This window comes from Sphingomonas cannabina, assembly GCF_021391395.1.
GTDB lineage: Bacteria > Pseudomonadota > Alphaproteobacteria > Sphingomonadales > Sphingomonadaceae > Sphingomonas > Sphingomonas cannabina.
Genome location: NZ_CP090059.1, coordinates 224,477 through 279,340, shown reverse-complemented (window position 1 = coordinate 279,340; position 54,864 = coordinate 224,477). Strand labels below are relative to the sequence as shown.

Annotated in this window: 54 protein-coding genes and 1 pseudogene (1 of these 55 running past the window's edge); 21 read left to right on the top strand and 34 right to left on the bottom strand. The window is 68.7% G+C overall.

What is annotated here, in order from left to right; genetic code table 11:
- Positions 1–478 carry the 5' portion of a SixA phosphatase family protein gene (locus tag LZK98_RS01390; protein WP_233784566.1) on the bottom strand. Its footprint begins 65 nt before the window's first position, so the window shows 478 of its 543 coding nt (coding positions 1–478); the start codon lies at positions 476–478; the stop codon falls past the left edge of the window.
- Positions 475–3,174 (bottom strand): ATP-dependent DNA helicase, encoded by a 2,700-nt coding sequence (locus LZK98_RS01385; protein ID WP_233784565.1) that lies wholly within the window; start codon positions 3,172–3,174, stop codon positions 475–477. Before LZK98_RS01385 ends, LZK98_RS01390 begins: the two co-directional genes overlap by 4 nt.
- A gap of 153 nt (positions 3,175–3,327) precedes the next feature.
- On the opposite strand from LZK98_RS01385, the gene LZK98_RS01380 reads away from it, so the two are divergent.
- Positions 3,328–4,389 (top strand): class I SAM-dependent methyltransferase, encoded by a 1,062-nt coding sequence (locus LZK98_RS01380; protein ID WP_233784564.1) that lies wholly within the window; start codon positions 3,328–3,330, stop codon positions 4,387–4,389.
- Positions 4,390–4,457: 68 nt separating this feature from the next.
- The gene (locus tag LZK98_RS01375; RefSeq protein WP_233784563.1) at positions 4,458–6,047 is read left to right on the top strand and encodes a lysine--tRNA ligase; all 1,590 of its coding nucleotides are present in this window, start codon (positions 4,458–4,460) and stop codon (positions 6,045–6,047) included.
- On the opposite strand, the gene LZK98_RS01370 is transcribed toward LZK98_RS01375, so the two are convergent.
- Positions 6,022–7,512 (bottom strand): DUF389 domain-containing protein, encoded by a 1,491-nt coding sequence (locus tag LZK98_RS01370; protein ID WP_233784562.1) that lies wholly within the window; start codon positions 7,510–7,512, stop codon positions 6,022–6,024. The two genes, LZK98_RS01375 and LZK98_RS01370, sit on opposite strands and share 26 nt — an antisense overlap.
- 81 nt (positions 7,513–7,593) lie before the next feature.
- On the opposite strand from LZK98_RS01370, the gene nhaA reads away from it, so the two are divergent.
- Positions 7,594–8,823 carry a Na+/H+ antiporter NhaA gene (gene nhaA / locus LZK98_RS01365; protein WP_233784561.1) on the top strand — a complete coding sequence of 410 codons (1,230 nt, stop codon included), beginning with the start codon at positions 7,594–7,596 and terminating at the stop codon, positions 8,821–8,823.
- Positions 8,824–8,829: 6 nt separating this feature from the next.
- Here nhaA and LZK98_RS01360 read toward each other — a convergent pair whose 3' ends face one another.
- The 6 genes from LZK98_RS01360 to LZK98_RS01335 form a co-directional block, all read right to left on the bottom strand.
- On the bottom strand, positions 8,830–9,618 hold the full coding sequence (locus LZK98_RS01360) for a DUF2189 domain-containing protein (protein ID WP_233784560.1): 789 nt from the start codon (positions 9,616–9,618) through the stop codon (positions 8,830–8,832).
- Between the two features lie 75 nt (positions 9,619–9,693).
- Positions 9,694–11,091 carry a glycoside hydrolase family 28 protein gene (locus LZK98_RS01355; protein WP_233784559.1) on the bottom strand — a complete coding sequence of 466 codons (1,398 nt, stop codon included), beginning with the start codon at positions 11,089–11,091 and terminating at the stop codon, positions 9,694–9,696.
- A gap of 34 nt (positions 11,092–11,125) precedes the next feature.
- Entirely contained in the window at positions 11,126–12,274 is a 1,149-nt protein-coding gene (locus LZK98_RS01350; protein ID WP_233784558.1) for a glycosyltransferase, read from the bottom strand.
- 121 nt (positions 12,275–12,395) lie between these two features.
- A complete protein-coding gene (locus tag LZK98_RS01345) occupies positions 12,396–15,695 on the bottom strand; it encodes an error-prone DNA polymerase (RefSeq protein ID WP_233784557.1) in 3,300 nt (1,099 codons plus the stop codon).
- A complete protein-coding gene (locus tag LZK98_RS01340; RefSeq protein ID WP_406693674.1) occupies positions 15,692–17,089 on the bottom strand; it encodes a DUF6504 family protein in 1,398 nt (465 codons plus the stop codon). The genes LZK98_RS01345 and LZK98_RS01340 overlap by 4 nt, the downstream gene beginning before the upstream one ends.
- A gap of 304 nt (positions 17,090–17,393) precedes the next feature.
- Positions 17,394–18,149 (bottom strand): ImuA family protein, encoded by a 756-nt coding sequence (locus LZK98_RS01335; protein WP_454877248.1) that lies wholly within the window; start codon positions 18,147–18,149, stop codon positions 17,394–17,396.
- 151 nt (positions 18,150–18,300) lie between these two features.
- Between LZK98_RS01335 and LZK98_RS01330 the strand changes: the two genes are divergently transcribed.
- On the top strand, positions 18,301–20,436 hold the full coding sequence (locus tag LZK98_RS01330; RefSeq protein WP_233784556.1) for a M3 family metallopeptidase: 2,136 nt from the start codon (positions 18,301–18,303) through the stop codon (positions 20,434–20,436).
- Between the two features lie 5 nt (positions 20,437–20,441).
- On the opposite strand, the gene LZK98_RS01325 is transcribed toward LZK98_RS01330, so the two are convergent.
- The 8 genes from LZK98_RS01325 to rimP form a co-directional block, all read right to left on the bottom strand.
- Positions 20,442–21,056: a thymidine kinase gene (locus LZK98_RS01325; RefSeq protein WP_233784555.1), complete on the bottom strand. Its 615-nt coding sequence runs from the start codon at positions 21,054–21,056 to the stop codon at positions 20,442–20,444.
- Positions 21,056–21,475 carry a type II toxin-antitoxin system VapC family toxin gene (locus LZK98_RS01320; RefSeq protein ID WP_233784554.1) on the bottom strand — a complete coding sequence of 140 codons (420 nt, stop codon included), beginning with the start codon at positions 21,473–21,475 and terminating at the stop codon, positions 21,056–21,058. Before LZK98_RS01320 ends, LZK98_RS01325 begins: the two co-directional genes overlap by 1 nt.
- Positions 21,442–21,705, bottom strand: a complete 264-nt coding sequence (locus LZK98_RS01315; protein ID WP_233786667.1) for an AbrB/MazE/SpoVT family DNA-binding domain-containing protein — start codon at positions 21,703–21,705, stop codon at positions 21,442–21,444. Before LZK98_RS01315 ends, LZK98_RS01320 begins: the two co-directional genes overlap by 34 nt.
- A 49-nt stretch (positions 21,706–21,754) precedes the next feature.
- Positions 21,755–22,153 (bottom strand): 30S ribosome-binding factor RbfA, encoded by a 399-nt coding sequence (gene rbfA / locus LZK98_RS01310; RefSeq protein WP_233784553.1) that lies wholly within the window; start codon positions 22,151–22,153, stop codon positions 21,755–21,757.
- A 213-nt stretch (positions 22,154–22,366) separates the two neighbouring features.
- The gene (gene infB, locus LZK98_RS01305) at positions 22,367–25,027 is read right to left on the bottom strand and encodes a translation initiation factor IF-2 (protein ID WP_233784552.1); all 2,661 of its coding nucleotides are present in this window, start codon (positions 25,025–25,027) and stop codon (positions 22,367–22,369) included.
- 8 nt (positions 25,028–25,035) lie between these two features.
- Positions 25,036–25,761 carry a DUF448 domain-containing protein gene (locus LZK98_RS01300; RefSeq protein ID WP_233784551.1) on the bottom strand — a complete coding sequence of 242 codons (726 nt, stop codon included), beginning with the start codon at positions 25,759–25,761 and terminating at the stop codon, positions 25,036–25,038.
- Positions 25,742–27,367: a transcription termination factor NusA gene (gene nusA / locus LZK98_RS01295; RefSeq protein WP_233784550.1), complete on the bottom strand. Its 1,626-nt coding sequence runs from the start codon at positions 27,365–27,367 to the stop codon at positions 25,742–25,744. Before nusA ends, LZK98_RS01300 begins: the two co-directional genes overlap by 20 nt.
- Before the next feature lie 5 nt (positions 27,368–27,372).
- A complete protein-coding gene (gene rimP / locus LZK98_RS01290; RefSeq protein ID WP_233784549.1) occupies positions 27,373–27,915 on the bottom strand; it encodes a ribosome maturation protein RimP in 543 nt (180 codons plus the stop codon).
- 223 nt (positions 27,916–28,138) lie between these two features.
- Here rimP and LZK98_RS01285 point away from each other — a divergent pair, with 223 nt between their 5' ends.
- Both LZK98_RS01285 and LZK98_RS01280 read left to right on the top strand, forming a co-directional pair.
- Positions 28,139–29,353, top strand: coding sequence for a PQQ-dependent sugar dehydrogenase (locus LZK98_RS01285; RefSeq protein ID WP_233784548.1), 1,215 nt, complete (start codon positions 28,139–28,141; stop codon positions 29,351–29,353).
- A gap of 64 nt (positions 29,354–29,417) precedes the next feature.
- Positions 29,418–30,605: a PQQ-dependent sugar dehydrogenase gene (locus LZK98_RS01280; RefSeq protein WP_233784547.1), complete on the top strand. Its 1,188-nt coding sequence runs from the start codon at positions 29,418–29,420 to the stop codon at positions 30,603–30,605.
- Here LZK98_RS01280 and LZK98_RS01275 read toward each other — a convergent pair.
- Positions 30,583–30,981: a PaaI family thioesterase gene (locus LZK98_RS01275; protein ID WP_233784546.1), complete on the bottom strand. Its 399-nt coding sequence runs from the start codon at positions 30,979–30,981 to the stop codon at positions 30,583–30,585. The genes LZK98_RS01280 and LZK98_RS01275 overlap by 23 nt on opposite strands.
- Positions 30,981–31,403: a PaaI family thioesterase gene (locus LZK98_RS01270; protein WP_233784545.1), complete on the bottom strand. Its 423-nt coding sequence runs from the start codon at positions 31,401–31,403 to the stop codon at positions 30,981–30,983. The genes LZK98_RS01275 and LZK98_RS01270 overlap by 1 nt, the downstream gene beginning before the upstream one ends.
- A gap of 117 nt (positions 31,404–31,520) precedes the next feature.
- Between LZK98_RS01270 and LZK98_RS01265 the strand changes: the two genes are divergently transcribed.
- The 5 genes from LZK98_RS01265 to LZK98_RS01245 are packed head-to-tail and all read left to right on the top strand — an operon-like array spanning position 31,521 to position 34,973.
- The gene (locus tag LZK98_RS01265) at positions 31,521–31,676 is read left to right on the top strand and encodes a hypothetical protein (protein WP_233784544.1); all 156 of its coding nucleotides are present in this window, start codon (positions 31,521–31,523) and stop codon (positions 31,674–31,676) included.
- Positions 31,677–31,692: 16 nt separating this feature from the next.
- Positions 31,693–32,634 carry a hypothetical protein gene (locus LZK98_RS01260; protein WP_233784543.1) on the top strand — a complete coding sequence of 314 codons (942 nt, stop codon included), beginning with the start codon at positions 31,693–31,695 and terminating at the stop codon, positions 32,632–32,634.
- The gene (locus tag LZK98_RS01255; protein WP_406694248.1) at positions 32,631–33,536 is read left to right on the top strand and encodes a transposase; all 906 of its coding nucleotides are present in this window, start codon (positions 32,631–32,633) and stop codon (positions 33,534–33,536) included. The genes LZK98_RS01260 and LZK98_RS01255 overlap by 4 nt, the downstream gene beginning before the upstream one ends.
- Positions 33,537–33,577: 41 nt before the next feature.
- Positions 33,578–34,153 carry a winged helix-turn-helix domain-containing protein gene (locus tag LZK98_RS01250; protein ID WP_233784541.1) on the top strand — a complete coding sequence of 192 codons (576 nt, stop codon included), beginning with the start codon at positions 33,578–33,580 and terminating at the stop codon, positions 34,151–34,153.
- A 22-nt stretch (positions 34,154–34,175) separates the two neighbouring features.
- Complete coding sequence (locus tag LZK98_RS01245) at positions 34,176–34,973, top strand: crotonase/enoyl-CoA hydratase family protein (RefSeq protein ID WP_233784540.1); 798 nt, start codon at positions 34,176–34,178, stop codon at positions 34,971–34,973.
- A gap of 357 nt (positions 34,974–35,330) precedes the next feature.
- On the opposite strand, the gene LZK98_RS01240 is transcribed toward LZK98_RS01245, so the two are convergent.
- Complete coding sequence (locus tag LZK98_RS01240) at positions 35,331–35,693, bottom strand: DUF427 domain-containing protein (RefSeq protein ID WP_233784539.1); 363 nt, start codon at positions 35,691–35,693, stop codon at positions 35,331–35,333.
- Between the two features lie 97 nt (positions 35,694–35,790).
- Here LZK98_RS01240 and LZK98_RS01235 point away from each other — a divergent pair.
- Positions 35,791–36,981 (top strand): annotated as a pseudogene (locus tag LZK98_RS01235) (acetyl-CoA C-acyltransferase); the annotation flags it as partial.
- 18 nt (positions 36,982–36,999) lie between these two features.
- Here the strand turns inward: LZK98_RS01235 and LZK98_RS01230 are convergent.
- The 6 genes from LZK98_RS01230 to LZK98_RS01205 form a co-directional block, all read right to left on the bottom strand.
- Positions 37,000–37,629 carry a LysE family translocator gene (locus tag LZK98_RS01230; RefSeq protein ID WP_233786666.1) on the bottom strand — a complete coding sequence of 210 codons (630 nt, stop codon included), beginning with the start codon at positions 37,627–37,629 and terminating at the stop codon, positions 37,000–37,002.
- Positions 37,630–37,702: 73 nt separating this feature from the next.
- Positions 37,703–38,089 (bottom strand): VOC family protein, encoded by a 387-nt coding sequence (locus tag LZK98_RS01225; RefSeq protein ID WP_233784538.1) that lies wholly within the window; start codon positions 38,087–38,089, stop codon positions 37,703–37,705.
- Positions 38,086–38,619 (bottom strand): SRPBCC family protein, encoded by a 534-nt coding sequence (locus tag LZK98_RS01220; RefSeq protein ID WP_233784537.1) that lies wholly within the window; start codon positions 38,617–38,619, stop codon positions 38,086–38,088. The genes LZK98_RS01225 and LZK98_RS01220 overlap by 4 nt, the downstream gene beginning before the upstream one ends.
- Positions 38,612–39,058 carry an SRPBCC family protein gene (locus LZK98_RS01215; protein WP_233784536.1) on the bottom strand — a complete coding sequence of 149 codons (447 nt, stop codon included), beginning with the start codon at positions 39,056–39,058 and terminating at the stop codon, positions 38,612–38,614. The genes LZK98_RS01220 and LZK98_RS01215 overlap by 8 nt, the downstream gene beginning before the upstream one ends.
- 28 nt (positions 39,059–39,086) lie before the next feature.
- Positions 39,087–39,455 carry a DUF1428 domain-containing protein gene (locus tag LZK98_RS01210; RefSeq protein ID WP_233784535.1) on the bottom strand — a complete coding sequence of 123 codons (369 nt, stop codon included), beginning with the start codon at positions 39,453–39,455 and terminating at the stop codon, positions 39,087–39,089.
- Entirely contained in the window at positions 39,452–39,787 is a 336-nt protein-coding gene (locus LZK98_RS01205) for an ArsR/SmtB family transcription factor (RefSeq protein ID WP_233784534.1), read from the bottom strand. Before LZK98_RS01205 ends, LZK98_RS01210 begins: the two co-directional genes overlap by 4 nt.
- Positions 39,788–40,045: 258 nt before the next feature.
- On the opposite strand from LZK98_RS01205, the gene LZK98_RS01200 reads away from it, so the two are divergent.
- Genes LZK98_RS01200 through LZK98_RS01190 form a run of 3 tightly spaced genes read left to right on the top strand, consistent with a single transcriptional unit; the run spans position 40,046 to position 41,644 of the window.
- The gene (locus LZK98_RS01200; protein ID WP_233784533.1) at positions 40,046–40,456 is read left to right on the top strand and encodes an ExbD/TolR family protein; all 411 of its coding nucleotides are present in this window, start codon (positions 40,046–40,048) and stop codon (positions 40,454–40,456) included.
- Positions 40,457–40,510: 54 nt separating this feature from the next.
- Positions 40,511–41,164 (top strand): hypothetical protein, encoded by a 654-nt coding sequence (locus tag LZK98_RS01195; protein WP_233784532.1) that lies wholly within the window; start codon positions 40,511–40,513, stop codon positions 41,162–41,164.
- 39 nt (positions 41,165–41,203) lie between these two features.
- Complete coding sequence (locus LZK98_RS01190) at positions 41,204–41,644, top strand: acyl-CoA thioesterase (protein WP_233784531.1); 441 nt, start codon at positions 41,204–41,206, stop codon at positions 41,642–41,644.
- Here the strand turns inward: LZK98_RS01190 and ppc are convergent.
- The gene (gene ppc, locus LZK98_RS01185; protein WP_233784530.1) at positions 41,607–44,273 is read right to left on the bottom strand and encodes a phosphoenolpyruvate carboxylase; all 2,667 of its coding nucleotides are present in this window, start codon (positions 44,271–44,273) and stop codon (positions 41,607–41,609) included. The two genes, LZK98_RS01190 and ppc, sit on opposite strands and share 38 nt — an antisense overlap.
- 102 nt (positions 44,274–44,375) lie before the next feature.
- Here ppc and LZK98_RS01180 point away from each other — a divergent pair, with 102 nt between their 5' ends.
- Positions 44,376–44,855, top strand: a complete 480-nt coding sequence (locus tag LZK98_RS01180; RefSeq protein ID WP_233784529.1) for a hypothetical protein — start codon at positions 44,376–44,378, stop codon at positions 44,853–44,855.
- A 74-nt stretch (positions 44,856–44,929) separates the two neighbouring features.
- The gene (locus LZK98_RS01175) at positions 44,930–45,883 is read left to right on the top strand and encodes an isopenicillin N synthase family dioxygenase (protein WP_233784528.1); all 954 of its coding nucleotides are present in this window, start codon (positions 44,930–44,932) and stop codon (positions 45,881–45,883) included.
- A gap of 21 nt (positions 45,884–45,904) precedes the next feature.
- Here LZK98_RS01175 and LZK98_RS01170 read toward each other — a convergent pair whose 3' ends face one another.
- The 7 genes from LZK98_RS01170 to gyrB all read right to left on the bottom strand — a co-directional run bounded on the left by LZK98_RS01170 (position 45,905) and on the right by gyrB (position 52,334).
- Positions 45,905–46,207: a polyhydroxyalkanoic acid system family protein gene (locus LZK98_RS01170; RefSeq protein WP_233784527.1), complete on the bottom strand. Its 303-nt coding sequence runs from the start codon at positions 46,205–46,207 to the stop codon at positions 45,905–45,907.
- Positions 46,204–46,626, bottom strand: coding sequence for a VOC family protein (locus LZK98_RS01165; RefSeq protein WP_233784526.1), 423 nt, complete (start codon positions 46,624–46,626; stop codon positions 46,204–46,206). Before LZK98_RS01165 ends, LZK98_RS01170 begins: the two co-directional genes overlap by 4 nt.
- Positions 46,627–46,822: 196 nt before the next feature.
- Complete coding sequence (locus LZK98_RS01160; RefSeq protein WP_233784525.1) at positions 46,823–47,167, bottom strand: DNA primase; 345 nt, start codon at positions 47,165–47,167, stop codon at positions 46,823–46,825.
- Between the two features lie 64 nt (positions 47,168–47,231).
- Positions 47,232–48,455: a multidrug effflux MFS transporter gene (locus tag LZK98_RS01155; RefSeq protein WP_233784524.1), complete on the bottom strand. Its 1,224-nt coding sequence runs from the start codon at positions 48,453–48,455 to the stop codon at positions 47,232–47,234.
- 49 nt (positions 48,456–48,504) lie between these two features.
- Positions 48,505–48,777, bottom strand: a complete 273-nt coding sequence (locus LZK98_RS01150; protein WP_233784523.1) for a GNAT family N-acetyltransferase — start codon at positions 48,775–48,777, stop codon at positions 48,505–48,507.
- Entirely contained in the window at positions 48,758–49,846 is a 1,089-nt protein-coding gene (locus LZK98_RS01145) for an alpha/beta hydrolase (RefSeq protein WP_233784522.1), read from the bottom strand. Before LZK98_RS01145 ends, LZK98_RS01150 begins: the two co-directional genes overlap by 20 nt.
- Positions 49,839–52,334 carry a DNA topoisomerase (ATP-hydrolyzing) subunit B gene (gene gyrB / locus LZK98_RS01140; RefSeq protein WP_233784521.1) on the bottom strand — a complete coding sequence of 832 codons (2,496 nt, stop codon included), beginning with the start codon at positions 52,332–52,334 and terminating at the stop codon, positions 49,839–49,841. The genes LZK98_RS01145 and gyrB overlap by 8 nt, the downstream gene beginning before the upstream one ends.
- Positions 52,335–52,447: 113 nt before the next feature.
- Between gyrB and LZK98_RS01135 the strand changes: the two genes are divergently transcribed.
- From LZK98_RS01135 to LZK98_RS01120, 4 genes are read left to right on the top strand one after another with little or no spacing between them, the layout of a single operon-like run.
- A complete protein-coding gene (locus tag LZK98_RS01135; protein ID WP_233784520.1) occupies positions 52,448–52,765 on the top strand; it encodes a hypothetical protein in 318 nt (105 codons plus the stop codon).
- Positions 52,765–53,373, top strand: a complete 609-nt coding sequence (locus LZK98_RS01130) for a glycoside hydrolase (protein WP_233784519.1) — start codon at positions 52,765–52,767, stop codon at positions 53,371–53,373. Before LZK98_RS01135 ends, LZK98_RS01130 begins: the two co-directional genes overlap by 1 nt.
- Before the next feature lie 44 nt (positions 53,374–53,417).
- Positions 53,418–54,284 carry an HpcH/HpaI aldolase/citrate lyase family protein gene (locus tag LZK98_RS01125; protein ID WP_233784518.1) on the top strand — a complete coding sequence of 289 codons (867 nt, stop codon included), beginning with the start codon at positions 53,418–53,420 and terminating at the stop codon, positions 54,282–54,284.
- Positions 54,281–54,766, top strand: coding sequence for a GNAT family N-acetyltransferase (locus LZK98_RS01120; RefSeq protein ID WP_233784517.1), 486 nt, complete (start codon positions 54,281–54,283; stop codon positions 54,764–54,766). Before LZK98_RS01125 ends, LZK98_RS01120 begins: the two co-directional genes overlap by 4 nt.
- Positions 54,767–54,864 lie beyond the last annotated feature (98 nt).

Genomic DNA, 54,864 nt, shown 5'->3' with positions numbered 1-54,864 from the left:
CCTCGCCCGGACGCGCATCAGCCCAGCGATCGATCTCGAAGGTGAGCACGGCAACGCTGCCGGTGGGGAACTTCGCCTCGACCTCGCTGCGCAGCGCGTCGCCCGCGCTGTCCGGGACGAGCAGCAACGCCAGCTCCTCCAGGCCCGGATTGTGCCCGACCAGCATCACCCGGCCGGCGGCGTCGGACAGCTCGTGGATCACGTCGAGCAAGGTCGCGGGGGAGGCGAGATAGAGCCGCCGGTCCCACGTCGGCACGAGATCGCGGCCATAGCCCTCCTCGACCCCCTCCAGCGTCTCGGTCACGCGCACCGCCGGCGAGGCGACGACCTGGTCGAACGCCAACCCCAGCGATCTCAGGCTGTGGCCGATCGCCACCGCGGCCCGATGGCCCTTGGCGTTGAGCGGCCGGTCGAAATCGCGGGCGACGGGATCGTCCCAGCTGGACTTGGCGTGGCGGAGCAGAGTCAGCGTCTTCACGAGAGCTGCTTCTGCCGAAGGTCCGTGACGGATGGAAGACGGCAGCGCTCGACCGCCTCATCGAGCGTGACGCGCCGCACCGGCGTGCCCGGCGGGAAGGCGGTGAGCAGCCGCGACGGCACGGCGGCGGAGAGCAGCACGAACCGCCCCTGATCGTCGGCGCGGCGGATGAGGCGGCCGAACGCCTGCGCCAGCCGGGCACGGACGATGCGGTCGTCATAGGCGCTGCCCCCACCTGCCATGCGGCGCGCGGCGTGGAGCACGGTCGGCTTGGGCCAGGGCACGCCCTCCATAACTGCCAGCCTGAGCGAATGGCCGGGCACGTCGACCCCGTCACGCAGGGCATCGGTGCCGAGTAGCGAGGAGCGCGGATCGTCGCGGAAGATATCCACCAGCGTGCCGGTGTCGATCGGATCGACATGCTGGGCGAGCAGCGGCAGCCCCTCGCGCGCGAGCCGGTCGGCGATGCGGGCGTGCACGCCGCGCAGCCGGCGGATCGCGGTGAACAGGCCGAGCGTGCCGCCGCCCGCCGCGACGATTAGCCGGGCATAGGCATTGGCGAGCGCGGCCAGGTCGCCGCGCTTGACGTCGGTCACCACCAGCACTTCGGCATGGGCGGCATAGTCGAACGGGCTCGGCACCTCGAAATGCGTCGCCGGCTGAGGGAGGTGGATTGCACCACTCCGCGCATCGGCGACATCCCAGTCACCGCCGGCCTTGAGCGTCGCCGAGGTGACTAGCGCGCCGTGTGCCGGCTCCAGCACCGTCCTCGCGAAGGGCCGGCTGGGGTCGAGCCAATGGCGGTGGAGGCCGACGTCCCATTCGCGCCCCTCGCTGCGGTCGACCGCGAGCCAGTCGACGAAGTCGGGATCGGCCGGCCCGCCGATCCGGGCGATCAGCGACAGCCAGGCGCCGACCGTCTCGGTGCGCCAGCCGAGCGAGGCGATCGCCCCCTCAATCCGCGCGCGCGCGGGGCCGTCCATCCAGTCGGGATCGTCCGCCAGCACCGCTTCCAGCCGCCGTCCGAGCGCGACCAGCGGGCGCACCAGCGCGTCGAGCGCGGCACCGGCCGGCCCCGCTGCCTCGACCAGCGCGGCATCCGGTTCGGCGAGCTCGGTCTCGAGGCCGTAGCCGGCGTCCTCCTCCTTGGCGGCGCGGGCGTAGACGAGCCCGCGCACCGCGGCGAGCAGCGCCTCGACCGGGCCGAACGGCGCCCCTTCCGCCAGCCGGCCTAGCCAGCCGTCGGACGGCAACGCCCGCGCCGCCTCGACCGCGTCCTGGATCGCGCGGCCGCCCTCCTCGTCATAGCTGGCGACGTCGCTGAGCCGCGCCGCCAGCCCGCGCCGGCGGCCGCGCGCAGTGCCCTCCGGGCCGGTGACCCAACGGCGCAGCTCGATTGCCTCGCCGCCGGTCAGCGCCGCGGCGAACATCGAATCGGCGGCGTCGAACAAGTGATGGCCTTCGTCGAAGACGTAGCGGGTCGGCCGGCTCGCGGTCTCGCGGCCGCGGGCGGCGTTGACCATCACCAGCGCATGATTGGCGATGACGATGCTCGCCTCGGCGCTGGCGCGCGCCGCGCGTTCGATGAAGCATTTCCGGTAATGCGGGCAGCCGGCGTAGATGCACTCGCCGCGCCGGTCGGTGAGCGCGGTCGATCCGTTGCGGCGGAACAGAGTCGGCAGCCAGCCGGGCAGATCGCCGCCGACCATGTCGCCGTCGGCGCTATAGGCCGCCCAGCGCGCGACGAGTTGCGCCAGGATCGCGGCGCGGCCGGCGAAGCCGCCCTGCAGCGCGTCCTCCAGGTTGAGCAGGCACAGGTAGTTCTCGCGCCCCTTGCGGGTGACGACACGCAGGTTGCGCTCGGCCGGATCGGGATAGAGCCGCGCGGTCTCGTGCGCCAACTGGCGCTGCAGCGCCTTGGTGAAGGTCGACACCCATACCGCGCCGCCCGCCGCCTCGGCCCACAGCGAGGCGGGGGCGAGGTAGCCGAGCGTCTTGCCGATCCCGGTCCCCGCCTCGGCCAGCACGAGATTGGGCGAATCGCGCGTCATCCGCGGTGCGAACGCCCTGGTCGCGGCGTCGGCGAAGGCATGCTGACCCTCGCGCCGCTCGGCCCCGGTGCCGGTAAGGGCGTTGAGGCGCGCGGAGACTTGGCCGTCGCCAATCATCACCGTGCGCGGGGCGGGGCGGGGGGCGGCCTCGCTCCATTCGGGGAGCTTCGAGAACAGCCAGCGCTCGGCCTTGTCGGGCCTGGCGAGGCGCGCGGCCACCGCCGGCGCCCACGGCCAGCGCAGGCGCTGAAGGTTCTGCGCGGCGGTCCAGGCGCCCTCGCGTTCGGGCCAGTCGGTTTCGAGCAGCTCCAGCAGCGCCCCGGCGGCACGGCGGAGGAACGGAGCGACGTCGGCATCGCTCGCCGGCGGCTCGATGCCGAGCGCCTGTGCCAGCCCCTTGGGCGTCGGCACGGCGAACACCGCCGGCCGAACGAAGGCGAACAGCTCCAGGAGATCGAGCCCATTGAGCTCGGGATGTCCCAGCCGCTGCCCGACCAGCGGCGCGTTGAGCAGGATGACGGGGGTATCAGCGGCGATCCGGATCGCCTCGCCGCGGCTGATCGCACGCGCGCCGCCCCACGGGTCGTCGTCATCGGCGATCCAGATGCCGCCGTGGCTGGCGTGAAGGGCGGGATGGGGCAGCATCACCTCTGCTTAGACTGGTCGGAACGATTGAGGAACAGCTCAACCTACCCTTATGGCTGAGCTTCTCCATTTCGTTCCGCGATTGGGGACAGAACGGCTATCATCCGGTCCGCAGCCGCCCTTCCGAATCCAATGACCCGAAAGGCATGCACGATGGCCAGCGCGATCGATGAAACGAAGCTTCATGCCTTCGTCGGCAAGATGCTGGGCGACCTCGGCGGAGCGATGAGCGTGCCGACGGTCCGCATCGGACTGCGGCTCGGATTGTTCGACGCGCTTCAGCAGGGGCCCGCCACCGCCGGCGAGCTCGCCGCGCGCGCGGGCGGCCTGCACGAGCGCTACGTCCGCGAATGGGCGCTGGCGCAGGCAGCCAATGGCAACATCGACTATGACGCGTCCGCCGACCGCTTCAGCCTGTCGCCGGAGCAGGCGATGGTGTTCACCCTCGCCGACAGTCCGGTCTACCTGCCCGGCGCGTTCGAGCTGGTCGCGGCGATGATCGAGGCCGAGCCGCGGGTCGAGGATTGCTTCCGCCGCGGCACCGGCGTGCGCTGGGGCGATCATGCCGGCTGCCTGTTCTGCGCGACCGGCGCCTTCTTCCGGCCCGGCTACGTCAACAACATCGTCCAGAACTGGATTCCGGCGCTGGACGGCGTCGAAGCCAGGCTGCGCGAAGGCGTGCGCGTGGCGGACGTCGGATGCGGAGTCGGCTTCTCGACATTGCTGATGGCAGAGGCCTATCCCGAGAGCAGCTTCGTCGGCTTCGATTTCCATGAACCCTCGATCGAGGAGGCGCGCCGTCATGCGGACCATCACGGCCTGTCCGACCGCGTCCGCTTCGAGGTCGCCCAGGCGAAGGAAATCGCCGAGGAGGGTTTCGATCTCGTCACCATGTACGATTGCCTGCATGACATGGGCGATCCGCGTGGCTGCGCGGCCCATATGCGCCGGATCCTTGCCGCGGGCGGCAGCTGGATGATCGTCGAGCCGATCGCGGGCGACACACCTGCCGACAACATGAACCCGGTCGGGCGGCTCTACTACAACGCCTCGACCATGATCTGCATCCCCACGTCGCTCGATCAGGAAGTGGGCGAAGGGCTCGGCGCACAGGCGGGCGAGCGACGGCTCGGCGCCGTGATCCGGGACGGCGGCTTCACACAGGTGAGGCGGGCGACCGAGGGCCCCTTCAACATGGTGCTCGAAGCCCGTTGAGACCTACGGCCTTCGGTTCGGTGCTGGTGCTGGCGATTGCGGGCGCGCTTCGCTAGACGCACGCGGTCATGACCGTTTCACCCGAACTCCGAACCGCCGCCCTCGAGTCCAAAGCCTGGCCCTATGAGGAGGCGCGCAAGCTGCTCAAGCGCTGGCCGGAGGGGAAGCCGGGCGGAGAGGCGATCCTGTTCGAGACCGGCTACGGTCCCTCGGGCCTGCCGCACATCGGCACCTTTAACGAGGTGCTGCGTACGACGATGGTGCGCAACGCCTTCCATGCGCTCAGCGACCAGCCGACCCGGCTGATCGCGTTCAGCGACGACATGGACGGCCTCAGGAAGGTGCCCGACAACGTCCCCAACAAGGAGATGCTGGCGGCCAACCTCGGCAAGCCGCTGACGCGCATCCCCGACCCGTTCGGCAAGTACGAGAGCTTCGCGCACCACAACAACGCGATGCTGCGCGAGTTCCTCGACCGCTACGGCTTCGACTATGAGTTCGCGTCGTCCACCGACTATTACGGCTCGGGCCGCTTCGACGAGGCGATCCGCAACGTGCTCAGGAGCTGGCAGGCGATCCTCGACATCATGCTGCCGACGCTGCGCGCCGAGCGCCGTGCCACCTATTCGCCGGTGCTGCCGGTCAGCCCGAAATCGGGCGTGGTGCTGCAGGTACCGGTCGAGGTGGTGGATGCCGATGCCGGCACGATCGCCTTCGAGGACGAGGGCGAGCGCATCGTCCAGTCCGCGCTCGGTGGCCTCTCCAAGCTGCAGTGGAAGGTCGACTGGGCGATGCGCTGGGTCGCGCTCGGCGTCGACTATGAGATGGCGGGCAAGGACCTGATCGATTCGGTGATCCAGTCGGGCAAGATCGCCCGCGCGCTCGGCGGACGACCGCCCGAGGGCTTCAACTACGAGATGTTCCTCGACGAGAAGGGCGAGAAGATCTCCAAGTCCAAGGGCAACGGCCTGTCGATCGAGCAGTGGTTGACTTATGGCCCCGACGAGAGCCTCGCCTTCTACATCTACCGCGAGCCCAAGAAGGCCAAGTCGCTGCACTTCGGCGTGATCCCGCGCGCGGTCGACGATTACTGGCAGTTCCGCGCCAACTATCCCGGCCAGCCGATCAAGGAACGGCTCGGCAATCCCGTCCACCACATCCACGACGGCAAGCTGCCGGAGGGGACGCTGCCGGTCACCTTCGGGCTGCTGCTCAACCTGGTCGGGGTGATGGGCGAGGCGACCAAGGAGCAGGTGTGGGGATACCTCCGCAACTACGTCCCCGACGCCACGCCCGAGAACCAGCCCGAGCTCGACCGGCTGATCGGCTATGCGCTGGCCTATGCGCGCGATTTCGTGGCGCCGACGCTGAAGCGCCGCGCGCCCGAGGGGGTGGAGGTCGCGGCGCTGGAGCGGCTCGATGCCGAGCTCGCCGCGCTGCCCGAGGACGCCAGCGCCGAGGACATCCAGAACATCGTCTACGAGATCGGCAAGGCGCAGTTTGGAGAACTGGGCGGTTTCGCCGAGCTGCGCGACTGGTTCAAGGCGCTCTACGAGACGCTGCTGGGATCGAGCCAGGGGCCGCGGATGGGGAGCTTCATCCGGCTCTACGGCATCGCCAACAGCCGCAGGCTCATCGCGGAGGCGCTGGCTCGCTGACCGGCACCGCCCAGGCGAGCCGCACCGGCGCCTCGCCGCCGGGATCGCGGATCGCCTCGACGCCCGCCTCGGCCAGCGCGCGCGCCACCGTCTCGACCTCTTCGGCGGGGCCGCTGACCCGCATCGCCTCGCCGCGCCGCGCGGCGGCCCAGGCGGCATCGCCGATCGCCGCCCTGCCGATCGCGCTGGGGACGTCGCCGTCGAAGGGCACGATGCCGGGCGTGGCCGGCGGCGGCACGAGATGGACGGACCAGCCGTCGGCTCCCTGTGCGAGCCGCACCTCGAGCGCGTGATAGGCGGCGAGCCCCGCCCCGGGCAGCGGATCGGCGCGGACGAACGCCTGGCGCTTGCCCGAATCGATCAGCACCTGACCGCGGTTCACCCCGGCGGCGAGCGCCAGCCCCTCGGCGAGGCGATTGGCCAGCGGATCGGCGGCCGCAGGGGCGGTCGCGCCGGCCTGCTGGATCGCCGCCGCCTCGGCCTGGCCGACGCCGACGCGATACTGGTCGATGGTCATCGCCGCGGGGCGGCCGACGAGGCGCGCGAACTCAGCGGCGGCGGCGCTTTCGGCGTCGTCGCGATAGCTGGGCGTCAGCACGCTGGCGCGGACCGCGAGCGGCTGCGCGCTGAAGTCGACGTCAACCTGGCTGATCCGCGCTTTGTCGGGGAAGGCGCTGGCGACCGCCGCGCGCGCCTGGCGCCCGGCGAGGCCTTCCCAGGCGATCTGGCGCAGGGTGAGCCCGAGCGGGACCGCCAGCGCGACGAAGGTCGCGACGATGAACGCGCTCTGCCACAGGGTCTGCTCGGGCGTCAGGCGCGGGCCGAAGCCGTAGATCCGTGCCATCACCGCGCCCGACAGCGCGATCGTCACGAAATTGGTGATGAACAGCAGCAGCGCACCGAAGAACACCGTCCCGTTGGCGGTGGCGAGCCCGAAGCCGACGGTGGCGAGCGGCGGCATCAGCGCCGTGGCGATGGCGACGCCGACGATGGTGCCGGCACGGCTGCGGATCGTCGCATAGGCGCCGGCCAGCGCGGAGAACAGCGCGACGAGCAGGTCGAAGAGGTTGGGCCGGGTGCGCGCCGCAATCTCGCTGGTCACGTTCTGGAGCGGCGACAAGAGCACGATCAGCGCGCAGAACAGGACGGCGCACACCGCTCCCGCCGCCAGCGCTCCGGCCGAGCGGCGGATATAATGGAGGTCGAGCGTCGCCAGCGCGAAGCCCAGGCCGATGATCGGCCCCATCAGCGGCGAGATCAGCATCGCCCCGATCACCACCGCCGGCGACGACAGCAGCAGGCCGAGCATGGCGATGCCGGCCGACATCAGGATCATGAAGACGTAGCGGCCGTTCCAGCCGGCATCCTCATGGATGCTCTCCAGCACCTCGCGATGCTCGACCTCGGCGATGACGTTGGCGCGCCACCAGCGCGCGAACACGGCGACGGGGGAAGGGCGATCCATCGCCCGAGCTTATGCGGTTTTGAGCGCGCCCCACAACCGGTTCGGCTTTGCCGCACGGGACCAGTCGGTTAGGACGGCACCATGGATGAGCGCACGACCCCGAAGGCGATCCGGCCTGCCGTTCGCGTGGTTTCGCTGACGCGCGACTTCCTCGCCACCGAAGCGGCGGGCGGCATCCTGCTGATGGGCGCGGCGGCGCTGGCGATGATCGTCGCCAACTCGCCGCTCGCGCACGGCTATTTCGAGGCGCTGCACTTCGAGACCGGGCCGGTGCTGTCGCCCAAGCTCGGGCCGATGAGCGTGCACCTGTGGATCAACGACGCATTGATGGCGGTGTTCTTCCTGCTGGTCGGGCTGGAGATCAAGCGCGAGGTGGTCGACGGCGGCCTGTCCAGCGCCGAGCGACGGCGGCTGCCGCTGATCGCGGCGGCGGCGGGGATGCTGGTGCCGATGGCGGTCTATTTCGCGGTCGCGGGCGGCCATCCCGAGCTGCATCGCGGCTGGGCGATCCCGGCGGCGACCGACATCGCCTTCGCGATCGGCGTGCTGGCGCTGCTCGGCGATCGCGTGCCGGCGTCGCTCAAGCTGCTGCTGACCGCGCTCGCCATCGTCGACGACATGGGCGCGGTGGCGATCATCGCGGTCGGCTATACCGAGGGGTTGAACCTGCCCGCGCTCGCCGCAGCGGCGGGAATAGCGCTGGCGATGTGGGCAATGAACCGGTGCGGCGTGAAGGCGCTGTGGCCCTATTTGATCGGCTTCCTCGCGCTATGGCTGGCGACGCTGATCTCCGGCGTGCATGCGACGATCGCCGGAGTGGTGGCCGCGCTGACCATCCCGATCACCAAGTCGCCCGCCGCGCCCGACGATACGCATTCGCCGCTCCACCGGCTGGAGCATGCGCTGCATCCCTGGGTCGCCTATCTGATCGTGCCGCTGTTCGGCTTCGCCAATGCGGGGGTATCGCTGTCCGGCATGTCTCTCGCCACGCTCGGCGAGCCGCTGGTGCTCGCGATCCTGCTCGGGCTGTTCGTCGGCAAGCAGGCCGGCATCCTCGGCGGCATCGCGCTGGCGGTGAAGCTCAAGATCGCGCCGCGGCCGCGCGGCTGCGGCTGGCGGCACCTCTACGGCATGGCGCTGGTCGCCGGGATCGGCTTCACCATGAGCCTGTTCATCGGCGGTCTCGCTTTCGCGGACCCGCTGCTGCAGGACCAGGTGAAGGTCGGCGTGCTGGTCGGGTCGCTGCTGTCGGCGCTGCTCGGCGTGATCGTGCTGCGGTTGGGGCCTCCGCAGGCAGCCCAGCCCGACTGATCCCGATCAGCGCACGACCAGCTTCGTATAGAGGTGCCAGGTCGCGTAGCCGAGCACCGGCAGGACCACCGCCAGCCCGACGAAGAAAGGAATCGTACCGACGATTAGCAAGGCGGCGACGATCAGGCCCCAGCGGAGCATGACGCCCCGGTTGGCGGAAACGGCGCTGAGCGAAGTGTCGACCGCCGTCCGCGCGTCGACGTCCTTGTCGACCAGCATCGGCATGGACACGACGCTCACTGCCAGCACCGCGGCCGCGAAGGCAGCACCGAGGAGATTGCCTGCTATGATCAGCGCCCAGCCCTCCGGGGTGGTGAACAGGCGGGATACGAACGCGCCCACGCTCTCCGGAGCGGGTCCCATCAGCGCGAAGTAGAGCGTGGCGGCAGCCGTCACCCACGCGCCGAAGATCGCCAGCAGGACACCGGTCACGACGGCGATCGAATCGAAGGCGGGCCGCTTCGTCACGTCGAGGAAGTGCGACCAGTCGGCCGCGAGCCCTTGCTCGCGGCGCCGCGCCAGCTCGTAGAATCCTATGGCGGCGGCGGGCCCCAGCAGGGAGATGCCGGCCGCGAGCGGAAAGAACAGCGGGATCAGCGACCCGCGCAGCGCCACGATCGCCGCAATGAAGCCGACCATCGGATAGATGATACCGACGAAGATCAGATCGCCGCGCCGGTCCATGAAATCACCCCAGCCCTCGCGGAGGGCAGCTCTGAGATCAGACGTGGTGATGGTGCGGACCTCAAGGGCCTGGGCAGGACGATCGATGCCTTCGACCTGAGCGATTGCCATGACGCGCTCCTTCGAGCCCCCGCCCGGCGATCATACGCTTTCGGCGGCGCAGCGGCAATGTTTGCAGAGTAGCGATCAGTTCGGCCGGCCCGAGTCCATGCCCAGCCGATAGGGCGGCTCGGCTGCGAGCACCGGCGCCGGGCGCTCCGGCGGGACCAGCGGCGCAGCGTCGTCGAGGCCGCGGCCGGCGACGTTGGCCGCGGCGAGTTTCGGGCCGGCGAACCCGCTAACCTCGACATGCTCGATCCGCACGCCCCGCATGTTGGCGAGCGCGATGCCTTTGCCGCAGGTGCCGGTGACGTCGCGCAGCGTGAAGCCGTCGAGCGGTTTGTCGGGGTGGATGTTCACCGCCTCGACCAGGACCGGCACGTCCTTCACCCGGATGCGCTCGAAGGTGAAATTGGCGAGCCGCGGCACGCCGTCCATGCCGGGCACGGGGAATTGGTCCTGCTTGCCGCTGTCGAGGAAGTTGAGGCGCAGGAAGCCGTTGCCCGCGCCCGACACCTCGAGGTCGCGCATCGTGATGTCCTCGATGAAGGCACCGCGTCCCGGGCGGCTCTTGAGGTAGATGGCGAAGGTGTAGGCGAGCAGGCATTTGCAGCGCTCGACTAGGACGCGGCGGATGCCGCCCGAAGTCTCGCTGCCAATGCCGATGCAGGCCCAGCGATGGTCGCGGAAGGTGCAGTCGGCGATCGTCACGTCCTCGGTCGGGCGGCCGATCATGCTGCCTTCCATCCCGCGCCCGGACTTGAGCGAGATGCAGTCGTCAACCGTGTCGAAGTCGCAATGCTCGATCGCGACGCGGCGGCAGCTGTCGACGTCGATCCCGTCGGCATTGCCTTTCACCGTCAGGCCGCGGAACAGCACGTCCTCGCAATAGACCGGGTGGATCGACCACATGTCGTTCTGCTGCGTGTCGAGGTCGGTGACGTTGAGCCCCTGCACGCCGACGAACTCGAGCAGCGCGGGGTGGCGGAGACCGGAGGTGGCGACGCGGCCGCGGATCGCCGGCGATCCGACGATGCGGCCCTTGCCGGCCAGCGCGACGTTGCGCGCGTCCTGCGCCCAGACGAGGCCGATATGACCGGGAATCCAGCGGCCCTCCCAGCGGACCTGCGTCACCGGATAGTCGCGGACGTCGGGTGAGCCCTGCAGCGTCGCGCCCTCTTCGATCCTGAGCGTGGTGTCGGATCCGATCCGGATCGCGCCGGTCAGGAAGGTGCCGCCCGCCAGCACCACCTCGCCGCCGCCGAGCACGGCCACGCGGTCGAGCGCCTGCTGGACGGCGGCGGTATCCCTGGCGATGCCATCGCCTCTTGCGCCGAAGTCGCGCGGGTCGAGGCGGACGCCGTTCGCCGCTGGCGTGGTCGGCTTCGGGCGTGCCGGCTCTATTCGCGAGCGGGCCAGCAGCGGTCCGGCGCCGGCAGCGAGCGCGCCCGCAGCGGCAAGGACGGTCCGGCGGTCGGTCGGCATCGGCATCCCCCCTTCGATCGGTCTCCGCCGAAGTCTATCTCGACCGCCAGGTGAAGACCGAGGTCGCGGCATAGTTCCACACCGCGCCGACCAGGATGCCGGCGAGCCCCGCCGCCCACCAGCCATAGTCGTAATCGGCGAACAGATAATTGGCGATGCCGACATTGGCGATCGCGCCGATCGAGCAGGCGGCGACGAAGGTGAGCAGGCCGCGCACGATCTGCCGGGCGCCCTTGAGGCGACGGTCGCGGTAGGTGAGGGTGTTGTTGACGAAGAAGTTGAAGATCATCGCCAGCACCGTCGCGATCGACTGCGCCCACAGGAATGGCGGATAATGTGCCTCCATCATGATCGTGAGCGCGCCCATGTGGACGAACACGCCAAGGCCGCCGATGAACATGAACGACAGGAAGCGCGCGGGAACGACATGGCCGATCAGCTTGTCGACCAGCAGCAGCAGATATTCCCAGGTGATCAGCGCGTCGAGCTTGCTCTCGCCGGCCTCGCGCGGGCGGAAGCAATAGGGGACCTCGACCGTGCGCAGCGGCCGCTCGGCCGAGGCGCAGATGTCGAGCAGGATCTTGTAGCCCTGGCCGGAAAGCTCGCGGACGGCGGAATCGAACGCGGACCGCGTGATCGCGAAGAAGCCGCTCATCGGGTCGGAGATGTCGGCGCCGGTGACTAGCCGCGCGAGGCGCGTCGCCACCGCGCTCACTCGCGCCCGCTGCGCGTCCCAGCCTCCGATGCTCCCTCCGGCGGCGTAGCGCGAGCCGATCGCCACGTCGGCGGCGCCGTTTTGCAGCAGGTCGAGCATCTGAGGCAGGATGCGCTCGTCGTGCTGGAGATCGGCGTCGATCACGGCGATATAGGGGGTGGAGGTGCTCAGCATCCCCTCCGTCACCGCGGTGGCGAGCCCGCGCCGGCCGATGCGGTGGAGCATCCGCACGCGCCCGTCGCGCGCCGCCATCTCCGCGATCGCCTCGCGGGTGCCGTCGGTCGAGTCGTCATCGACGAACACTACCTCGAATGGAATGCCGGCGAGCGCCGCCTGCAGCGCGTCATAGAGCCGGCTGACGTTGTCGCGCTCGTTGAACGTCGGCACAATCACCGAGAGGATCGGTATGGGGGCCGGTGAAAGGTTCGACGCGTCGATCTTCGATTCGGCCATCGGGCTGCTGCTCATCGCGGCGGCCTTTAGACGATATCGGCGGGAAGGCCATATGACCCTGAAAGCATTAAGGTCTTCCTGAGGTGATGCGCCGAATGGCCGGTTCAGCTCGCCTGCCGCTTGTTCGAATCCTCCATCAGTGAAAGTCATGGCTGCGGATCGGAATCGAATCTTCGTCCCGCCGGCTGCGCCAATGATTGCCAGAACGCGGGGGCTGCGGGTGCCGGGGCGGACCATCGCTGGCCGCGCCGTCACCGGGAGCGGCAAGGCGCGGCAGGTCGATCGCGCCGACCTCGCGCAGCATGTCCGAATAGTCGACGATGCGGTCGACGATGATGTGGATCACCTCGCCCTCGCGCTGCACCTCGCCCTGTACGCCGATCATCGTCGCGGTCATGATAGTGCGGCGCTGCGCCTCGAACCGGTCGCGCCACACGATCGCGTTGGCGATGCCGGTCTCGTCCTCCAGCGTGAGAAACAGCACGCCGGTGGCGGTGGCCGGGCGCTGGCGCACCAAGATCACGCCCGCGACCTCCACCTTGCGGCCGGACCGTACCTGCTTGAGCCCCGCGGCAGGCGTCACGCCCAGCAGATCGAGCCGGCCGCGCAGGAAGGACACCGGATGCGCGCGCAGCGAAAGCTGGATGGCGCGATAATCCTCCACCACCTCGCGCCCTGCGGTCAGCGGCGTCAGCGCAACGCTGGGTTCGCGCCGATCGGCGAGCCCTAGCGGCATCGGCTTCTCGCCGAGCGCGCGCACCGCCCAAAGGGCCTGCCGCCGGTCATGTCCGAAGCAGCGGAAGGCATCCGCCCGCGCCAGCCGCTCGAGCACCGCGGGCCTGACCCCGGAGCGTCGCCACACATCCTCGACCGAGGTGAAGGGGCCGGCGGCACGTGCTTTCAGGAGTCTCTCCTCGACATCCTCCTTGCCAACCCCGCTCACGATCCTGAGGCCGAGCCGAAGCGGCGCAAGCGCTTCCCATTCCTCATCGGTGCCGTAGAAGCCCGGATGCCTCTCGCGTTTCTCGGTCCGTTCCCCAGGCGCCAAACACGTATCCCACGCGCTGGCGTTAATGCACGGCGGCAGGAACTCGACCCCATGCTCGCGCGCATCACGGACGATCTGTGCGGGAGCATAGAATCCCATCGGCTGCGCGTTGAGCAGCGCCGCGCAGAACACGTCGGGATGATGCGCCTTCATCCATGACGAGGCATAGGCGATCTTGGCGAAGCTGGCGGCGTGGCTCTCGGGGAAGCCGTAGTTGGCGAACCCCTCGATCTGCTTGACCATCCGCTCCGCGAAATCGAGACTGATGCCGTTCCTCAGCATACCCTCGATCAGCTTGGGCCGGAACTCGCCGACGTTGCCGGTCGCCTTGAACGTTGCCATCGCCTTGCGCAGCTTGTCCGCCTCGCTGCCGGTGAAGTCGGCGCCAACGATGGCAACCCGCATCGCCTGTTCCTGGAACAGCGGCACGCCCTTGGTCTTCTCCAGCACATCGCGCAGCGCCTCGTTGGGATATTCGACCGGTTCCTTGCCCTCGCGCCGTCTGAGATAGGGGTGGACCATATCGCCTTGGATCGGTCCTGGCCGCACGATCGCAACCTGGATCACCAGATCGTAGAATATGCGCGGACGCATCCGCGGCAGCATCGACATCTGCGCGCGGCTCTCGATCTGGAAGACGCCGAGCGTGTCGGCCTTGCAGATCATGTCGAAGGTCGCCTTGTCGTCGTTCTGGAACTCTGGGCTGTCCAGCGTCATCGGATGACCCTTGTGCTCGGCCATCAGTTCGAACGCGCAGCGCATGCAGCCGAGCATGCCGAGCCCCAGCACGTCGACCTTCATGAAGCCCAGCTCTTCGATGTCGAGCTTCTCCCACTCGATCACCCAGCGGTCGGGCATGGCGGCGGGTTCGATCGGGATCAGCGTGTCGAGCCGGTCACGCGTGAGCACGAAGCCGCCCGGATGCTGCGACAAGTGCCGCGGCATGCCGACCAGTTCGTTGGCGAGCTCGATCGCCAGCGCGACCCGCGGATGACCGGTGTCGACGCCGAGCGCCCGGCTGTGCTTCTCCTCGATGCCGTCGCCTGAGACGCCCCAGACCTGCCCCGCCAGCGCGCCGGTCAGGTCCTCCGACAGGCCCAGCGCCTTGCCGACCTCGCGGATCGCGCCGCGCGAGCGGAAACGGCTGACCACCGCGGTCAGCGCGGCATGGTTGTGGCCGTAGGTCTCGTAAATCCATTGGATCACCTCCTCGCGCCGCTCGTGCTCGAAATCGACGTCGATGTCGGGCGGCTCGTGACGCTCCTCGGAGATGAAGCGCTCGAACAGGAGGCCGCGCTCGATCGGGTCGATCGAGGTGATGCCGAGCACGTAGCAGATCATCGAATTGGCGGCCGATCCGCGGCCCTGGCAGAGGATACCCTCGCTCCGCGCGTAGCTGACGATCGAGTTCACCGTCAGGAAATAGGGCGCATAGCCCATCTGCCGGACCAGGGAGAGTTCGCGGTCGAGCAGCGCGCGATAGTCGGGCGGCACCTTGCCGCCGAACGTCCGGTCGAGCGCGTTGTGGGCCAGCCGCTCCAGCGCCTCCTGCGGCGTGCGGCCGGTCATCACGATCTCGTCGGGATACTGATAATCGAGATCGCGGGGATTGAAGGTGCAGCGCTCGACGATCGCCTCGACCGCGTCGAGCGCCTCGGGGAAGCGGGCGAAGCGGCGGGCCATGTCCTCGGGCGTCTTGAGATGGCGGTCGGCGCTGCGCTCGCGGCGGAAGCCGAGCTCGTCGATCGTGCATTTCTCGCGGATCGCGGTGACCACGTCCTGCAGCATCCGCTTGTCGGGCGTGTGGTAGAGCACGTCGCCGGTTGCGAGCGGCGTCAGGCCATGGCGGCGCGCAGCCTCGGCGAGATTGTGGAGACGCAGGGCCTCGCCCGGTCGGCGATGCGGGGTCAGTGCGACATGCCCGCGTGTCCCGAACACGTCCGCCATCCAGCGCAGCGACAGGGGATCGCCCTCGTCCGCCATCCCCGGCACCAGCGCGCCGACCAGCCCTTCGTTCGCCTCGGCGACGTCCTCCCAATGAAGGAAACATTTCCCCTTCTCACCGCGCTTGGGATCGGCGCGCAGCTTGCCCTTGGAGAGGAGCCGGGTCAGCCGCGACCAGGCCGCCCGATCTTCCGGCCACACCAATATCGAGGCGCCGTCGACGAGGTCGAGACGGCAGCCGGCGACCATGCGGATCGGGCAGCCCTGCTTGGTGATCGCCTCCGCCGCGACCAGTCCGCGCACGATCCCGCCCACCGAGTTGCGGTCGCAGATGCCGAGCGCCGGCATCCCCATCAGCGCGGCCGCCGAGAACAGCTCCTCCGCCGACGACACCCCGCGCAGGAACGAGAAATGGGTGGTCACCTGAAGCTCGGAATAGGTCATCCGAACACGCCGTGCAGGAACCATTTGAGGTCGCCGCTCGCGGTGCGCTCGCCGTCGCCGCGCCGATAGAGCCAGAAGCGCGCGCCGGTTTCGTCCTCGACCCGGAAATAGTCGCGCACCGAATGCCGCTCGGACGGGCGGCGCCACCATTCGCCCTGGATGCGCTCGGGGCCGTCGGCGCGGATCACGCGATGGGTGACGCCGCGCCAGGTGAAGCGCCGCGGCGGATGGTCGGGCAGCTCGTACAGGACGTTGTCGACCTCCTCGGGCCGCGCCAGCAGCCGCGCCGGCCGTGGCCACAGCGGCGTCCAGGGATCGAGCGGCCCTAGCCGCTTCAATCGCGCGACGTCGTCGATTGGCGGCTCGGTGCCCGTCCGACCCGGCGGATCGAGCGGTGGGGCGACAGCGACGCTGCGCTCGGGCACGTCGCTCTCGACCGGCACGGTGCGCCAGGTACGGGCGCCGCGTGTCGCCAGCGTGTCGATCAGTGGCGCGAGGTCGGGCGCAGTTTCCTCGTCGAGCCGTTCGGCGAAGGATTGGGGTTCCAGCGGGTCGGCCGCACGGACGACGAGCGTCATCGCGTCGATGCCATAGCCGGGCTCGACGCTCTCGATCCGGCGGACGAGCAGCTTGAGGATGTGTGCGCCATCGCGGCTCGGCCGAGCGAGGCCGATGCGGATGCGTTGCGGCACATGGTCGATCCGCTCGGCGATCAGCTCGATGCGGCGTGCGCCGAGCCCCTCGACGGTGAGCGCCTGGACGAGGCAGGGGACCAGCACACCGAGCCAATGCTCGATCGCCTCGGCTGTGGCGATCGGCTCGGCGAAGCGCTGGACGACGGCGATCGTCTCGCGCGGGACGATGGGATCGACCGGCTCGGCGATACGGCCCAGCGCCTGATCCAGCCGTGCGACCAGCGCGTCCCCTAGCCGCCGGGCGAGCGGCGCGCGCGGCATGGTGACGAGCTGGCCGATTGTGTCGATGCCGAGGGTACGCAGCAGATCGAGCTGAGCTTCGTCGAGCCGCAGCGCGCGCGGCGGCAGCGGCGCCAGCATCGTCGCCTGCTCGCCCGACGGGCATAGACAAATCCGTGGTCCGTAGCGGGCGAGCGCATGTGCCGCGCCCGGCGTGTCGGCGATTGCGATCCGCGCGGTGAAGCTGAAATGCGCGAGCAGCCGGATCAGCCGCCGCGCCATGTTCTGCTCGCCGCCATGAAGGTGCGCGACGCCGGTCATGTCGATCAGCAGCCCGTCGTCGCCGTCGAGCCAAACGGTCGGCGACCAGCGCCGAGCGAGCAGGGTGGCGAGACGGAGCATGTCGGCGCGGTCGCCCTCAGGATCGGCATCGCGCACGACCAGTTCGGGATTGAGCGCTCGCGCGGTGGTGAGCGCCATACCGGGAGCGATGCCTACTGTCCGAGTTTCGGGTGAAGCCGCAGCGATCAGGATGCGGCTGCCGACGCGGTGGGATGTGACCAGAAGCTCCTCCCCGGCACGGGGAGGGGAACCATTCGTCGCAGACGAATGGTGGAGGGGGCCATCCACCTCGGTCACCGCTCGTGGCTGGGCCCCCTCCACCACTCGCTTCGCGAGCGGTCCCCCTCCCCGTGCCGGGGAGGAGCTGTTCTCCAGTGCCCATCTCGCCCCCGGCCGCCAGCTGCCTTCCCGCGAAGGAACCGACGCCGGCGTTCGCCCGCCCTCAGGCGGCGGCGCGGCGGCGTGTGTCGGCGCGACCCGCCGCAGCCGTTCGATCGGCCAGTGCGGTAGGTAGAGCGCAGCGACCCGTTTCATCGCAAGCCTCCACGGTCCAGTTGCCCGGCTCGCCCCCGCGCTGGCGGGCGAGCTCGATCCGCCAGCGTGCCCGTCCCACGCCCTCCACCGGCAGCGGCGCCGACGGCGCACTCGCCACCCGCCAGCGCGTCACCGCCGCCGAAGGAGGTCCGAGCGGATCGGCGCCGGCGCGGCCGTGGCGCTTCAGGAGCAGCGCGATCGTCCGCCCGCCCTCGGCGGCGAGCTGGAGCCGCCGCGTCGCCGCCATCTCGGCGCGCTTGACTTCGCCGATCACCGCGCCGAGCCCGCGGTGCCTCAGGCCCTCCTCCATAATCGCGAGCAGGTCGGCATCGTCCTGGGCCTCGGCGTAGATCAGCCGGTGCGGCGCGAGCCCTACCTGCGCCAGCCCCGGCGCGAACAGATCTCGCCGCCGCACCACCCACAGGACCGACCCCCAGGCACGAGCTGCGATGCCGGCGAGGAACAGGGTCGCCGCGGCATCATCCCCCAGTCCCGGCGATGCGGCGGCGACCTCGTGCAGCGCGTCTAACCTCAGGCCCCCATCGGTCAGCGCCGCATCGACCGGCGCCATCCCGAACGGCAGCGCCGGCCGCCGGCGGAAGCCGCCGCTCTCCAGCCCGCGAAGCTCTTCGCGCAATCGGGCAAGGACCTGGGTTCTGGACAAGCTCACGACTCGGGCAATGACGAATGTTCGTATTTTGTTCCATGCAGCCGGCGAGTCAAGCGACGACGAGATGCCCCGACGAAGTCACGAGCGGCTCTGGACCCTTTGCCATCCTGCGGGCACAGTCGGGCGCATCAGGGGGATTTCCGATATGACCTTTCGCTTGACGCTTGCCTTGCTCGCCACGACCTCGCTCGTCATGTCCGCCACCGCTTCCGCCCAGACGTCCGCCCCTGCTGCCGCGAAGGTGGACGCCTCGCCGCTCACCGCGCCCTGGCCGGGGCCGCACGGCGGCGTGGTGCCGTGGGACCGGATCAAGCCGGCGATGTTCCCGGCTGCGTTCGAGACGGCGATGACCGAGTGCCGGCGCGAGATCCATGCGATCCGCGACAAGCGTTCCGCTCCCACCTTCCAATCGATCATCGAGCCGCTGGAACTCAGCTGCGACACGCTCGACCGGGTGATGGCCGCCTGGGGCGTCTACACCAGCAATCTCGCCACCAAGGAGGTGCAGGACCTCGACCGCGAATGGAGCCCGAAGCTCGCCGCCTTCTATGATGAGATCACGCTCGATCCCTTGCTGTTCCAACGGGTGAAGGCGGTCTACGACACGCGCGCCAGCCGGAAACTCGATCCGCAGCAGCTCCGCCTCGTCGAGCGCACCTATCGCAGTTACGTGCGCTCCGGTGCAGCACTCAGCGAGGCGCAACGCGCCGAGGTGACCCGCATCAATCAGCAACTCGCCGGTGCCTTCGCCGAGTTCAGCCGCAAGCTGCTCGCCGACGAGGAGACCTGGATCGTCCTCGACGACGCGAAGCAGCTCGACGGGTTGCCCGACAGCGTCAAGGCGGCGATGCGCGCCGCCGCCGAGGAGCGCGGGCTTGCCGGCAAATGGGTAGTGGTCAACACCCGCTCCTCGGCCCAGCCCTATCTCATGTACGCGACCGACCGGGCCATGCGCGAGAAGGTGTGGCGTGCGTTCGTGAATCGCGGCGACAACGGCGACGCCAACGATACCAAGTCGACCATCGTCACCATCCTCAAGCTCCGCCAGGAGCGGGCGAAGCTGCTCGGCTTCAAGAACCACGCCTGGTACCGGATGGACGACACCATGGCCGAGACGCCGGCCAATGCGACGGCGCTGATGATGCGCGTCTGGCCAGCGGCGGTCGCTCGGGTGAAGCAGGAAGTCGCCGACATGCAGGCGGTCGCCAATCAGGAAGGCGCCGGCATCACCATCCAGCCCTGGGACTATCGCTACTACGCCGAGAAGGTGCGCAAGGCGAAGTACGACCTCGACGAGGCGGAGATCAAACCCTACCTCGAGCTCGGCAACATCCTCCAGGGCGCCTTCTACGCCGCGGGCCGGCTCTATGACCTCGGCTTCAAGGAGAATACCGGCCAGATCCCGGTATTCGCGCCCGACATGCGCACCTTCGAGGTCACGGACCTCAAGAGCGGTCGTTTCATCGGCTATTTCTACTTCGACGCCTATGCCCGTTCGGGCAAGCGCTCCGGCGCCTGGGCGACGCGCTATCGCGGCCAACAGCACCTCGGCGGCGAGCGTACCGTGCTCGCCTCCAACAACAATAATTTCGTGAAGGCGCCCTCCGGCGAGCGCACGCTGGTCAGCCTCGATGATGCGAACACCACCTTCCACGAGTTCGGCCACGCGATTCATTCGCTGCTGCAGAACGTGACCTATCCCGGCCTGTCCGGCACGCCGCGCGATTTCGTCGAATATCCGAGCCAGGTGAACGAGAATTGGCTGCTCACCCGCGACGTGCTCGACCGCTATGCCAAGAACGCCGCAGGCCAGGCGATGCCGCAGGCGCTGGTCGACAAGATCGAGAAGTCGCAGACCTTCAACCAGGGCTTCGACACGGTCGAGTATCTCGCCTCGGCGATCGTCGACATGAAGCTCCACGACCGCGACACGCCGGTCACCGACGTCGCCGCCTTCGAACGCGACACGCTGGCCGAGATCGGCATGCCGAAGGAGATCGTGATGCGGCACCGCCTGCCGCAGTTCAACCATCTCTTCTCGTCCGACGCCTATTCCGCCGGCTATTATTCCTATCTCTGGTCGGAGACGATGGACGCCGACACCTGGGCTGCGTTCGAGGAGACCGGCAACGTCTGGGACAAGGCGACCGCCGACCGTTTCCGCACCACGCTGCTGTCGACGGGGAACGAGACTGACCGCAAGGAGGCCTACCGGGCCTTCCGCGGCCGCGATCCCGACGTGACCGCCTTGTTCAAGCGGCGTGGGTTTCCGGTGGAGTAAAGACCTTAGCCGATGCCGTCCGAACCGGCACCGAGCGACAACGTACCCGCCAGCGCCTCGGCGAAATGGCGGCGGCATAGCGCGACGTAACGGTCGTTGCCGCCGATCTCGGTCTGCGCGCCGCGAGTGAGGGCGCGGCCATCGGGGCCGACGCGGGCGTTCATCGTCGCCTTGCGTCCGCACAGGCACACCGACTTGATCTCGATGAGCGCGTCGGCGAGCCCCAGCAGGCGCGCCGATCCCTCGAACAGCGCGCCCTGGAAATCGGTCCTGAGACCATAGGCGAGCACCGGGATGCCGAGCTCGTCGGCGACGGTCGCGAGCTGATCGACTTGCGCGACGGTAAGGAACTGTGCCTCGTCCACCAGCACACAGTGGAGCGGTGTGCGGTCATGCTCCTCTTCGACGCAGCGGCGGAGATCGGTTGCGCTGTCGAAGGCAGTGGCCGGCATCGACAGACCGATCCGCGAGGCGATCGTGCCGGCAGCGAAGCGGTCGTCGATCGCGGCAGTGAACAACATCGTCCGCATCCCGCGCTCGCGATAGTTGAAGTCGGCCTGCAGCAGCGTGGTCGACTTTCCGGCGTTCATGCTGGCGTAGTAGAAATAGAGCTTGGCCATCAGCCGAGTGTCTCGACGGGAATCGGCGACTCGCTGCCCGCAAGGTGGACCATGTCGCGTTCGAAGGTGACGAAGCTGTCCGCGCCGTCCGAAGCGACGATATGCATCATATCCGCAAAATCGGCGCCGGCAGCGAACCGTTCGATCGCCCAGCCGATTCGATCGGGATCGCTCACGGTCACGGCCGGCAGCTGCAGGAGATCGGCGAGGGTTGCCGCGAGCACTGCCCGCGTCAATCGGTAGCGCGATGACAGGAGCCACGCCGTTTCGAGAAACACGGTGTCCGAGATGAAACAGGGCTCCGACAGCGTTGCGTCGGCGACACGCGCCTGCGCTTCATCGTCGCGCATGACGTAGCGCGCGAGGACGTTGGTATCGACCGACCTCACCGATCCCAGCGCGGCCCGCCGCTCGCCCACATGTCGGCAATCGCCTTGCTCATCTCCTCGATCGGAACGGACGGTCCCCGATAGTCGATGCGGGCGCGGATGCGGGCAGTGATGTCCTCGAACGTCTCTCCCGACTTTATCCGAGCCTTGCGCAACAGCACCCCGTCCGGCCGCTCGACGACATCGAGGCGGTCACCCGGCATTAGCCGCAGCCGGTCGCGGACATCCTTTGGGATGACGACCTGACCCTTTTCCGACATCCTGGTATGGGCGTTCATTGAAGTAAGATGTGTCTTACTTTGCGAGTTGTCAATCGCCTTCGCCGTCCAGATCGCGCGCGATCCCGGGATCGCGCAGCAGCGCGTCGATGCGGGTGCCCTCGTCGAAGCTCTCGTCGGGGAGGAACTTGAGGCGGGCGGCATATTTGAGGTTCACACGGCGCGCGACCTCGCTCTGGAGATAGGCGGTGTTCTGGCGCAGCGCCTTCAGCACCGCCTCCTCGTCCTTGCCCAGCAAAGGCTTGGCGAAGACGGTGGCATGCCTGAGGTCCGGCGACATGCGGACCTCGGTGATCGAGACCAGGTGCTTCGCCAGCACCTCGTCGTGCACGTCGCCGCGCTGGAGGATGTCCGACAGCGCATGGCGCACCTGCTCGCCGACGCGGAGCAGGCGGACCGAGCGGGTCTCGGGGGTTTCGGTATGTCGCATCTCGACCTCATTTCCCTCTCCCCTTGTGGGAGAGGGAGGGAGCCCGCGGAGCGGGCGGAAGGGGATTGGGGCTTGGAGACGTCGGCCCCCTCACCCTCCCCATCACTTGCGCGATGGGCCCATCATCAGGTGAACAGCGCCCCGCGCTGTTCAGGCTATGCTGGGAGCATAGCCGACCTGATGATCCTCTCCCACAAGGGGAGAGGGAAATGACTAGAGCGTCCGCTCGCGCATCTCGACTTCGAAGGTCTCGAGGAAGTCGCCCGCCTTGATGTCCACGAAGTTGTTCGAGAAGGTCACGCCGCACTCAAGGCCGGCGCGCACTTCGGGCACGTCGTCCTTGAAGCGCCGAAGCGATGCGATCTCGCCCTGGTAGATGATGACGTCGGCACGCGTGATGCGGGCCTTGAGCGCCTTGCGGATGACGCCTTCGGTGACGAGGAGACCAGCCGCCTTGCCGTGCTTGCCCGCCGAGAACACCTCGCGGATCTCGGCGCGGCCGACCACGGTCTCGAACGCCTCCGGCCCGAGCTCACCCGCCATGCCGGCGCGGATCTCGTCGATGAGGTCGTAGATGACGTCATAGTATTTGAGCGCCACCTTGTTCCGCTCGGCGATCTCGCGTGCCTTGGCGTTGGGACGGACGTTGAAGCCGATGATCGGCGCGCCCGAGGCACCCGCCAGCGTGACGTCGCTCTCGGTGATGCCGCCGACGCCCGAGTGGAGCACCCGCGCCTTGATCTCGTCGGTCGAGATCTTGTTGATCGACGCGACGATCGCCTCGACCGTGCCCTGCGTATCGGCCTTGACCACCAGCGGATATTCGATCGCCTGCTTGTCCTTCAATGCGGAGAACATGCTCTCGAGGCTCGCCGGCGCCTGCGTCGTGCGCTTCTGGAGCAGCACGCCCTGGCGGTATTCGGCAACCTCGCGGGCGCGCGCCTCGTTCTCGACGACCTGGAGCAGGTCGCCCGCCGACGGCACGCCCGACAGGCCGAGCACCTCGACCGGCACCGACGGGCCCGCCGACTTCACCTGACGGCCCTTGTCGTCGACCAGCGCGCGGACCTTGCCGCTCTCGGCGCCGACGACGAACACGTCGCCGACCTTGAGCGTGCCGCGGTTGACGAGGATCGTCGCCACCGGACCACGGCCCTTGTCGAGCTTCGCCTCGATCACGGTGCCCTCGGCATCGCGGTCGGGATTGGCCTTGAGCTCCATCAGCTCGGCCTGGAGCTGGATCTTCTCGATCAGCTGGTCGAGACCGGTCTTCTTGAGCGCGGAGACCTCGACGTCCTGGGTCTCGCCGCCCATTTCCTCGACGATCACCTCGTGCTCGAGCAGGCGCTCGCGGATGCGCTGTGGGTTGGCCTCGGGCTTGTCGACCTTGTTGATCGCGACGATCATCGGCACGCCGGCCGCCTTGGTATGGTTGATCGCCTCGATCGTCTGCGGCATCAGCCCGTCGTCGGCCGCGACCACCAGCACGACGATGTCCGTCACGTTGGCGCCGCGCGCACGCATCTCGGTGAACGCCTCGTGGCCGGGCGTATCGAGGAAAGTGATCTGGCTCTTGTCCTTCAGCGTCACCTGATAGGCGCCGATGTGCTGGGTGATGCCGCCGGCCTCGCCCTTGACCACGTCGGTGCCGCGCAGGGCGTCGAGCAGGCTGGTCTTGCCGTGATCGACGTGACCCATGATCGTCACCACCGGCGGACGCGGCTTCAGGCTCTCGGCCGCATCCTCGCCGGTGTCGGTGGTGAGATCGATGTCCGATTCGCTGACGCGGACGATGTTGTGGCCGAAATCGGTGACGAGCAGCTCGGCGGTGTCCTGATCGATCGTCTGGTTGACGGTGACCATCATGCCCATCTTGAACAGCGCCTTCACCAGGTCGGCGCCTTTCTCGGCCATGCGGTTGGCGAGCTCTTGGACGGTGATCGCCTCGGGCACCACCACGTCGCGGACCTGCTTGGGCTGCGCCTCGCGCGGGCCGGTGTGCGAGCGCCGCTCCTTCTCGCGGGCGCGCTTGAGCGCGGCGAGCGAACGCGCGCGCGCGCCGTCGTCGCCGCCGAGCGCGCGGTTGACGGTGAGCTTGCCCGACTGGCGGCGATCGTCGCCCTTACGGTCGCGCTGCTGCGGCCGCTGCTGCTGCGGTGCGTCCCGACGCGGCGCGGGGCCGCCGGTCGACGCCGGACGCGATGCCGCGGCGCCGTTCGACTGGCCGCCGTTCGACGGCGCACTGGCCGCCGGCGCGGGCGCGGGACGCTCGACCGGCTTGGGGATCTCGGGGCGCTGCACCGGCGTGAACATGCGCGGCGCCGGACGGCTGGCGTCGCGCGTCAGCTCGACCACCGGCGGGGGAGGTGGAGGCGGCGGTGCTGCGGGCTGCGGCTCGGCAGCGGGGGCGACGGCCTCCGGCTCGGGCGCGGGTTCGGTGGCGGGCTGACGTGCGGATTCCGCCTCGGCCTTGGCGCGCTCCTCGGCGCGGCGGCGTTCCTCCTCGGCGGCCTCGGCACGTGCGCGCTCCTCGCGGCGGCGCGCGTCCTCGAGCGCGGCCATGCGCTGCTCTTCGGCCTCGCGCAGCAGGCGCTCCTGGCGCTCGCGCGGCGTCTCGCCAGCGGGCGCGGCGGTCCGCTGCGGCGCGGGCGCGGGGGGCGGAGGCGGCGGCGCGGCCTGCTCGACCGCGGGCGTCTCGGCCTGGGCGCCGCCGGCGCCGGGGCCGAGCACGCGGCGGCGCTTGACCTCGACCACCACCGTGTTCGAGCGCCCATGGCTGAAGCTCTGCTTGACCTTGCCGGTCTCGACCGTGCGCTTCAGCCCCAGCGGCTGGCGCATGCCCAGTTTCGGCTTGTCGTTGTCGGTCTCGCTCATGCGGTTACTCAAATTCCTTCGTGTGAGGCGTGCGTCGCCTCGGACAGATTGACGGATGCCGATGCGCCGACCGGCGGGTCTGCGCAAGCATCGGGTACAGGTTCAGGTCCGATAAAGTGGAGCCAGCGGAGCAAGGATTGCTCCACCCGCTTCGCCGCCTGAGCGTCCGTCAGGCCGACATGTACCACATTTTCGCGGCCGAGCGCCAAGGACAATATGGGGCGTGGGACGGGCAATGCCAATCCCTTGAGGCCCGATCCTTCCGCATCCGAGCCGACGCGCCACGCCTGGGCGAGCTTGCGCATACCGTCTTCGCCCGCATCCGCGGCGTGGAGCAGCAGGTGGAGCTGGCCGGATCGCGCCGCCGCCTCGATTCGATCGGTGCCGGTGAGGAGGCGGCCGGCCTTCGCCTCAAGCCCCAGCCGATCGAGTGCGGCACGCTGAAGCTGCGCGGCGATCTGGGCGCCGAGCTCGTCGGGAATCACGAGCGTGGCGCCCTTGAACGCCCGCGCGAGCGCCCCCTTGAGCTTGCCCTTGGCCTGTGCGGCCTCGAGCTCGACTTTGGTGACGCCGATCCAGGCGCCGCGGCCGGGCGCCTTGGCACGGATGTCGGGCAGCACGGACCCGTCCGGCGCCAGAGCCAGACGGATCAGTCCCTCACGCGGCGCTTCGTCGCGCGAGAGGATGCAAGTGCGCTGAGGGGCTAGCGCGGCCTCATTGCGAGGATTCCGCATGCGCGTCCTCCTCACCCGCCGGCGCGGGCTCCTCGTCGGTGAACCAGTGGGCGCGGGCGGCCATGATGATCTCGTTGCCCTGCTCTTCGCTGAGACCGTACTCGCCGAGCACGCCGCCCTTGTCCTGTTCGCGGGCGGGCGGGGCGTTCTCGCTGCGGCGGCGCGGCTCGGCGCGCTTCTTGGCGATCAGCTCGTCGGTGGCGAGATCGGCGAGGTCGTCGAGCGTCTTGATGCCCGCCTTGCCGAGCGTCACCAGCATCGCCTCGGTGAGGTACGGCATGGTGGCGAGATCGTCCTCGACGCCGAGCGCGCGACGCTGCTCGCGATTCGCCTCCTCGCGGCGCTCGAGCGCTTCCTGCGCGCGGCTCTGCAGCTCCTGCGCGAGCTCGTCGTCGAAGCCCTCGATCGAGGCGAGCTCGTCGAGCTCGACATAGGCGACCTCCTCGAGCTCGCTGAAGCCCTCGGCGACGAGGAGCTGCGCCAGCGTCTCGTCGACGTCGAGCTCGTTCTGGAACGTCTCGGAGTTGCGGACGAACTCCTGCTGGCGCTTCTCGCTGGCGTCGGTCTCGGTGAGGATGTCGATGCCCTTGCCGGTGAGCTGGCTGGCGAGGCGCACGTTCTGGCCGCGGCGGCCGATCGCCAGGCTGAGCTGGTCGTCGGGGACCACCACCTCGATGCGGTCGTCCTCCTCGTCGATCACCACGCGCGCGACGTTGGCCGGCTGCAGCGCGTTGACGACGAAGGTCGCGGTGTCGGGCGACCAGGGGATGATGTCGATCTTCTCGCCCTGCATCTCCTGGACGACCGCCTGGACGCGGCTGCCCTTCATGCCGACGCAGGCGCCGACCGGGTCGATGCTCGAATCGTGCGAGATGACGCCGATCTTGGCGCGGCTGCCCGGGTCGCGCGCGGCCGCCTTGATCTCGATGATGCCGTCGTAGATCTCGGGCACTTCCTGCGCGAACAGCTTCTTCATGAAGTCGGGGTGCGCGCGGGAGAGGAAGATCTGCGGTCCCCGGTTCTCGCGGCGGACGTTGAGAATGATCGAGCGCACGCGGTCGCCGACGCGCACCACCTCGCGCGGGATCTGCTGGTCGCGGCGGATCACGCCCTCGGCGCGGCCCAAATCGACGACGACGTGGCCGAACTCGACGCGCTTGGCGACGCCGATGATGATCTCGCCGACGCGGTCCTTGAACTCCTCATACTGGCGCTCGCGCTCGGCGTCGCGGACCTTCTGGAAGATGATCTGCTTGGAGGCCTGCGCCTGGATGCGGCCGAACTCGATCGGCGGCAGCGGATCGACGATGAAGTCGCCGACCGCGGCGCCCGCCTGGAGCTTCTGTGCGTCCTTGACCGAGACCTGCTTGAAATAATCGTCGACCGCCTCGACCACCTCGACCACGCGCCACAGGCGCAGGTCGCCGGTGTTGGGGTCGAGCTTGGCGCGGATGTCGTTCTCGGCGCCGTAGCGGTTCTTGGCGGCGCGCTGGATCGCGTCCTCCATCGCCTCGATGACGATGGCCTTGTCGATCAGCTTCTCCTTGGCGACCGAATCGGCGATCGCGATCAGCTCGGCCTTGTTGGCGGAAATGGCGGTGGCCATCCTCTTTACCCTTCTACTTCGATGATCTGGTCCGCCCCTTCGGCGGAAAGCGGTGCGGTGGCGGCGATGAGCGCGTCGGTCATCACCAGCTTGGCGTCGGCGACGGCGGCGAACGGCACCGTCATCGCATGGAAATTGCGGACGTCGACGGTGACCTGGTCGCCCTCGATCCCGCGCAGGATGCCGTTGAGCTGCTTGCGGCCCTCGACCGGCTCGGCGAGCGTCACCCGCGCCTCGTGCCCCGCCCAGTCGGCGAAGTCCTGGAGGCGGGTCAGCGGGCGGTCGATGCCGGGCGAGCTCACCTCGAGCCGGTAGGCGTGGTCGATCGGATCGCGCCCCTCCGCCTCCAGCATGTCGAGTCGGTCCGAGATGCGGCGCGAGAGCTCGGCGCAGTCGTCGATGGTGAGCTGGCGCGTGTCGGGGCGCTCGGCCATCACCTGGAGCGTCGGATCGCTCTTGCCGCCGAACATCTTCACGCGCACGAGCGCCAGCCCCAGGGCCTTCGCCTCGGGCTCGATCAGCGCGGTCAATGCGGCGATGTCCGCCATCCGTTCTCCGAAAGTCGAAAATTCAAAACGCGTCTGCCCGCTGCCGAGCGTCGCCGCCCGGCCTCGCCAAGGTTTTCACGATGTCGAGAAAGCACGGGCGATATAGCGCCGCCCCCCGTTTCAGGCAAGGGGCGCCTGCTTGCGGTCGCCCGAGCACCATTTCGCTGGCGCAACCCTCGCCGGAATGGCACGTTTCCCGCGCATCCCCCGGGAGAGAATATCCATGCGTCTTGCTTCGCTTGCCCTGATCGCCATGGTCTCCAGCTGCTCCGATTCCGGCGGCGCCCAGAAGACGGCACCCGATGGCAAGCCGTTCAAGGTCGAGACCGTGGGCGAGTTCGACGAGCCGTTCGCCATGGCGTTCCTGCCCGACGGACGGATGCTGGTGACCGAGAAAGCGGGCAAGCTCAAGCTGCGCGACGCGAACGGCCGCGTGATCGACGTGACCGGCGTGCCGGCGGTCCGCGCCGGCGGCCAGGGCGGCCTGCTCGACGTCGCGGTCGCGCCCGATTTCGCGCGAAGCCGCGCCATCTATCTCAGCTACTCCGAACCGCGCGGCGGTGGCGAGGACAGCAGCCTCGCGCTGACCCGCGCGACGCTCGACGAGGTCAGCGGCACCGCCTCGCTCGGATCGCCCAGGGTGATCTGGCGCGCCGGATCGGACGGCCAGGGCGGCCAGTTCGGCGCGGTCATCGCCTTCGCCCCCGATGGTAAGTCGCTGTTCCTGTCGTCGGGGGAGCGCCAGCGCTTCGATCCCGCGCAGGATCCGAACCAGGCACTGGGCAAGATCATCCACCTGACGCTCGACGGCCAACCCGCGCCGGATAACCCCGGCGCCGGCAGGACGGGGACGCAGAGCGTGCAGATTTTCGACCCGCCCGCGAATACGGGCGCAGCCGCCTCCGCGCCGAAGCGCACCTACACCTTCCCCGGCCCCAATCGCATCCCGGCGGAGACCTGGACCAGCGGTCATCGCAATCCCTACGGGCTTGCCTTCGATGCCCAGGGACGCCTCTGGGAGACCGAGATGGGACCGAAGGGCGGCGACGAGGTCAACCTGATCGAGCGCGGCAAGAACTATGGCTGGCCCAAGGTGTCGAACGGCGACAATTACGACGGCACGCCGATCCCCGATCACGCCCCCGGCGACGGTTTCGAGCCGCCCAAGCTGTTCTGGAATCCGTCGATCTCGCCGGGCGGCTTCATGATCTATTCGGGTAAGCTGTTCCCGAAATGGCAGGGATCGGGCTTCATCGCCGCGCTGTCTGGGGAGGCGCTGATCCGCGTGACGCTGGGCGACGCGCCGTCCAAGGCCGATCAGTGGGACATGGGCACGCGCATCCGCGACGTGGCGCAGGGCCCGGACGGCGCGATCTGGCTGCTCGAGGACGGCGGCAGGGGCGCCGGCGGCAAGCTGATGCGGCTGACACCGCCGTAGGTCGAGGGCTAGCACGAAGCGTCATAGGGGAGTTTGCCGCGGGGGGACTGGAGAGGACCAGGCCATGAAACGCTGGACGACCGTGCTGATACTGGCGGCGCTCGCCGGTTGCGACGGCGGCGATGGCGGCAGTTCACCGACTCCGAGCCCGACGCCGACTGCGACTCCGACACCCACGCCATCCCCCAGCCCGTCTCCGACGCCTAGTCCCTCACCCTCGCCGATCACCTCGGTGAACCGGCAGGTGGTGGCGACCTTCGACGCGCCCTGGGCGATGGTGTTCCTGCCCGACGGCCGGATGCTGGTGACCGAGAAGCCGGGCCGGCTGCAGCTCGCGACGCAGGGCGGCGCCAAGACCGAGGTCAGCGGCGTGCCGGCGGTCTATTACGGCGGCCAACTCGGCTTCCAGGACGTGATCCTCGATCCTGATTACGCCAACAACCGCCGCATCTACCTCAGCTACGCCGAGAGCGCCTCGGGCGGGCAGCGGCTGGCGGTGGCGCGCGCGACGCTGAACCTCGACGGCACACCCAGACTCGATGGGCTCAGCGTGATCTGGCGCGCGGTGCCGACCACCACCGGCGGGCAGCTGGGCGCGCGGCTCGCCTTCTCGCCCGACGGCCGCTACCTGTTCGTCGCGACCGGCGAGCGTCAGCAGGGTAGCCCGGCGCAGGACATGGGCGGCACGCTCGGCAAGATCGTGCGGCTCAACCCGGATGGCAGCGTGGCGGCAGGCAATCCCTTCGCGAGCACGACCGGCGCGCGGCCGGAGATCTGGACGCTCGGCCATCGCAATCCCTACGGCCTCGCCTTCGATGCGTCGGAGCGATTGTGGGAACATGAGATGGGCCCCAAGGGCGGCGACGAGCTCAATCTGATCGAGCCGGGCAAGAACTATGGCTGGCCCAACGTCTCGAACGGCAGCAACTACGACGGCACGCCGATCCCTGACCATGCGCCCGGCGACGGCTATGCCGCGCCCGCAATCTCGTGGAACCCGGTGATCTCACCGGCGGGCCTGATCTTCTACTCGGGCAATCTGTTCGCGGACTGGCATGGAGACGCGATCCTCGGTGGGCTTAGCAGCCAGGGCCTCGTACGCGTCCGGATCAGCGGCACCGCCGGCACCGAGATGCAGCGCATCCCGCTCGGCAACCGCATCCGCGAGGTGGAGCAGGGGCCGGACGGTGCGATCTGGGTGCTGGAGGACGCGCCGACCGGGCGGCTGCTCAAGCTGACGCCGGGGAGCTAGGCCGCACCAGCAGGAAGGTCTGGCGTGCGGCGGCAATCGGCTTGTCGGGATCGTCCTGCCAGGCGGTCGCATCGACATTGGCGATGCGGGTGCCGAGGCGGCGGATGATGCCCTGCGCGCGCGTCGCCTTGGCGCGGCCGCCGCGCATGTAATCGACCGTTAGATTGACCGGCTTGATCCGCGTGCCGTCGTCGCCAAGGGCATGATGCAGCGCGACGATCGCCGCCATCTCGAGCAGCCCGCCGATCGCGCCGCCATGGAGGAAGCCGGGGCGCCCGGACAGTCGAACCTCATCGAACGGCATCACCAGGACGGGCGAGCCTTCGCCGGCTTCGATCGATAGGCCGAGGAGATCGGCATAGGGCGGCAGCCGCATCAGCCCTCCGTCAGCATGAAGGTGCCGGCGACATGCGCGAGCGGATCGGCCGGGTCGCCGTCATGGGCATGGCCGCGCACGAACGCGATCGAGCGGGTCACGCGATAACATTCGCCGCGCCCGACCACCGTCTCGCCCGGGCGCGCCGCGCGCAGATAGTCGATGCGCAGGTCGAGCGTGGCATGGGGGACGAAGCGCCCGCGCTTCAGCCACGCCGCGACGCTGGTCGCCATGTCCATCAAGGTCAGGATCGGGCCGGAGGCGATCACGCCCGTCGCCTGCTCGCCGATCAGCCGCGGATCGTAGGGCAGCTCGAGCTCCGCCCAGTCGTCCCCGTGATCGCGATAGCGGATGCCCACCGCATGGCCGTGCCCCTGCACGCGTCCCTCGAAGAACATGCGCGGGTGGAAGGGCAGGCTCATTGGCCCCGCCCTATCGCGGCCGCCGCCACTTTACAAACTTGTAACTAAGCGTCCGTGGGGCACCCGACCTAGCCTTCCCAGCGCCGGCACGGGCCGGCGGCAAGAGGGGGAAGGACGATGGATCTGTTCACGATCAACATCGCGGACATCGCCGACCTGGCGACGTTTGTGGCGATCAACGGCGCGGCGGTGATCGCCGAATATTCGGGCGATCAATTGTTCGAGACGATCGTCGGGGTCGCCGCGCTGGTCTATGAAATGGATCCCGGCTGAGCGGAAGGGTCCGAGGATGAGCGGTTCGACCGACATCCCGGCGGGGCGCTGGTCGGCGGCACGGGCGCGCTCAGCCGAGATCAACGCGGGCCGGCGCGCCTCGGCTCCGGTGCGGATGCTGGCGGAGACGCTCGATGCCCCCGCCACCGAGCTTCGCCAGCGCGCGACGGCGCTGCTGTTGGACATGCATTGGGTCGAGGCGCTGCTCGCACCGCTGGTCGATGCATTGGCGGCGGACCCGCTGTTCGATCCGCCGTTCAAGGTGAGCCGCGATCCGGCGCGGATCGGCGCGGTGCTGTTCGATTCGCCCGGGGTACGGGTGAGCGCGGCGGTGCTGTCGGCGCGGGGACTCGCAGCCGCTCTGCCGCGCAGCGTGGTGGTGCCCGGGCATGTCGCCGTCACCCGCTACGTCCACGCGGGCGGCGTGATGCTGCGGCGCTGGCGGGTGGAGGCGGCCGGCGCCGACTTCTCGTCCGCAACGGCTCCGCCGGCCGTGGAGATCATGCCGTTCGTGCTCACCGACGGCGACGTGGTCGTCCAGGACGGGGCGACCGACGGCCATGTCGCGGTCGGCGCCAAGAGTGACGTGGTGACGCTCAGCGTCATGATCCGGCCGCCCGAAACGGCGCTGGTCCGCGAATATGCGATCATCGACGGACGGCTGCTGCGTGCCTCGACGCTCGACGATTATGCCTCGCGCGGGGCGATGCTGCTGACCTTGCTGCGCACGCAGGGCCGTACCGATGCCGGCCATGTGTTCGAAGCGGCGACGCGCGACCGTGCCTTCCACGTCCGCTGGTCGGCGATGCGCGAATGGCTGGCGCTCGACGCTCGCGCCGCGCTGCCGCGGCTCGCCGAGATGGCGGCGGGCGATCCCAATAGCGAGGTGCGGGAGGCGGCGGGGTCGACGCTCGCGGCGATTCGCGCCCGAATGGAAGCGGTGCCGTGCCCCGCATGATCGACGCCGGCCGGGGCGAGGCGATCGGGCTCGGCGAGCTGGTCGAGGCGTTGGAGGCGCACCCCTTCGATCCGCGCGACGAAGACAGTTTCGCCGATGTAGGGCCGCTGCTCGCGCGGTTGGGACGCAATCCGGATTTCCTCGCCGACCTCGCAATCGCCGAACTGGAGATGCGCTGCGCCGGCCAGGCGGCGAGCAACGGCTATGGCGCCCAGTCCTTCCTGTTGAAGCCGCCCACCGGCCGTTATCTGATCCGCGCCAATTTCTGGCCGGCGCTGGAGGACGCCGCGGTGCGGGCGAGCGCCGCGGCCGCCTTCCTCTACGACATGCCGCACGATCATAATTTCTCGTTCCTGACCTACGGTTATCAGGGTCCCGGCTATTGGAGCGATTATTATGAGCGCGATGCCGATGCCGTGATCGGCGTGCCGGGGGAGCCGGCTGGGCTGCGCTTCGTCGAGCGTTCGCGGCTCGAGCCGGGCAAGCTGATGCTCTACCGCGCGCGGCGCGACGTCCATCGCCAGCTGCCGCCCGATGCCTTTTCGGTCTCGCTCAACATTCTCGGCTATGCCCCCGGACAGCCGTGGATCGAGCAATATCGCTTCGACCTCGACCGCGGCACCATCGCCCAGGGACTCAACGTCACCCCGGCCGAGGGGTTGCTCGCGATCGCCGCGCATCTCGGCGGAGACGCGGGACTGGGTCTCGCGCGCGATTATGCTTGGCGCCATCCCTGCGAGCGGATGCGGGTCACCGCGCTCGACGCGCTGCTGTCGGCGGATGGACCGGCAGCGCTGCCCGCACTCGAGCGAGCGGCGGATGATCCCGACCGCTATGTAGCAGCCCATGCCCGCTTGCGGCTCGACCGGATTGCATCCGATCCGGAGGAGCTTACCGCATGAATGGATCTAATTCCGGCTAAGTTGCTGATATGGGGGGCAGCGTGCGCATCGAATGCGACGTACCCGGACTGGCGCCGGCGCTTGCGGCACGCGGTATTCGTGTCGCGGCCGGGGGAATCGCGACCTTCGCTCGCGCGGCCGGCTTCACGTCGGAGGCGCTGGTCGAGGCACGCAGCCATGGTCCGTTGATCCTGATGGTGGAGACGCTCGATCAGGTCTCGTCCGCGCTCGATGCCGGTGCCGACGATGCCGTGCTTGCCGGTGCCCCCGTTGACGAGATCGCTGCGCGCATCGCCGCCCGGCTGCGGTTCGCCGCGGCCCCGATCGGCGTCGGCGAGCTGCTCATCGACCGGGTCGCGCGCAAGGTGACGCGCGCCGGCCGCGCGATCGGCCTGTTCCCGCGCGAATATGCGCTGCTGCTCCACCTCGCCCAGCACGCCGGTGAGGCGGTGCCGCGCCAGGCGCTGCTGGAGGCGGTGTGGGGTTTGCGCTTCGATCCCGGCACCAATGTCGTCGCGGTGCATATGTCGCGGCTGAGGGCCAAGCTCGACCGCGGTTTCGCGGCGCCGATGCTCCAGACCGAGAAGGGGGTCGGCTACCGGCTTGCCGCGACCTGAGGCCCACGCGATAGTCGCGGCCATGACCGCCCATGTCTCGACCGAACGTGTCTCGATCGCCATCGCCGGCGGCGTCGCCGACGTCCGCCTGACCCGCGCCGACAAACTCAATGCGCTCGATCCCGCCATGTTCGACGCGATCATCGCCGCGATCGACCGGCTCGCGGGCGAGCCGGGTCTGCGCGCGGTGGTGCTGTCGGGCGAGGGGCGCGCCTTCTGCGCCGGGCTCGACATGGCGAGCATGGCCGCCGGCGGCTCCGACATCGACCTCGCGACGCGCAGCCACGGCGCCGCCAATCGCGTGCAGCAGGTCGCCTGGGGATGGCGCACGCTGTCGGTGCCGGTGATCGCCGCGGTCCACGGTATCGCCTTCGGCGGCGGTCTCCAGATCGCGAGCGGGGCCGATGTGGTGCTGATCCACCCCGAGGCGCGGCTGTCGGTGATGGAGATGAAATGGGGCATCGTCCCCGACATGGCCGGCTTCGCGCTATGGCGCGGACGAGTGCGCGACGACGTGATGCGCGAACTGACCTATACCGCTGCGGAGTTCAGCGGCGCTGCGGCGGTGGGCCACGGCTTCGCGACCCGTGCGGCGGATGATCCGCTTGGCGAGGCGCTAACGCTCGCGGCCACCATCGCCGGGCGCAATCCGCAGGCGATCCGCGCCGCCAAGCGGCTCGCCAATCTGACCGTCGAGGCCGATGCCGCCACCATTCTCTCGACCGAGAGCGCCGAACAGGCGGCGCTGCTGCGCTCACCCAACCAGATCGAGGCTGTGCGCGCCAATATTGAGAAGCGGGCGCCGGACTTTGCCGATTAGCGCATGGACTTGGAAAATCTGAGCGGCTGGTATTGGTGGTTAGCTTCCGTTCTCAGGTGGGACAGCTCGAGCCAAGCCTAGCGCTGCCGGCCGAACCGAGCCCGTAATACATAGAAGGCTAAGAATCCGGTTGAAGCGACCACTCCCACGATGGTCGAAACTACGAGCAACGTAGTAGCTTGGCGGTAGTTCATGGCGAACATCAAGCCCCAGAACACCGCTGCGGCAATAAGCCAGAATCGAGAACTACCCCTCCGCACAGGCTAATCATACGCCTCGCAGATGAAGAGTGCCAGCGATCGTATGGTCTTCGGCTATTGGACGATTTCAACCGCTCAGACCTGTTAATCTGGAACGCTAGCCCACCTCGATCGAATCGACACGGTTGGAATAGAAGGCAAGGTGGTCCTTGATCGCCGCGACTGCCTCGTGCGGCTCCTCATAGCTCCACACAGCATTGGCGCCACGCTCGCCCGGTACTGAGAAATAGCTGGCCTCGCCCTTATAGGGGCAATGGGTGCCGTGATCGGTGCGGGCCAGCGCGCTCATATCGGCATCGGCGCGCGGCACGTAATAGACCGGCGGGTAATCGGCCTCCTCAAGCTTCAGCGCCCGGGTGGTGTCGACGATGGTACGTCCTCCCGCCTTCACCACTACGCGGCGCTCGGCGGGCGTGATTGTGATCGGATGGTCGGGGCCGGGCTCGAGCTTCTCGGGCATCTGCCGTCTCCTGCTTGACTGCACCAATGAGATGGTGCCTGTGCGCTGCACATGCTAGTCCGTACCGAAAATACGAAAATCTAGGAGAGCTGGCGTCATGCGTGAAGCCGTGATCGTCTCGACCGCCCGAACCGGAATCGGCAAAGCCAATCGCGGCTATTTCAACATGACCGAAGCGCCGGTGCTGGGCGCCCATGTGATGAACGCCGCGGTCGAACGCGCCGGCATCGATCCCACGCGGATCGACGACGTCTTCTTCGGCGCGGGCAACGAGTGGGGTACGCAGGGCGCCAACCTTGCCCGCATGTGCGTGTTCGCGGCGGGGCTGCCGACCGAGGTGCCGGCATTCACGCTCGATCGCAAATGCGGCTCCGGCCTCACCGCGATCGCGCTGGCGGCGCGCGGCATCGTCTGCGACGAGATCGACGTCGCGCTCGCCGGCGGAATGGAATCGATCTCGCTCACGGCGAAGCAGGCGCCGGCGCGCGTACTGAACGAGTCGGTGCTGGCGAGGAAGCCGCTCGCATACATGACAATGATCGAGACCGCCGAAGTGGTCGCCGAACGCTACGGCATCAGCCGCGAGGCGCAGGATGCATTCGGCGCGATGAGCCAGCAGCGCGCCTTCGCCGGGCTCCGGAACGGCGCCTTCGCCGAGGAGATCGCGCCGATCACGGTGGAAAAGGCCAATTACGACAAGGACGGCAGTCTCATCGGCACCGAACCGGTGACGGTGACGCAGGACGAGGGCATCCGCGACGGCACAACGGTCGAAGTCCTGGCGGGGCTGCGCACCGTGTTCAAGGACGGGCTGCTGATCAAGGAGGGGCGGCATGTCACCGCCGGCAACGCCAGCCAGCTTTCCGACGGCGCATCGGCGCAGCTGCTGATGGAGCGCAAAGCCGCCGAGGCGGAGGGCAAGGATATCCTCGGCATCTACCGCGGCTTTCAGGTCGCCGGCTGCGAGCCTGACGAAATGGGCATCGGCCCGGTGTTCGCGGTCCCCAAGCTGCTGAAGCGCGCCGGCCTCAGGATCGAGGACATCGGACTGTGGGAGATCAACGAGGCGTTCGCGTCGCAGTGCCTCTACTGCCGCGACACGCTCGGCATCGATCCGGACCGGCTCAACGTCAACGGCGGCGCGATCGCGATCGGACATCCATTCGGCATGACCGGATCGCGGCTCGTCGGCCACGCGCTGATCGAGGGACGCAAGCGCGGGTTGAGGTACGTCGTCGTCTCTATGTGCACTGCCGGGGGCATGGGCGCGGCGGGGCTGTTCGAGATTCCGCGATCGGCGCAGCGATCAGGACGGTTTCACCTTCAGCAAGGCCAGGCCGAAGCCGACGAAGATCACCCCCGTCAGGCGGTTGAACGCCCGCTTGATCGCGGGACGGCCGAGATAATGGGACAGCGAGCGTCCGCCGAGCGCATAGACGGCGTACCAGAAGCACTCGATCGCAGCGAAGGTCACGACGAGGATCGCGAACTGGGGTGCCTGCGGCAGCGCCGGATTGACGAACTGAGGCAGGAAGGCCGCGGCGAACAGGAGCAGCTTGGGATTGCTGATGCAGATCGCGAAGCCCCCGCGGAACAGCGCCGTCGTCGAAACGGTCGCGGGCAGATCGCCCTTGCTCACGTCGATCGGCGTCACCTCGCTACGCCAGGCTCTGATACCGAGATAGATCAGATAGGCGACGCCGGCATAACGCAGCACCTCGAACGCGCCGGGTACGGCGAGCAGGAGCGTCGTGAGCCCCGCGGCGGACGCGGCAAGGACGGTCACGAGCGCCAGCAGGCAGCCGGCCATCGCCGCGATGCTGCGCGTCATTCCCAGCTCCACGCTGCGCGACAGGATGTGGAGCATGTTGGGTCCCGGCGTGCCCGACAGCAGGACGACCGCTCCTACGAATAGCCACCATGTGTGAAGCGTCATCGCCGCGTCTCCGGAAAACCGCCGCGGCCGCCGCTAGCGTTCGATCGCGGCAGCTTTGCGGCGGACTGGAGGGTCAGCGGAGCAGGTTGAGCTGCCACGACACGCCGAAACGATCGACGAGCCAGGTGAACAACGGTCCGAAATCATAGCTGTCGAGCGGCATCAGCACCTGCCCACCCTCGCCGAGCGCATCGGCGACGGCGCGCAGTTCCTCCTCCCCGGTGAAGTCGAGGAACAGCGAAAAGGATGGGGTGAAGGTGAAGGCATGCTTCACCGGGCTGTCGAAGACTCGGACCGCGAGGTCGCCGACGACCAGCGTCGCGACCGCGGCCTCGCCCCCGGATTCGGTGCCGTCTGCAGATCTTTCGACGCGTGCTCCGGGGATCGATGCTTCGTACAGCGCCAGCGCGGCCGCCGCCTCGCCCTGGAACATCAGGAAGGGATGCGCGGCGATGCTCATCCGACGTCTCCCAGCAGCTCGGCGGCCTGCGCCTCCGACCGCGCATGAAGCGCCCAGAAGTCCGGCACCCCCCGCCCGGCGATGCGCGCCTCGAGCACGTCGAGATGCGACATCCACCCGCCGCCGAAGTTCCTGGCGTCGGCCGGACCGCGCAACCCTGTGTGGTGCAGCTTCAGCCGGGTTCTGCCCTCGCCTGCATCAGCCAGCGTGATCGTCACGGTGCCGGCCTCGCCGTCGACCCAGCTGAAGGCGATCATCGTCGGCGGCTCGATCGCGGTGATCATCTCGTGCCAGCGCTTGCCGCGGTTGCCGGCATAGCGCTCGGGCATCGCCACCTCGTCGTCGGAGAGGCGGTCGTGATCGAACACCATCTCGATCCGGCCGCCGACGCGCGGCTCGATCCCACCGCCCATGAACCATCGCGCCCGAAGCTCGGGATCGACGATATATTGCCAGACGGTCTCGACCGGTGCGTCGAGCAACCGTTCGAAGCGCAGTTCCGCGGCAGTGATGATGTCGCTGTCAGCCATGGTGCCTCTCCAGGATGCGGGCGAGATTGCCGAGGATCATCGTCCAGCCCTGCCGGGTCCGGTCCTCGTACTCGGCCCATTGCGGGGCCATTTCGTGGGTGAGCGTCAGCGTCGATCCGACGCCGCTCGGCGCGAGCGTGATCGTGACGCGGGTCCATTCGCCCTCCGCGGCCGGATCGGCCGAGAACAGCATCACCAACCGGCGCGGCCGATCGATCTCCTCGAACTTCAGGCGATGATGCGCGTCGACGCCGCCGCGGCGCTCGACGATGGTGGCTCGGCCGCCCACGCGGGCGTCTATCTCGCAGGTCACCAGCTCGCCCTCGTCGGTGCGGAACAGGAACTGTCCGGCGAGCACAGGATCGAGCCAGGCGTCGAACACGTGCTCGGGCGGTGCGGCGATCTCGCGCGTGACGGTGAGGACGATCGGGGCGGTCATGCTTTGGGCTCCCCGTGGGACCCGATACTCACCGCCCGCCCCCTTCGTCGACGATCGGCATGAAGCCGCCGAAAATCATGCGCTTGGGGTCCATGATGTCCGCATCGGCCGGGTCGGGCACAAGGCGCGGATCGGCGGCGATCTTTCCGTTGCCGGCATCGCGCGCCTCCTTCGACGGCCATTCGACCCAGGAGAAGACGACTATCTCGCCCGGCTTGGCCTGCACCGCGCGCTTCAAGTCCGTGACCTTGCCGTCGGGTACGTCGTCGCCCCAGCATTCGACGACGCGCAGGGCGCCGTGCTCGGTGAAGATTCTGGCGACTCCGGCCGCCATTGCGCGGAATCGCTCGCGATTCTCGCTCGGCACCGCGAGCACGAAGCCGTCGACATAGCTCATGACCGTTCCTCTCCCTTGTCGCCGCGCAGCAGCGCCTCGAGTCTGTCGAGGCTGGTGGTCCACACCTTCTCCCATTGCCTCAGCCACGCCTCGGCCTCGCGCAGTGGCTCGGCGCGCAGGCGGCAGAGCATCTGCCGTCCCGCCTTGCGGCGCTCGACCAGCCCCGCCTTCTCCAGCGCGCGGACGTGCTTGGAGGCGCCGGCGAAGCTCATCGCGAAGGGCTGTGCGAGCTCGCCGATCGAGCGCTCGCCCTCGGCCAACCGCGCCAGCATTCCCCGCCGGGTGGGATCGGCAAGCGCGGCGAAGGTGGTGTCAAGTCGTTGTTCAACCATATGGTTTAATATGTGCCGGCGACGGCAATTGTCAACCGATCGGTTGAATATTGCCCCGATCCGGCCTTCAGCTGTCGGGGACGGCCGCTCGCCAACATGGCAGCGTTCAAGGAACATGCGACCTTCGGCCTCTGGACCGCAAGGCGATGACGACCGGCAAGACACTGCGAGCATTCCGCCGATGCGCCGCCAATCTGTCGGCGGTTGACACCACACACCCTTTGAGTGACGTTACATCATAACAACCAGGAGGGTGCCATGGCTGCCATAGCGAAGCGCGAGACCGAGCCCTTTTCCGACATCAACATCACGCCGATGATCGACGTCATGCTGGTGCTGCTGGTGATGCTGATCCTCACCATCCCGACGATGACGCACAAGGTACCGATCGACCTGCCGCAGCCGGGCCCGAGCATGGGGACACCCGAGCAGCCGCACCGGCTGGAGATCGCGCGGTCGGGGGCGCTGAGCTGGGACGGGCGCGCCATCGCCGACGCCGAGTTGAAACCGCTGCTGGCAGCGCTGACGGCCGGCGGCGAGGAACCGGTGCTCCACATGCGCACCGATCCCGAGGCGCGCTACGAGCGCTTCGACCAGGTACTGGCGGAGGTGAAGCGCGCCAATATCCGGCGGCTGGGCTTCGTCGGCGACAAGCCGCTGGCGGAGTGAGGAACGCGAGGCTACGTCCTCGCGTTCACGGGCCCAGGCCCACGAGGAGCAGCCATGCGTATTCACCTGATCGCCGCCGGATGCCTGGTGCTGGCCGGGTGCAACGGCCAGCCGGCGGGCTCGGCGAATGAGGTCGCGACCGCCGAGCCGGCCAATATTACCGACGTTCCGGCTGACGAGAGCGCCTCCACCGGCGGCAATGCCGCGGAGGCCGAACCGGCGGATGCTGCGGTCAACACCGCCGCGCTTCCGCCGGTCGCGCCGATCCCGCCGGGCCAGCCGGGCGGACTGCCCGACGACCGCACGCCGGTGTCCGAGGCGTCGTTCACCGCCGAGAGCGCACAGGGCGCGGCGCAGGTCGTCCAGAGCTATTACGCTCTGGTCGAGCAAGGCCGCTACGATCGCGCCTATGCGCTGTGGGAGCCGCAGTCGGCGGGCATGAGCGGCAAGGCGTTCGCGGACAGCTTCGCCAAATATGCGGAGTACCATGCGGAGATCGGCGCTCCCGGGCGGATCGATGCCGGTGCCGGCCAGCGCTATGTGACCGTGCCGGTACAGGCCTATGGCCGGCTCAAATCCGGCGAGCCCTTCCGCCTGCGCGGCGACGTGACGCTGCATCGCGCCGGCGACATCGACGGTGCGACGGCGGAGCAGCGCAGCTGGCGCATCCGCAGCATCGACCTCAAGCCGCACCCCAGCCCACGTTGACGGCTGGCGGCGGCCGCGGCGCTTCTTTAGGAAGCGGCCATGGCGCGCTTCACGCTTACGATCACCGCGACCGCCGAGGACATCGACGAGCTCGGCCATGTCAACAATGCGGTGTGGGTGCGCTGGATCCAGGACATCGCCGTGGCGCACTGGAATGCGGTCGCGCCGGCCGAACATGCGGAGGCCTATGTCTGGGTCGTGACGCGGCATGAGATCGACTATCGCGGCAACGTTGCGGCCGGCGAGACCGTCACCGCCGAGACCTGGGTGCCGGAGCCGCCGCGCGGGGCGCGATTCGACCGCTACGTCCGCTTCGTCGGCGCGGACGGCAAGGTGAAGGTCGAGGCGAAGACCACCTGGGCGATCATCGACCGCGCGAGCAGCCGGCTGATCCGCGTGCCGGCGGAGGTGGCGGCGCCGTTCCTCGACCGCGCCGGTCTGATCAGCCCGAGTTCCGCAGCGCCGTCGCGATCGCGTTGATCGACAGCAGGATGCCCTCGCCGACGCGCGGATCGTCCTCACCGGCGCGGTGGCGCTTCAGCAGCTCGATCTGGAGCAGGTTGAGCGGCTCGATGTACGGCAGGCGCAGGCGGATCGAGGTCTCGAGGCCGGGGTTCTTCTCGAGCAGCCGGGTCTGGCGGGTGACCTGGAGGAGACCATCGTGGGTGGTTTCCCAACCTTCGCGGATGCGGCCGAAGATCGCTTCGCCCAAATCCTTGTCCTCGACCAGCGCGGCATAGCGCTTGGCGATGCCCATGTCGGACTTGGCGAGCACCTGCTCCATGTTGGCGAGCGTCGACTGGAACAACGGCCACGCGCCCGCCATCTCGCGGAGCAGGCCCTTGTCCTCGAACGCCGCGATCGCCTCGCCGACGCCATACCAGCCAGGCAGCATCACCCGCGCCTGGCTCCAGGAGAACACCCAGGGAATCGCGCGCAGGTCCTCGATCGCGTCGGATTTCTTGCGGCTGGCCGGACGCGAGCCGATCTTGAGGCCGGAGATCTCGGCGATCGGCGTCATCTGGCGGAAGAAGGTGCGGAAGCCTTCGGTCTCGTAGACGAGGCCGCGATAGGCCTTGAACGCGGCGTCGGAAAGCCGGTCCATTGCCGCATGGAAGCGCTCGGCGTCCTTGGCCGGCAGCTCGGCCGGAGCGAGGCTGGCGAGCAGCGTCGCCGATGCCATCGCCTCCAGATTGGTCATCGCCGAGGCGCGGGTGCCGTATTTCGCCGCGATCACCTCGCCCTGCTCGGTGATGCGGATGCGGCCCTGCACCGTGCCCGGCGGCTGCGCCTGGATTGCCTGGAAGGCCGAGCCGCCGCCGCGCCCGACTGCACCACCGCGGCCGTGGAACAGCTGCATCGCGATGCCCGCCTCCTCGAACACCGGTTTCAGCGCCGACGAGCCCTTGGAGAGCTGCCAGGTCGAGGTGAGATAACCGCCGTCCTTGTTCGAGTCGGAGTAGCCGATCATCACTTCCTGCATGCCGCGGGCATGGGCGATCGCGGCGACCTCGGGCAGCGCGAGCCATTCGGCCATGATCCCCGGCGCGCGTTCCAGATCGGCGACGGTCTCGAACAGCGGCACTGCCATGATGTGGCCCTCGGGCGGATCGCCGGGGACATAGAGGCCGGCTTCCTTGAGCAGCAGGTGCACCTCCAGCAGGTCCGAGACCGAGGTTGCCATCGAGATCACATAATTGACGATGCAGCCGCGCCCGTAGGTGGCATGCGCCTCGGCGGCGGCGTGGACGATCGCCAGTTCGGACGCCGTTTCCTCCGAATAGGTCGCATAGGGGCTGGTGAGGGGGCGGGGGCTCGCCAGCTCGCGGCGGAGCAGCGCGACGCGCTCCTCCTCGGGCAGGCCCGCGTAATCCTCCGCGACGCCGGCTGCCTTGAGCAGTTCGGCGACGACGCGCTCGTGGACTGCACTGTTCTGGCGCATGTCGAGCGTGGCGAGGTGGAAGCCGAAGGTCTCGACCGAGCGGATCAGCCGCCCCAATGCGCCCTCGCTCGCGAGCGGCCCGCTGCCGAGGCCGTGCGCGATCGCGACCAGGTCGCGGCGCAGCTCGCCCGGGTCGGCATAGGGTTCGCCGACGAGCGGGTGCGGGCGCGGTGCCGGGCGGCCGATCAGCTTCTCGTAGGTGGCGGCGAGGCGGGCGTAGATGCCGGAGAGCGCGCGGCGGTAGGGCTCGTCCTCGCGGCTCGCCGCGTTGTCGCCACTGGCTTCGGCGAGCTGTGTCACCTCATCGGGAATGGCCGCGTGGTCGCTGGAGATCGACAGCTCGGCGCCGAGCGCGTTGACGGCGTCGAGATAATGGCTGAGCACCGTCTCGGCCGCCCTACGCAGCGCCAGTCGCAGCGAATCGGCGGTGACGAAGGGATTGCCGTCGCGGTCGCCGCCGATCCAGCTGCCGGGCTTGAGGAAGCTCGGCACGCGCTGGCCCATCGCCCGGTCCCAGCGCGCATAGAGCGCGGGCAGCGCCGGCAGGAATACGTCGCGCAGGTAGGAGAGCGCGGTCTCGACCTCGTCGGCGACATAGAGCCGCTCGCGCCGCAGCACGCGCGTCTGCCACAGGAGCGCGATCTGGCGCAGGATCGCCTCGTCGATCTTGTCGCCATCCTCGGTCTCGGCAATTCCGCCATCGCGGAGCGTCATCAGCTCGGCGATGCGGTTGCGGTGGTCGATCATCGACTTGCGGCGCACTTCGGTCGGATGTGCGGTCAGCACCGGCGCGATCAGCGCGCCGTCGAGCAACGCCATCACCGCCTTGCGATCGACGCCATCCTGCTCGAGCTTCGCCAACGCATGGGCAAGATCGGCGCCTTCCTCGGCGGCGACGCCCTGCCGGTCCTCGGCCAGGTTGGCGAGCATCGAGAACAGCATGAAGCCGCGCACGAAATCGAGCGTCTCGTCGAGCGTCAGCCGCTCCAGCCCCGGGTCGATCGCATCCGCTCCGGCGACGCCCCGCGCGCGGTCGACCGAGGTCGCGCGGATATATTCGGTGCGCTTGAACAGTTCCTCGCCGCCATAGGCGCGGATCACGTCGCCGAGCAGGCGTCCGAGGAAGCGGACGTCGGGATTGTTGGTGATCGGGGGGAGAGTCGCCATCGTGTCACCTGATGTTGCAGCGCGGCGATAGGCCCGGAGCATGGTTGACCGCAACCGAACAAATGCTTAGTGTATTAGATAGATAATACAGGAGGCCATGCCATGCGCCTTGCTTCGATCGTTCTGCCGCTTGCCATCGCCGCGTGCGGCAGCGGTGAGGGCACCGAGATCACGCTGAACGTCAACGATCCCGATGCCGGCTTCAACGCATCGGCGGGGAAAGATGGCACGGTCTCGGTGAACGCACCCGGCTTCAAGGGCGCGATCAAGCTGCCGAAGATCCAGCTCGACGCCGACGATTTCGACATCAACGGCGTGCACCTGCCGCCGGGTTCGAAGATCGGCGGGATCAACGTCGAGGGCAACAAGGGCGACGACGACATGGTGCGGATAAGCTTCACCAGTCCGATCGCGCCATCGGCGGTGCGCGAATGGTTCCAGGGCAAGCTCGCCGCCAAGGGCTTCAAGCTGACCGCTGCAGGCGACGGCCTTTCGGGCACGACCGACGAAGGCAAACCGTTCAGGCTCATCACCAAGGCGGCAGGGGCCGGCGCGGAGAGCGTGATCACCCTCGAAAGCTAATCGGGCGAAACTAGCCGGGCTCCGTGCGACGGCCTATGATGGCGGCACTTCCGCTTCCATCAGGACGTTAGCCGATGCTCGATACCCCGCTCGCCCAGGTGCCGCTGGTCAATCTCGCCGACCAGGACGCCGATCCCGACGCCTTCGCCGCCGAGCTCGGCGGCTCGTTCGAGCGCTTCGGCTTCGCGATGGTCTCCAACCACGGCGTGCCGCGGGAGGTGATCGACCGTGCCTGGGCGATGACCAAAGCGTTCTTCGACCTGCCTGAGGAGGAGAAGCGCCAGTATTTCGTTCCCGGCGGCGGCGGGGCGCGCGGCTATACCCCGTTCAAGACCGAGATCGCCAAGGGTGCGACCCATGTCGACCTCAAGGAATTCTGGCACGTCGGCCGCGAGCTGCCGCCCGGGCACCGTTTCGAGAAGGACATGGCGCCCAACATCTGGCCCGACCGGCCGGAGGGCTTCCGCGAGACCTTCCTCGACCTGTTCGCGGCGCTCGACGCGGCGGGCGACCGGCTGCTGTCGGCGATCGCGCGCCATCTCAAGCTCGAGCCGCACTGGTTCGATCCCGCGGTTAGGGACGGCAATTCGGTGCTGCGCCTGCTCCACTATCCGCCGGTGCCGGCCGACGCGCCGGAGGTGCGCGCGGGGGCACATGAGGACATCAACCTCATCACCCTGCTGCTCGGCGCCGAGGAAGCGGGGCTCGAGCTGCTCGACAAGGACGGCCAATGGCTGCCGGTGCGGCCGCCCGAGGGGGCGATGGTGGTCAATGTCGGCGACATGCTGCAGCGGCTCACCAACCACGTGCTGCCCTCGACCACGCACCGCGTCGTCAACCCGGCGCCCGAGCGGCGCGGCTTCTCGCGCTATTCGATGCCCTTCTTCCTGCACCCGGCGCCCGATTTCCTGATCAAGACGCTGCCGTCGACGATCACCTCGGACAATCCCAACCGCTATCCCGAGCCGATCACCGCGCACGACTATCTGCACGAGCGGCTGGTCGAGATCGGGCTGATCAAGACCTAACGGGAAACGGCTTCCCCCCGCTCATTCGAGCAGCTTGGGCACGTCCCTCGTCAGCTTGGCGCGGATCTTCTCGGCGAACAGCGCCAGCATCGGCGGCAGGTCGAACTCGGCGTGGACTCTCGCCTCCTCGACCGCGATCCGGCTGACGACGCGCTGGCCGAGCGCCTCGACCGCGAGGTGTAGCGTGTCCTCCTCCCAGCGCTGCTCGGTGATCATGCCGCCGGGAATGAACTCGGCGAGCCGTCCCGTCCCCTGCTCGATCCGCGTTCGCGCGCCGTCGCGGCCCAGCTTGTGCGGAATGTCGATCGCGATCGGCTCGGTCATGTCGCGAACAGCATCGCGTCGTCGGCGAACGCCTTGAACTCGAGCGCGTTGCCGCTGGGATCGCGGAAGAACATCGTCGCCTGCTCGCCCGGCTGACCCTTGAAGCGGATGTGGGGTGCGATGCCGAAGGCGATCCCGGCCGCCCTCACCCGCTCGGCAAGCGCCTGCCAATCCGCCATCGTCAGCACCACGCCGAAATGCGGCACCGGCACGTCGTGACCATCGACCGGATTCTCCACCATCACCGGTTTCGCAGCCGGGTCGAGATGCGCGACGATCTGGTGCCCGTAGAGGTCGAAGTCGATCCAATGCTCGGCCGACCGCCCTTCAGGGCAGCCGAGGATGCCGCCATAGAAGCGCCGGGCCTCGGCGATGTCGTGAACCGGAAAGGCGAGGTGGAATGGGCGCAAGGCGGGCACTGCCCGTGCATAGCGCCTCGGTCGGATCGCCGCCAGGCCGGCGTACCCAATTCCTTGACCTCCGGGCAGCAGGTGTAGACCCGCTCGCGCAGCCGGACGAGAATCGGACGGGCGAAATCCGCCTGCCGCGCGATATAGGCGTCGATGCGCAGATCGTTGGCCATGGCGCGGGATGCTGCGCCCGACGTCGATCGAATCAAGGACGAAGCGCGGTATCGTCGCCGTCGTCGAGCTCTTCGTCCAGGTCCTCGGCGTCGCTCTCGAAGTCCTCCTGGAGCGAATCCTCCGCCATGTCCTCCTCATCCTGGAGGATATCCTCATCCTCCTCGGCGAGGTCGGTCGCCTCCATCTCGAGATCGTCGGTATCGTCATCGTCGAGCGGATCCTCCCCCAGGTCCGGCGCGAGGTCGGTCAGGATGGTGCCGTCGCTCGGCCCGTCGCGCGTCGCCTCGAGGATCTCCGCGCGCTGGCTCTCGTCGTAGCCGTCCTCGTCATAGCCGTCGTCGTTGGGGCCCTGCTCCGGAACCTGATGACCGCCCATTGCGCACCTCCGTTTCTGTCCGTGCGAACGGCGATTATAGCCTGACGGTTCCCGTCGGGACAGCTCAGCTTGGCTGGAACAGCCTTCCGCGCTCGACGATCGCGGCGAGTGCGAGCGCGACGATGCCGGCGGTGAGGAAGCCGAGGTGCAGCGGCGTCGTCGTCCCGTCGAAGGCGCGGCCGATCAGTCCGCCGATGATCGCGCCGCCGGTGGTCACCACGAAGCCCTGCAGGCTTGACGCGGTACCGGCGATATCGCCCATGTTGGCCATCGCCATTGCCGAGCAGTTCGATGCCGCCAGGCCGAAGCAGGCCATGGTGATCGACTGGAGCACGACGAACAGCCACAGCGTCTCCCACCCGAGCGCCTCGATCGCCAGGCTGGTCGAGGCGACGACGATCAGCAGCAGCATCGCGCCGTGCGAGATGCGCCGCATGCCCAGCCACATCACGATCCGCGAGTTGAGCAGGTTGCCGCATGCCATCACCACCGCGCAGCCCGCGAACACGATGCCGAGCCGATCGGGCTCGCCGAACACTTCCGCAACGATCGGCTGGATGCTGGTGATATAGCCGAACAGCGCACCCTGCAGCCCGATCACTGCCCCCGCATAGCCGACCGACTGGCGATCGCTCAGCGTCAGCCGCCAGTTGGCGACGAGCCGCTTCCATTCGAGCGGTACGCGATGCTCGGGCGCGAGCGTCTCCGGCATCCTCAACGCGAACCAGATCGCGACGATCAGGCTCGTTCCGGCGATGACGTGGAAGATCAGCCGCCACGATCCCATCGTCAGGATGAGCTGGCCGATGCTCGGTGCGATGATCGGGAAGATCATGAAGGTCATCACCGCCAGGCTGCTGACCCTCGCCATCGCGCGCCCGACGAAACAGTCGCGGATCAGCGCCACCGTCACCACGCGGGTCGCCGCGATGGCGAGCCCGCCGCATACCCGCGCGATCAGCAGCAGCTCCAGGCTCCCCGCCACCGCGCAGAGCAGGTTCATGACGACGTAGAGCCCGAGCGACCCGAGCAGCACCGGGCGCCGCCCGAACCGGTCCGACAGCGGCCCGTGGACGAGCTGCGCCACGCCGAAGCCGGCGGAGAACATGACGATGATCAGCGGCAGGTCTCGCTGCGCCGCGCCGAGATCATGGCCGATGGTCGGCAGCGCCGGCAGCATCGTGTCGATGCCGATCGCGCCCGTCGCCATCATCGCCGCAATCAGCACGACGAATTCGACGAACGCGATCGGCGCGCGATTCGCGCTGATGTGATGCGGCTGCTCCATGATCCGCCGCCCCATGGCAGAGACGGGGCGGCAGGTCACCCCTTCCGGTTCAGGCGAGCAGGTCGCGTTCCTCCGGGTGCCGTTCGATATAGGCGGCGACGAACGGGCATTGCGCCACCACCTTCAGTCCGCGCGCGCGGACGTCGTCGAGCGCGGCCTTGATCAGGCGGCTGGCGACGCCGCGGCCCTGCAGCTCCTGCGGCACCACCGTATGGGTGAAGGTGATCATGTCGCCCGACAGCTTGTAGGCCGCCACTGCCTTGTGCCCTTCCTCGACCAGTTCGTAGCGGTTGGCGTCGCGGTTATCGGTGACGTCGGACATGGCGGGCTCCGAGATGGCGGTCGAAGAAGCTGGCGATCAGCCGATAGGCCTCGATCGATTCGGGCATGTCGGGCCAGACGAAGAAGGCATGGGGCAGGCCGTCGAACAGATGGAGTTCGCTCTCGACCCCTGCCGCGGCCAGCTTGCGGTGGGCGAGCGTCAGTGCGCTCACCGCGAAATCGCGTCCGCCCGCCAGCAGCAGGGTCGGCGGCATCGCCTTGATCTCGGCACCGGACTGGAGGGGATAGGCGAGCGGGTCGCTCGCCGGCACGCCTTCCATATAGGACAGCGGCAGCACCGGCGGCAGTTCGGGCGCCTTGAGCGGATCGCCGCCGGTGATCGGATCGGCGATATACGGGCTATCGCCACTGAACGGCGCGCCGGTGCCGCAGAAGGTGCCGATCGCACCCGGCCGCGGTAGGCCCTGCTTGGCGATCCATGCCGTCGCTTGCGCGGTGATGATCCCGCCCGCCGAGCAGCCGTAGATGCCGATGTCCTCGGGCCGGTATTGCTTGAGCAACTCGCGATAGACCGCCGTCACGTCCTCGGATGCCGCCGGATAGCGATGCTCGGGCGCGAGGCGGTAGTCGACGGCGACCACCTTCACCCGCATCGTCGCGGCGATCGGGATCGCCTCGACCAGGGCGCCGCTGCCGGCGCCCCACATGAAGGCGCCGCCATGGACGTTGATCAGCACCCGCCGCGCGTTCTCCGGCGCGATCCCCGCCGCCGGCTCGACCACGTCGACGCCGATCCCGCCCATCGTCGCGCGGGTTTCGCGCGTCCGGAAATGCTTGCGCATCTCGGCGAGCCGGTCGTCATTGTACTTCTGGTAGAAGGCACGTTGCTTGGCGATGTCGCCCTCAATCGCCTTGGGCGCGGTCGCGGCCTTCATCCGCAGCAGCACGGCACGTGCCTCGGGCGAGAGCTGGTTCGACGGCGGCAGCACGAACGAGGGGACCTGCACGGCCGGCGGCAGCAGCGTGTTGGTCTGCGCCGCCGCGGGCCCGGCCAGCGGCAGCAGCAGCGCCGCTACCGCCAGCGAGACCCGCCGCCGTGCGTCAGACATCGAGATTGGCGACGGACAGCGCATTCTCCTGGATGAAGTCGCGCCTCGGTTCGACCACGTCGCCCATCAGTCGGGTGAAGATCTCATCGGCGACATCGGCCTGGTCGACCGCGACCAGCAGCATCGAGCGGTTCTGCGGATCGAGCGTCGTTTCCCACAACTGCTCGGCGTTCATCTCGCCGAGGCCCTTGTAGCGCTGGATCGACAGCCCCTTGCGGCCCGCCGCCAGGATCGCCTCCAGCAGCTGCGACGGCCGCGCGATCAGGCTCTCGCCCTTGCCCGCGGTGACGGGTTCCTCCTCGCCGTCCTCACCCGTCGCCGGCGCTTCCTCGACGGCCGCCTGCTGCGCACCCTTGAGCGGCGCCAGCTTGGACAGGCCGGCATAGCTCTCGATCGCTTCCGCCGCGAGCGTATGGAGCTTGCGGCCCTCGGCGGAGGCGAGGAACGCCGCCTCGATGATGTGATGGTCGGTGACGCCGCGCCACAGCCGCTCGAAGTGGAAGCCGCCGTCCTCGGTCAGCCGCGCGGTCCAGCGCGCGTCCTCGTCGGTGAGGTCCAGCCGATGGGCTACCGCCGCGAGCCGCTCGGCCCGCACTTCGCGCGACGCCTCGGGATCGAGCACCCCCCCCATCGCCAGCGCCTCGATGATGCCGGCATCGTAGCGGCGCGGCACGAAGCGCATCAGCGTCCGCATCCGCCGCGCATGGTCGACGAGGTCGCGCAGGTCCGCCCCGGTGCGGTCGCCGCCCGGCGTCTGCAGGATGCTCGCGCCGACGCCCGCCTCGACCAGATAGTCGTCGAGCGCGGCATCGTCCTTGAGGTACACCTCCGACCGCCCGCGCGTCGCTTTGTAGAGCGGCGGCTGGGCGATGTAGAGGTGCCCGGCCTGGATGATCTCCGGCATCTGCCGATAGAAGAAGGTCAGCAGCAGTGTGCGGATATGGGCGCCGTCGACGTCGGCGTCCGTCATGATCACGATCTTGTGATACCTGAGCTTCTCGAGATTGAAGTCGTCGCGGCCGATGCCGGTGCCCATCGCCTGGATCAGCGTGCCGATCTCCTTCGACGACAGCATCCGGTCGAACCGCGCGCGCTCGACGTTCAGGATTTTGCCGCGCAAGGGCAGGATCGCCTGGAAATGCCGATCGCGGCCCTGCTTGGCTGAGCCGCCGGCCGAATCGCCCTCGACCAGGAACAGCTCGGACTTGGCGGGATCGCGCTCCTGGCAGTCGGCGAGCTTGCCGGGCAGCGAGGCGATGTCCATCACACCCTTGCGCCGGGTGAGCTCGCGCGCCTTGCGGGCCGCCTCACGCGCCGCCGCCGCGTCGATCACCTTCTGCACGATCATCCGCGCGTGCTGCGGATTCTCCTCCAGCCATTCGGCGAGCTTGTCGGCCATCAGGCTCTCGAGCGGCTGGCGTACCTCGGACGACACCAGCTTGTCCTTGGTCTGCGAGCTGAACTTGGGATCGGGCAGCTTGACCGAGACGATCGCGGTCAGCCCCTCGCGCATGTCGTCGCCGGTGAGGCTGACCTTCTCCTTCTTGAGCGCCCCCGACTTGTCGGCATAGGCGTTGAGCGTGCGCGTCAGCGCCGCGCGGAACGCCGCCAGATGGGTGCCGCCGTCCCGCTGCGGGATGTTGTTGGTGAAGCAGAGGACGTTCTCGTAATAGCTGTCGTTCCACTCCAGCGCGACGTCGATGGTGACGTCGTCGCGGGTGCCCGAGATCGCCACCGGATCGGGCATCAGCGGCTGCTTGTTGCGGTCGAGCCACTTCACGAACGCGGCGATGCCGCCCTCGTAATAGAGCTCGACCTCCTTCGGCTCCTCGTGCCGCGCGTCCTTGAGGAACAGGCGCACGCCGGAGTTGAGGAACGCCAGCTCGCGATAGCGGTGCTCCAGCTTCTCGAAGTCGTATTCGGTGATCTTGAAGGTCGCCGGGCTGGCGAGGAAAGTGACGCGCGTCCCTTTCTTGCCATTCGCCGGACCGATCACCTTGAGCGGCGCCACCGCATCGCCATGGGCGAAGCGCATGTAATGCTCCTCGCCGTCGCGCCAGATGGTGAGATCGAGCCATTCGCTGAGCGCGTTGACCACTGAAACGCCGACGCCGTGCAGGCCGCCCGACACCTTATAGGCGTTGCTGTCGGACGTGTTCTCGAACTTCCCGCCCGCGTGGAGCTGGGTCATGATCACCTCGGCGGCGGAGACGCCCTCCTCCGGGTGGATGCCGGTCGGGATGCCACGGCCGTTGTCCTCGACCGAGACCGAGCCGTCCGGGTTGAGCGTGATCGAGATGCGGTCGCAATGACCGGCGAGCGCCTCGTCGATCGCATTGTCGCTGACCTCGAACACCATGTGGTGGAGGCCCGAGCCGTCGTCGGTGTCGCCGATGTACATGCCGGGACGCTTGCGCACCGCGTCGAGGCCCTTCAGCACCTTGATGGATTCGGCGCCGTATTCGTTCTGCGGGGGGGTATCTGCCATGCCTAGGATATAGGCATCGCCCCCGCGAAACGGAAGCAAAATGGAAGGGCGTGAAACCCGTCGCGCCACGAGCGATGCTTGACTCGGTTCCGGGCGAAAGGCAGCTGAAAGCAATGGCCTTCCGGAAGGCATCGCTCCACGCCGCGTTCCTGCTTGCCGCCGCCTGGACCATGGATGTGTCGGCGCATGGGAACGACGGAATCGCACCGAGCGTCGGGGCACCCCCGGCAACGCTTCGCGCCGATCCTTTCTACGCCAAATATCTCGACGCCGGCGGCATTCCGGTGATCGCTTCCGCCAAGGTCCCCGATCGTGCGCTGGCGATCGCGCGCGACATCATCGCCGAGATGCTCGCGCACCGCCCCGACCTCGCCGCGCAGCTCGCCGCCGACGGCTTCCGCGTCGCGGTGACGGCTTCCGCGTCGCGGTGATGGCCGAGGACGAGGGCACGCTCGACCTGCCCGAGCAGCGCCACTGGACCCGACCCGCACGCAACGATCCGCGCCTCACCCGCTGCGAACGCAAGCATTACGACGAGCGCATCGGCCGGCTCACCGACGCGCAATATTGGAATGCCCGCGCCCGCGGCATGGCCGGCCGCTTCACCAGCGCCGCGACCGAGGATCTGCTCGGCCTCCGGAGCTCGCGCTATTACGGCGAGACGATCTTCGTCCACGAATTCGCCCACGACGTGCTGATGGCGATCCGCGAGCGCGATCCGGCGCTCTATGGCCGTGTCCAGACCGTCTATGCCGCGGCGCTGAAGGCCGGGCGCTGGAAGGACGAATATGCCTCGACCAGCCTCGACGAATATTGGGCGGAGGGCAGCCAGTTCTGGTTCAATTCCAACAAGATCGCGATCTTCGACGGCCGCCGTATCCTGTCCGACGCCGACCTCGCCGCCTATGACCCGCCGCTCGCCGAGGCGCTGCGCGCCGCCTATGGCGACCGCCATCGCCTCGGCGCCGATCCCTTCTACGAAAGCGCCGCCCGCGTGCCGCCGGGGCCGCTGCCGATGAACACGGCGGAGGTGTGCTGACGGGCGGGTGGACCCGGCCGGCCAAGGCTCCTAATCCGGTCGCCATGACCCGCCTCCGCTCGCTTCTGTTCGTGCCGGGCGACCGGCCCGAGCGCTTCGCCAAGGCTGCCGCGTCGGGTGCCGATGCGCTGATCCTCGACCTGGAGGATTCGGTCGCGCTCGAATCCAAAACCGCCGCGCGCGAGGCGGTGGCGGCCTATCTCGGCGAACCGCGCGCGGTGCCGGCCTATGTCCGCATCAACCCGCTCGACACGCTGATGGCGGACCTCGACCTCGATGCGGTGGCGCGGCTCAGCCCCGACGGCATCGTGCTGCCCAAGGCGGAGGGCGCGATCTCGGTCGCCGATCTCGCCGCGCGGCTCGAGCGGCGCGGCAACGAGACCGCGCTGATCCTGCCGATCGCGACCGAGACCGCCAATGCGATCTTCCAGCTCGGCACCTATGGCGCACAGGCGGCGCGGCTCGCCGGGCTCACCTGGGGAGCGGAGGACCTGCCCGCCGCAATCGGCGCCGAGACCAGCCGTGACGCGGACGGCCGCTACACGCCGCCCTATGAGGTGGCGCGTGCCTTCACCCTGTTCGGTGCCGCGGCCGCCGGGGTGGCGCCGATCGAGACGGTCTATCCGGCGTTTCGTGACCTCGACGGTCTCGCCGCCTATGCCGCCCGCGGTGCGCGCGACGGCTTCATCGGCATGATGGCGCTGCATCCGATGCAGGTGCCGGTGATCAACGCTGCCTTCACTCCCTCGGCCGAGGCGGTCGCCCACGCCCGCGTCGTGGTGGAGGCGTTCGCCGAGCATCCCGGCGCCGGCGTGCTCAGCCTTGACGGCAGGATGATCGACCGGCCGCATCTGCTCCAGGCCGAGCGCGTGCTGGCGCGGGCAGGTGAGGAGGCGGTGGCGCGGTCGTGACCGGCTTTCGCATCGAACCGGCGGTCGGCGACAACGACTTGCGAACGGTCGCAAGGCTGTTCGAGGATTATGCGGCATCCTTGCCGGTCGACTTGGGTTACCAGAACTTCGCCGCCGAGCTCACCGGCCTGCCGGGCAGCTATGCGCCGCCGCGCGGAGCGCTGCTGCTCGCCCGCAACGCCGGGGGTGAACCGCTCGGCTGCGTCGGCGTGCGGCCGCTGGCGGAGGAGGGCGTCTGCGAGATGAAGCGCCTCTATCTCGTCCCCGCCGCGCGCGGCCTCGGGCTCGGCCGCGCGCTGGCGGAGGCGGCGATCGGCGCAGCGCGCGAGCGCGGCTATCGTGAGCTCCGGCTGGACACTCTGCCGTCGATGACCGCGGCGATCGCCATGTACGAGGCGATGGGCTTCCGCCGGATCCCCGCCTATTACGAGCCGACGCCGTGCTCGCTGTTCATGGCGCTGACGCTGGACGCGGCCGCCTAGCACCGCCCTCCTTGTTGGGAGACCGTGCTCCTGCGAAGGCAGGAGCCCTGGATCATGGGTAGGCGCTTGCGGCCAGGGCTCCTGCCTTCGCAGGAGCA

What these genes read in the sequence shown, in the direction of transcription:
- LZK98_RS01215 (WP_233784536.1), bottom strand. Translation starts at nt 39,058, where the DNA reads ATGACCGCCCCGATCGTCCTCACCGTCACGCGCGAGATCGCCGCACCG.
- LZK98_RS01125 (WP_233784518.1), top strand. Translation starts at nt 53,418, where the DNA reads ATGACCCGCCTCCGCTCGCTTCTGTTCGTGCCGGGCGACCGGCCCGAG.
- gyrB (WP_233784521.1), bottom strand. Translation starts at nt 52,334, where the DNA reads ATGGCAGATACCCCCCCGCAGAACGAATACGGCGCCGAATCCATCAAG.
- rimP (WP_233784549.1), bottom strand. Translation starts at nt 27,915, where the DNA reads ATGGCGGACATCGCCGCATTGACCGCGCTGATCGAGCCCGAGGCGAAG.
- LZK98_RS01265 (WP_233784544.1), top strand. Translation starts at nt 31,521, where the DNA reads ATGGATCTGTTCACGATCAACATCGCGGACATCGCCGACCTGGCGACG.
- LZK98_RS01345 (WP_233784557.1), bottom strand. Translation starts at nt 15,695, where the DNA reads ATGACCTATTCCGAGCTTCAGGTGACCACCCATTTCTCGTTCCTGCGC.
- rbfA (WP_233784553.1), bottom strand. Translation starts at nt 22,153, where the DNA reads ATGCGACATACCGAAACCCCCGAGACCCGCTCGGTCCGCCTGCTCCGC.
- LZK98_RS01200 (WP_233784533.1), top strand. Translation starts at nt 40,046, where the DNA reads ATGGCTGCCATAGCGAAGCGCGAGACCGAGCCCTTTTCCGACATCAAC.
- LZK98_RS01275 (WP_233784546.1), bottom strand. Translation starts at nt 30,981, where the DNA reads ATGCGGCTGCCGCCCTATGCCGATCTCCTCGGCCTATCGATCGAAGCC.
- LZK98_RS01230 (WP_233786666.1), bottom strand. Translation starts at nt 37,629, where the DNA reads ATGACGCTTCACACATGGTGGCTATTCGTAGGAGCGGTCGTCCTGCTG.
- LZK98_RS01315 (WP_233786667.1), bottom strand. Translation starts at nt 21,705, where the DNA reads ATGTCGGAAAAGGGTCAGGTCGTCATCCCAAAGGATGTCCGCGACCGG.
- LZK98_RS01280 (WP_233784547.1), top strand. Translation starts at nt 29,418, where the DNA reads ATGAAACGCTGGACGACCGTGCTGATACTGGCGGCGCTCGCCGGTTGC.
- LZK98_RS01355 (WP_233784559.1), bottom strand. Translation starts at nt 11,091, where the DNA reads ATGCCGACCGACCGCCGGACCGTCCTTGCCGCTGCGGGCGCGCTCGCT.
- LZK98_RS01285 (WP_233784548.1), top strand. Translation starts at nt 28,139, where the DNA reads ATGCGTCTTGCTTCGCTTGCCCTGATCGCCATGGTCTCCAGCTGCTCC.
- LZK98_RS01270 (WP_233784545.1), bottom strand. Translation starts at nt 31,403, where the DNA reads ATGAGCCTGCCCTTCCACCCGCGCATGTTCTTCGAGGGACGCGTGCAG.
- LZK98_RS01180 (WP_233784529.1), top strand. Translation starts at nt 44,376, where the DNA reads ATGCGCCTTGCTTCGATCGTTCTGCCGCTTGCCATCGCCGCGTGCGGC.
- LZK98_RS01350 (WP_233784558.1), bottom strand. Translation starts at nt 12,274, where the DNA reads ATGAGCAGCAGCCCGATGGCCGAATCGAAGATCGACGCGTCGAACCTT.
- LZK98_RS01260 (WP_233784543.1), top strand. Translation starts at nt 31,693, where the DNA reads ATGAGCGGTTCGACCGACATCCCGGCGGGGCGCTGGTCGGCGGCACGG.
- LZK98_RS01380 (WP_233784564.1), top strand. Translation starts at nt 3,328, where the DNA reads ATGGCCAGCGCGATCGATGAAACGAAGCTTCATGCCTTCGTCGGCAAG.
- LZK98_RS01175 (WP_233784528.1), top strand. Translation starts at nt 44,930, where the DNA reads ATGCTCGATACCCCGCTCGCCCAGGTGCCGCTGGTCAATCTCGCCGAC.
- LZK98_RS01210 (WP_233784535.1), bottom strand. Translation starts at nt 39,455, where the DNA reads ATGAGCTATGTCGACGGCTTCGTGCTCGCGGTGCCGAGCGAGAATCGC.
- LZK98_RS01190 (WP_233784531.1), top strand. Translation starts at nt 41,204, where the DNA reads ATGGCGCGCTTCACGCTTACGATCACCGCGACCGCCGAGGACATCGAC.
- nhaA (WP_233784561.1), top strand. Translation starts at nt 7,594, where the DNA reads ATGGATGAGCGCACGACCCCGAAGGCGATCCGGCCTGCCGTTCGCGTG.
- LZK98_RS01145 (WP_233784522.1), bottom strand. Translation starts at nt 49,846, where the DNA reads ATGTCTGACGCACGGCGGCGGGTCTCGCTGGCGGTAGCGGCGCTGCTG.
- LZK98_RS01240 (WP_233784539.1), bottom strand. Translation starts at nt 35,693, where the DNA reads ATGCCCGAGAAGCTCGAGCCCGGCCCCGACCATCCGATCACAATCACG.
- LZK98_RS01375 (WP_233784563.1), top strand. Translation starts at nt 4,458, where the DNA reads ATGACCGTTTCACCCGAACTCCGAACCGCCGCCCTCGAGTCCAAAGCC.
- ppc (WP_233784530.1), bottom strand. Translation starts at nt 44,273, where the DNA reads ATGGCGACTCTCCCCCCGATCACCAACAATCCCGACGTCCGCTTCCTC.
- LZK98_RS01330 (WP_233784556.1), top strand. Translation starts at nt 18,301, where the DNA reads ATGACCTTTCGCTTGACGCTTGCCTTGCTCGCCACGACCTCGCTCGTC.
- LZK98_RS01300 (WP_233784551.1), bottom strand. Translation starts at nt 25,761, where the DNA reads ATGCGGAATCCTCGCAATGAGGCCGCGCTAGCCCCTCAGCGCACTTGC.
- infB (WP_233784552.1), bottom strand. Translation starts at nt 25,027, where the DNA reads ATGAGCGAGACCGACAACGACAAGCCGAAACTGGGCATGCGCCAGCCG.
- LZK98_RS01370 (WP_233784562.1), bottom strand. Translation starts at nt 7,512, where the DNA reads ATGGATCGCCCTTCCCCCGTCGCCGTGTTCGCGCGCTGGTGGCGCGCC.
- LZK98_RS01150 (WP_233784523.1), bottom strand. Translation starts at nt 48,777, where the DNA reads ATGTCCGACGTCACCGATAACCGCGACGCCAACCGCTACGAACTGGTC.
- LZK98_RS01135 (WP_233784520.1), top strand. Translation starts at nt 52,448, where the DNA reads ATGGCCTTCCGGAAGGCATCGCTCCACGCCGCGTTCCTGCTTGCCGCC.
- LZK98_RS01170 (WP_233784527.1), bottom strand. Translation starts at nt 46,207, where the DNA reads ATGACCGAGCCGATCGCGATCGACATTCCGCACAAGCTGGGCCGCGAC.
- LZK98_RS01245 (WP_233784540.1), top strand. Translation starts at nt 34,176, where the DNA reads ATGACCGCCCATGTCTCGACCGAACGTGTCTCGATCGCCATCGCCGGC.
- LZK98_RS01195 (WP_233784532.1), top strand. Translation starts at nt 40,511, where the DNA reads ATGCGTATTCACCTGATCGCCGCCGGATGCCTGGTGCTGGCCGGGTGC.
- LZK98_RS01160 (WP_233784525.1), bottom strand. Translation starts at nt 47,167, where the DNA reads ATGGGCGGTCATCAGGTTCCGGAGCAGGGCCCCAACGACGACGGCTAT.
- LZK98_RS01130 (WP_233784519.1), top strand. Translation starts at nt 52,765, where the DNA reads ATGGCCGAGGACGAGGGCACGCTCGACCTGCCCGAGCAGCGCCACTGG.
- nusA (WP_233784550.1), bottom strand. Translation starts at nt 27,367, where the DNA reads ATGGCCACCGCCATTTCCGCCAACAAGGCCGAGCTGATCGCGATCGCC.
- LZK98_RS01360 (WP_233784560.1), bottom strand. Translation starts at nt 9,618, where the DNA reads ATGGCAATCGCTCAGGTCGAAGGCATCGATCGTCCTGCCCAGGCCCTT.
- LZK98_RS01325 (WP_233784555.1), bottom strand. Translation starts at nt 21,056, where the DNA reads ATGGCCAAGCTCTATTTCTACTACGCCAGCATGAACGCCGGAAAGTCG.
- LZK98_RS01225 (WP_233784538.1), bottom strand. Translation starts at nt 38,089, where the DNA reads ATGAGCATCGCCGCGCATCCCTTCCTGATGTTCCAGGGCGAGGCGGCG.
- LZK98_RS01220 (WP_233784537.1), bottom strand. Translation starts at nt 38,619, where the DNA reads ATGGCTGACAGCGACATCATCACTGCCGCGGAACTGCGCTTCGAACGG.
- LZK98_RS01205 (WP_233784534.1), bottom strand. Translation starts at nt 39,787, where the DNA reads ATGGTTGAACAACGACTTGACACCACCTTCGCCGCGCTTGCCGATCCC.
- LZK98_RS01255 (WP_406694248.1), top strand. Translation starts at nt 32,631, where the DNA reads ATGATCGACGCCGGCCGGGGCGAGGCGATCGGGCTCGGCGAGCTGGTC.
- LZK98_RS01155 (WP_233784524.1), bottom strand. Translation starts at nt 48,455, where the DNA reads ATGGAGCAGCCGCATCACATCAGCGCGAATCGCGCGCCGATCGCGTTC.
- LZK98_RS01340 (WP_406693674.1), bottom strand. Translation starts at nt 17,089, where the DNA reads ATGGCGCTCACCACCGCGCGAGCGCTCAATCCCGAACTGGTCGTGCGC.
- LZK98_RS01385 (WP_233784565.1), bottom strand. Translation starts at nt 3,174, where the DNA reads ATGCTGCCCCATCCCGCCCTTCACGCCAGCCACGGCGGCATCTGGATC.